The following is a 57,671-nucleotide window of genomic DNA, read 5'->3' on the forward strand; positions in this document are numbered from 1 at the left end:
CCCGGCAAGCTGACCGGACCACCCCGGCCAAGCGCAGCGCCGCCGGGAGGCACGCCGATTTACTCAAGATTCAACAACTGACTCACCAGCGCAATATGGGTCTTAATCCCCACCGCCAGCGCATCCTCATCAATGCGGAAATGCGGGTTATGCACGTTCCACGTTGCCCCTTTCGCCTTGTTGCCGCAGCCGATAAACAGAAACGTCCCCGGAATTTTCTCCTGATAAGAGGAGAAATCCTCACTGCCGAACAGCGCCTTCTCTTCCAGCTTCAGCGTGCCCGCCGGGAAGTGGCGGCCAATCGCTTCGCGGGCAATCGTGTTGGTGGCGTCATGGTTATTACCCACCGCATAGCCTTTCTGCCACTGGATATCGCAGCCCGCGCCGTGCGCCGCCGCAACGCCATTCACAATGCGCGACATCAGCCCCGGCACTGCCTCTCGTACCTGCTGATTGTGGGTACGCAGCGTGCCTGCCAGGCGCGCGCTGTCGGGGATAACGTTATAGCTATCGCCCGCCTGGAAGGTGGCGATGGTCAGCACCGGCGCGGTGCCGGGGTCGATATTGCGGGCCACTATCTGCTGCAATGCCCCCACCATTTCAGCGCCGATGGTCACCGGGTCAATGCAGTGCTGCGGCATCGAACCGTGGCCGCCTTTTCCGCGAATGGTGATATCAAAGTTATCGCTGGAGGCCACATAAACGCCCTCTTTTAAGGCGATCGTCCCCACCGGGCTGGTCGGGAAAACGTGCAGGCCGAAAATATGCTCCACGTCGTCCACCACGCCCAGTTCAACCAGTTCACGCGCCCCGCCCGGTGGCACCTCTTCGGCGGGCTGGAAGATAAACTTGATGCTGCCGTGCAGCTTGCCGCGCAGCTGGCAGAGCACCTTTACCGCCCCCATCAGCATCGCCGCATGAGCATCGTGACCGCAGGCGTGCATCACGCCGGGTACGGTGGAGCAGAAGTTTTCACCGCTCTCTTCCTGTAGCGGCAGCGCGTCAATATCCGCGCGTAGCGCCCACATCGGCCCCGGGTGCGCGCCGCGCAGCACGGCAATCACGCAGTTTTCCACCGGGCGGCTGATTTCCAGACCGGCAAACGGCGCCAGTTCACAGGCGATATAGTCCGCCGTTGGCTTCTCCTGAAACGATAAATCCGGATGGGCGTGAATATGACGACGCCAGCGCAGCGCATCTTCAAAGGCCGCGGAGATTAACTGTTCAGTGGTGTGATTCATCAGATTTTCCTTCTACTCAACAACAGGCAGGCTGGCGACGGTACGGCGCTTCATCAGCGGCAGTACCGCCAGGGCGGAGCAGACCATCGCCAGTGACAGAAACGTAAACGCGCTGGCGTAACCGTGGGTGTGCTCCACCAGGTAGCCAATCACGATAGGTGAGACAAAACCGCCCAGCGTGCCGCCGGTATTAATCAGGCCAATCGCCGAGCCCATCATATTTTCCGGCAGTCGCTTCATCGGCAGCGTAAAGGCGGTAACAAACGTCGCCATCAGGAAGACTTCACCGACAAACAGCAGCAGGCTAGCGGTCAGCGGCGTGGCGGCATGGAAGATAGAAAAAATGGCCACGGCGCTCAGCAAGGCACTGATAACAATGACCAGCGGTTCGCGGTTGAGGAAATATTTGCCCACCAGCCAGCCGGTGCCGAGCGAGGAGATCCAGATCCCCAATCCTCCCGCCGCAACCACATAGCCGGAAGCCGACAGCGACATCCCCATATGCTGGACGAAGAATTTCGGCAGCCACGCCATCAGGCCGTAGCTGGGGATGTTGACGCAGAAAATTGACAGAAACAGCAGGATAACCGTCGGGTTACGCCACAGCGCCGCGCCGGAGACGGACTGCTTTTTCACGCTCGGCGTCAGCTGCTGGCGCGGTACGCGCAGGGCAATCAGCGCCGCAATCACACAGACCATCACCCCCAGTACGGTAAACGAGGTGTGCCAGCCCATTATCGCCAATGCGTTTACCGCGATAATCGGCCCGATGGTCATCGCCAGCCCTGCGGAAGAGAGCAGAATCGACTGGGCGAAGGTACGCTTCTCGACGCTGAAGTTACTGACCACCGCCTTGGCGCACGAGCACGGGTAGCCGGAATGGCCCACGCCGGAGAGAAAACGAAACAGCAGCAGAAGGCCGAAACTCGCGCCCAGCGCGCCGAAGCACAGCGCAAAAATGCCCAACGCCGCCAGCGACAGCACCAGCATGGTTTTGTAGCCAATGCGGTCGTTCAGCCAACCGGCAGGCACCTGAAACAGTGAATAGGCGAGGAAGAAGATCCCAGTGATATAGCCCAGTTGCTCGGCGTTAAGGCCGAACTCCTTTTCGATCGGTAGTAAAGCAAAGCCGGTCACGGTCTTGTCGATATAGACAAATACGTAGCCAATAAACAGCAAAAAGATCATTTGAGACTGACTTTTCATTATTTTTTCCGCCTTGTGTCTCATGAAGATAGTTGTTGTGTGAGGACGATTGCCCCTACGTATCCTGGCGCTTTACCTGAGAGGCGGGAAGATGTAATTTTTCTATAGGTGATGCTTTTTTCTGATAGGGGTAAGCGGTGAATTATTTACCAAAAGTGAACCAACTGCAGGCGCTAAAGCAGGTGGCGCGCAGCGGCAGCATCCGTGCGGCCGCCCGTGAGTTGGGGCAGTCTCAGCCCGCGCTCAGCCGCACGTTGCGTGAGCTAGAGCAAACCCTGGGGACGCAACTTTTACTGCGCAGCAAAGAAGGTATCACCCTGACCGAAGCAGGCAGCGCGTTTTCACAGCGTGCGGAATGGGTGCTGGAGGAGCTGCGTCGCGCTGCCGATGAGGTTGAACAGATAAACCATGCGACTCACGGCAGGCTCACCATCGGCTACTCGTCGCTCATTGCGCTAACGGTGTTTCCCGCCGTCGCCGACGCCTTTAAGCAGGCGCTGCCGCAGGTGGCGCTCACCCTCAAAGAGGGGCAGCTTTCTTCGCTGCTGCCCGGCGTGCGCAGCGGTGAGATAGACCTGGCCGTCGGCTCCATCGACCCAATGCACCCGCCGGAAGGGGTGATGATTGAGCCGCTGTTCACCACCCCGTTTTGCGTGGTGGCACGACGCGGGCATCCGCTGGCCAATGAGGGGGATTTAATGGCGCTGCGGCGAGCAAAATGGCTACTGCCGGAGTCGCCGATGGGCTACTACCAGCAGCTACAGAATGAACTCGCCCACTTCTATCGCCAGTTGGCGATAGCGCCGCTGCGTACCGATTCGGTGATAACCGGGCTGAATATGGTGCTGGAATCCGATTACCTGACCATCGTCGCCCGTGCCATGAGCCAGCCGCTACAGCTTGAGGGGAAAATCGTCACGCTGCCGGTCTCCACCCTGCCCGCCGCGCAGTATTGCGCAGTCTGGTCACAGAAATCGGCGCTCACGACCAACGCCCAGCAGTTTTTATCGCGGCTGCGCGGGGCGTGTCAGGGGTATAGCTGGTAGGCCTGATAAACATAGCGCCATCCGGCAATTCGGCGCACATTGCCGGATGGCGGCGTTGCCTTATCCGACCTACAACGGCCACCCCACCGTTATATCGCCACTAACTGGCGCACACCCTGCGCTTCCATTTCGTCGCCGCGCCCGCGTTGAATAATCGTGCCGCGCGACATCACCAGGTAGCTATCCGCCAGCTCGGCGGCAAAATCATAAAACTGCTCCACCAGCAGAATCGCCATATCGCCTCGGTTGGCGAGGCTGCGGATCACCGCGCCGATCTCTTTGATAACCGACGGCTGGATCCCTTCGGTTGGCTCGTCGAGGATCAGAAGCTGCGGCCTGCACGCCAGCGCCCGGCCGATCGCCAACTGCTGCTGTTGTCCGCCAGACAGATCCCCACCCCGCCGCTGCTTCATTTCGCGCAGTACCGGGAACAGTTCGTAGATCTCTTCCGGCACGCTTTTGGCCTGCGATCCAGAAAAGCGCGACAGCCCCATCAGCAGGTTCTCTTCGACCGTCAGACGCGGGAAAATCTCGCGCCCCTGCGGCACATAGGCAATCCCCTGCTGCACCCGCTGGTGCGGCTTGCAGTGGTTAATCAGCTTGCCCTGCCAGTGCAGCGTGCCGGATTTCGCCGGGATGATGCCCATCAGGCATTTCAGCAGCGTGGTTTTGCCCACGCCGTTGCGCCCCAGCAGACAGGTAATCTCGCCCGGCGTAGTCTCAAACGACAGACCGCGCAGAATATGGCTGCCGCCGTAATACTGATTTAAATCATTCACCTGTAACATATTAGCGCCCCAGATAGACGTCGATAACCTGCTCGTTGGCCTGCACCTCGCGCAGCGAGCCCTCGGCCAACACCTGCCCCTGATGCAGCACGGTGACGTGGTCGGCGATAGTCTCAACAAAGCCCATGTCATGCTCCACCACCATCAGCGAGTGCTTGCCCGCCAGCCCGCGAAATAGCTCGGCAATATAGTCCGTTTCGGCGTCGGTCAGCCCGGCGGCGGGTTCATCGAGCAGCAGCAGATGCGGCTCCTGCACCAGCAGCATGCCGATTTCCAGAAACTGTTTTTGCCCATGGGAAAGCAGCCCGGACGGGCGATGGCGATGCGCGGTCAGCCGCAGCAGCTCCAGCACTTCGTCAATGCGATCCCGCTGGCTGCCGTTGAGCGTGGCACGCAGGCAGGTCCAGACCGATTTATCCATCTTCAGGGCAATTTCGAGATTTTCCATCACGCTCAGCGCCTCAAACACCGTCGGCTTCTGGAATTTGCGACCAATGCCCGCACGGGCAATCTCCACCGACGACAGCCCCATCAGGTCAACGTTCTGGTCGTAGGTGACTTTGCCGCTGTCCGGTTTTGTCTTGCCGGTGATCACGTCCATCAGCGTGGTTTTTCCCGCGCCGTTGGGGCCAATCACGCAGCGCAGTTCGCCGACGCCAATCGACAGCGACAGGTCGGTCAGCGCGCGAAACGAGTCGAAGCTGACGTTGATATTTTCCAGCTGCAGCACCGGGTCAGTGGTCTCGCGGTAGCGGTCCTGCGGCTGCGGCTGGGTGAACAGGGAATCAGTCATGCTTTCTCCTTTTGAGCAGGCCAATCACGCCGCGCGGCAGGAACAGGGTGACAAGAATAAACATCAGGCCGAGGAAAAAGAGCCAGAAGTCCGGGAAGGCGACGGTGAAGAAGCTTTTCGCGCCGTTGACGATCCCCGCGCCGAGAATGGGACCAATCAGCGTGCCGCGCCCGCCGAGCGCCACCCAGATGGCGGCCTCAATCGAGTTGGTCGGCGACATTTCGCTGGGGTTGATAATCCCCACCTGCGGCACGTACAGCGCCCCCGCCAGCCCGCACAGCACGGCGGAGAGCGTCCAGACGAACAGCTTGAAGCCTTTTGGGTCGTAGCCGCAGAACATCAGGCGGTTTTCCGCGTCGCGCACCGCGGTTAACACCCGGCCAAACTTACTGCGGGTGAGCATCAGGCCAATCGCCAGCGAGCCCGTCAGCAGCAGCACGGTGGCGACAAACAGCGCAATGCGCGTGCCGGTTGCCGATACCGGGAAGCCCAGCAGCGTGGTGAAACCGGTAAAGCCGTTGTTGCCGCCAAAGCCGGTTTCATTGCGGAAAAACAGCAGCATCCCGGCGTAGGTCAGCGCTTGGGTCATTATCGAGAAATAGACGTCCTTAATGCGCGAGCGGAAGGCAAAGTAGCCGAACACCAGCGCCAGCAGGCCGGGGACGAGGATAATCAGGCACAGCGCCCAGGCGAAATGCTGGGTGCCCGCCCAGAACCACGGCAACTCGCTCCACGACAGGAACGACATAAACGCGGGCAGGCCGTCGCCCGACGCCTGACGCATCAGGTACATCCCCATCGCGTAGCCGCCGAGAGCAAAGAACAGCCCGTGCCCCAGCGACAGCAGCCCGGCATAGCCCCAGACCAGATCCAGCGCCACCGCGACTACCGCGTAGCACAGAATTTTACCCAGCAGCGTCAGCGTGTAGGTGGAGATAGCCAGCGGGTTATCCGCCGGCAGCAGCGCCAGAAACGGCAGCACCAGCAAAACCACCAGCGCCAGCGCCGCCAGCGAGCAAGTCAGTCGCGGTGCACGCCGCGCGAGAGTTAACGTAATAGGTTGGCTCATCAGTCAATTACCCGCCCTTTGAATGCGAACAACCCCTGCGGCCGTTTCTGAATAAACAGCACGATCAGGACCAGAATGGCAATTTTGCCCAGCACCGCGCCAATCTGCGGCTCCAGCACTTTGTTCAGCACGCCCAGCCCCAGCGCGGCCACGACGGTGCCAGCCAGTTGCCCTACGCCGCCAGTCACCACCACCAGGAAGGAGTCGATGATGTACCCCTGCCCGAGCTCCGGGCCGACGTTGCCAAGCTGCGACAGCGCCACGCCGCCCAGCCCGGCAATGCCGGAACCAAGGCCAAACGCCAGCATATCCACGCGCCCGGTGGGTACGCCGCAGCAGTCGGCCATACGGCGGTTTTGCGTTACCGCCCGCACGTTCATGCCGAGACGGGTTTTGTTGAGCAGCAGCCAGGTCAGCGCTAATACACCCATCACGAAGAGGATCACCGCAATGCGGTTGTACGGCAGCACCAGATTTGGCAGTACGTTCCAGCCGCCGGAGAGCCAGGCGGGGTTCGCCACTTCAAGGTTTTGCGTGCCGAACAGCACGCGCACCAGTTGGATAAGCATCAGGCTGATGCCCCAGGTGGCCAGCAGCGTCTCCAGCGGGCGGCCATAGAGGTGGCGGATGATGGTGCGCTCCAGCAGCATCCCGACCGCCGCGGTCATAAAGAACGCCACCGGTAGCGCCACCAGCGGGTAGAGCGCCAGCCACTCCGGCGCCAGGCGTTGAAACGCGTCCTGCACCATCCAGGTGGCGTAGGCACCAAGCATCAGCATCTCGCCGTGGGCCATATTAATCACCCCCAGCAGGCCGTAGGTGATCGCCAGCCCCAGCGCAGCGAGCAGCAGAATAGAGCCGAGGGAAATACCGCTGAACGCCTGCCCCAGCCAGTCGCCCCATTTCAGGCGCTGCTGCACCTGCTTAAGGCTTTCGGCGGCGGCGGCGCGCACCGCCGGGTCGGGTTCATTTTGCGGCTGCGTCAGTCGGCTGAGGCTCGCCTGCACCTGCGGGTCGCTGGCTTCGCCGAGTAATTTCACGGCGTTGAGCCGCTGCGCCGCACGGCTATCGGAGAGCTGTAAATTAGCAACCGCAATCGCCAGCGCGGTATGCACACCGGCATCGGTTTCCACCGCCAGACGCTGGCTAAGCATCGGCAGTTGATCCTGCTGGGCGCTATTCTGCAAGGTGAGTGCCGCGTTCAGACGCACTTTCACGTCGTTACTAACCAGTTGATGCGAGGCCAGTGCGCTAGCCACCAGCCCGCGAATGCGGTTATTCATAAACACTTTTTTAGTGCTGCCAGAAGGCGTAGCGCTCCCTTCCAGCGGCGTTAGCTGGCCATTTTTTTCCGTAAACAGTTGACCCTCGGCATCGCTCACCACCGCTTCCTGGCTTAGCGCCTGTAATAGCGGCAGACGCTCAGCCTGCGGCGCGGCCGCCCATGCCTGAAGCAGCTGCGCCTGCTCGGTGCGGCTGGCATGACCGTAATCGGCCGCCGTGCCGGCCTGCGCCGTAAGGCTGGTCAACAGCCCGCTTAAAAGGAGAAACAGCAAGGCGGGAAAGTAAAGCGCCGCGCGTTGTCTCATCATTATGTTCATCGTTGAATTCCTGTTGGTATACAAGATGGAATTCAATTAGCAATGCGCATGCCAAATATATAACAGACTGATTTCAATAAAATTAATATAAAAACAATATCAGCATCAAATATTCTACCGCACCGCCACAGCACATCCGCGCACGGTAATAGCGCAGCTCGTCATAAGAAAAATAAATAGGTTAAGCAGCGGATCAAAATAATTATTTATACCCACCGCACGGCTTATTCCACGTTATTTAAGTGGTTATTTCAGAACGAAAAAAAATTATTCAAAGTGTGAAGGAATTTGCAACTATCAGAATCAGTTATTGATAATGAGAAACGTTATACACAGAATTCCCATTTGCATTTTTTCATGTAGCACCACGCTGCTTCTTTAACTCACTACGCGCATCTTTGGGCCGATCGTTGTCTGCCCGTGCGCAGGAATGATGATGATTAATAAGAAATATACTCTCTGGGCGCTTAACCCCTTGCTGCTTGCCATGATGGCACCCGCCGTCGCCCAACAAAGCGATGACGAAAATATGGTGATATCCGCCAGCCGTAACAACCGTACCGTAGCCGAGATGGCGCAAACCACCTGGGTTATCGAAAATGCTGAACTGGAACAACAAATCCAGGGCGGTAAAGAGCTGAAAGACGCGCTGGCCCAGCTGATTCCCGGCCTGGACGTCAGCAGCCAGAGCCGCACTAACTACGGCATGAACGTGCGCGGTCGCCCGCTGGTGGTGCTGATTGACGGCGTACGCCTCAACTCATCGCGCACCGACAGCCGCCAGCTCGACTCCATCGATCCGTTCAACATCGAACACATTGAAGTGATCTCCGGCGCGACCTCGCTGTACGGCGGCGGCAGTACCGGCGGGCTTATCAATATCGTGACCAAAAAGGGCCAGCCGGAAACCCAGGTGGAGTTTGAGGCGGGAATCAAAAGCGGCTTTAACAGCAGCAAAGATCACGACGAGCGTATTGCCAGCGCCGTCTCCGGCGGCAACGAGCATATCTCCGGGCGTATGTCGGTGGCCTATCAGAAGTTTGGCGGCTGGTATGACGGCAACGGCGACGCTACCCTGCTGGACAACACCCAGACCGGGCTACAGTATTCCGACCGTCTGGATCTGATGGGCACCGGGACGCTGAATATTGATGAAAATCAGCAGCTACAGCTGGTCAGTCAATACTATAAAAGTCAGGGCGATGACGATTATGGCCTGAATCTGGGGAAAGATTTCTCGGCCCTCACCGGGGCCACCAAACCTTACGTCAGCAGCGGATTGAACTCCGACCGTATTCCGGGCACCGAACGGCACCTGATGAGCCTTCAGTATTCCAACAGCAGTTTCCTCGGTCAGGAACTGGTCGGGCAGATTTACTACCGTGATGAGTCCCTCAAGTTCTATCCGTTCCCAACCGTCGACAAGGATATGAACTTAACCAGCTTCTCGTCATCTCAGCAGAAAACCAATCAGTACGGTGCCAAGCTCACCCTGAACAGTACGCCGCTGGATGGCTGGCAGCTCACCTATGGACTGGATGCCGATCATGAGCGCTTTACCTCAAACCAGATGTATTTCAATAAGGATCTGGCGAACGCTTCCGGCGGGATGAACAACCAGCAGATTTATACCACCGGGCGCTACCCTTCCTACGACATCAGCAATCTGGCCGCCTTCCTGCAATCCAGCTATGACATCAACGAGATCTTTACCCTCAGCGGCGGCGTGCGCTACCAGTACACCGAAAACAAAGTTGATGATTTTGTCGGTTATGCCGAGCAACAAAAAATTGCCGACGGCAAGGCCACTTCCGCCGATGCGATCCCCGGTGGCTCCACCGACTATGACAACTTCCTGTTTAACGCCGGGTTACTGATGCACCTCACCGAGCGCCAGCAGACGTGGTTTAACTTCTCTCAGGGCGTGGAGCTCCCCGACCCTGGCAAATACTATGGTCGTGGAAAATATGGCCCGGCGGTCAACGGTCATCTGCCGCTCGTCAACAGCGTCAACGTCGATGACAGCAAGCTGGAGGGGATTAAGGTCAACTCCTATGAACTTGGCTGGCGCTACACCGGCGACAACCTGCGTACCCAAATCGCGGCTTACTACTCGCTGTCTGATAAAAACGTGAAGGCGAATAAAGATCTGACCATCAGCGTGGTGGACGACAAACGTCGCATTTACGGCGTAGAAGGCGCGGTGGACTACTTTATTCCGGACACCAACTGGAGCACCGGCGGTAACTTCAACGTGCTGAAAACCGAGTCGAAGGTAAACGGCAGTTGGGAAAAATATGATGTGAAGGTCGCGAGCCCGTCAAAAGCCACCGCTTATATCGGCTGGGCACCGGACCCATGGAGCCTGCGCGTACAGAGCACGACGTCATTTAAGCTGCGTGATGAAGCGGGGAATGAGATTGACGGTTACACCACTATCGACCTGCTCGGCAGCTACGCCCTTCCGGTGGGTAAGCTGAGCTTTAGCATCGAAAACCTGTTCGACCGTGACTACACCACCGTGTGGGGTCAGCGTGCGCCGATGTACTACAGCCCTAGCTATGGCCCGGCGTCGCTGTATGACTACAAAGGGCGCGGGCGGACGTTTGGGTTGAACTATTCGGTGCTGTTCTGATAGTTGTACCGTGCATTAACCCTCACCCACCCCTCTCCCTTAAAAAGGGAGAGGGAGCAGATTGTGCCAGGACGCAAATAGTGCACCTAACTGTCCCCTCTCCCCCTTGGGGAGAGGGCTAGGGTGAGGGGACTCGCCCCCTCACCCACTACCAAACCTTACTTCCCACCCGTTTTCACCGGCGTATCCGGCTTCTTATCATTCCCCGGAATATAAGGGCTCCACGGCTGCGCCCGCACCGGCTTATCGGTATTCCACACCACGTTAAACTGACCGTTCTCTTCAATTTCACCAATCATCACCGGCTTATGCAGATGGTGATTCGTCGCGTCCATAGTCAGGGTAAATCCGCTCGGCGCAGCAAAGGTCTGCCCGGCCATCGCCGCACGCACTTTATCCACGTCGGTCGTTCCCGCTTTCTCTACCGCCTGCGCCCACATATGAATGCCCACATAGGTCGCTTCCATCGGGTCGTTAGTGACCACGGTATCGGCGTTCGGCAGCTTGTGCGCTTTGGCATAAGCGCGGTAATCCGCGACAAACTTCTCGTTCACTGGGTTGCTCACCGACTCAAAGTAGTTCCACGCCGCCAGATGCCCCACCAGCGGTTTGGTATCAATACCGCGCAGTTCCTCTTCGCCGACGGAGAACGCTACCACCGGCACATCGGTAGCTTTAATGCCCTGGTTCGCCAGCTCTTTGTAGAACGGCACGTTAGAGTCGCCGTTGATGGTGGAGATCACCGCCGTTTTACCGCCAGCGGAGAATTTTTTGATGTTTGCCACGATGGTCTGGTAGTCGCTGTAGCCAAACGGCGTGTAGACCTCTTCAATATCTTTATCCTGAACCCCTTTCGAGTGCAGGAAGGCGCGCAGGATCTTGTTGGTGGTGCGCGGGTAGACGTAGTCGGTGCCGAGCAGGAAGAAGCGCTTCGCGCTGCCGCCGTCTTCGCTCATCATATATTCCACCGCAGGAATCGCCTGTTGGTTAGGCGCCGCGCCGGTGTAGAAGACGTTTGGCGACATCTCTTCACCTTCATACTGCACCGGGTAGAACAGCAGGCCGTTCAGCTCTTCAAACACCGGCAGCACGGATTTACGCGATACCGAGGTCCAGCAGCCAAACACCGCCGCCACTTTATCCTGGGTCAACAACTGGCGCGCTTTCTCGGCGAACAGCGGCCAGTTAGAGGCTGGGTCAACCACCACCGGCTCCAGCTTTTTGCCCAGCACGCCGCCCTTGGCGTTGATTTCATCGATGGTCATCAGCGCCACGTCCTTCAGCGGCGTTTCGGAAATCGCCATGGTGCCGGAGAGCGAATGCATAATGCCGATTTTAATAGTGTCTGCTGCGTATGCCTGCAAAGAGAAGCCCATGCTCAAAAAGGTGGCCGACAGGGCAAATGCTTTCAGTAAAGAACGTCTTTTCATGACCAAAACCCCTAAACGATATTGAGTGATAAATGTTCCCCACCGGGATGGGGCGGATGCCACAACTACGGTGAAACGGGTTGTAAACGGGCCTGCTGAAGCCGGTGTAGGGTTATTTTTCTGACCTCGGCCTTACTCTGTGAAATATGCGCAGTGAGGATCCGCTGCGCCTCTTCGGTTTGCTGCTGCACAATGGCGCGAAGCACCTGGGCGTGTTCGCTATAGGTCGCGTCCACGCGGTCCTCGCGGGTAAAGTCGAGGTGGCGAATAATGCGCATTTTTTCCGTCAGCTCGACGTGTACGCGCGCCATCTCGCCGTTGCCGGTGGCGCTCACCAGTGCGGTGTGAAACGCCTCGTCATGCCGCGAGAGTTCCTTGCCCGGCGACATCTGCGGCGCGTCGCACCAGAAAGCGAGCAGCGGCGCGAGATGGGCGGCGCGCTCCTGCGACGGCATAGCGCACAGACGCTTCACCGCCTCCATCTCCAGGACGATACGAAAGTCGTACAGCGCTTCGAAGTAGGTAAAGTCGAACGGTTTCACCTGCCAGCCGCTGCGCGAATAAACCTGCACATAGCCTTCATGCTCCAGCCAGAACAGCGCCTGACGCACCGGCGTGCGGCTGGCCGCCATGCGCTCGGAGATTTCGTTTTCACTAAAGTGCTCACCGGGCATCAGGCGGAAATCAAAAATGTCGTTTTTCAGCGCCAGATAGATGCGCTCTGCCAGCCCCACCGTGCGTTTTTTGCCGTTCGCTTGCGTCATACGCGGCTCCCTATTCCAGCCACAGCAGCGCGTCGCCTGGGCTCACCGGGCGGCCCGGCTGGCAGCCGATGCGTTTAACGATGCCCGCCTGCGGAGCGTGAATGGCCAGCTCCATTTTCATCGCTTCCACGATGATGAGCGGCTGACCGGCTTCCACCGCCTCGCCCGGCGCGACCAGCACTTTCCAGATATTGCCGTTCATATCGGCAGCCACCGGCAGCGCGCCGTCGTCGATGGTCTCTTCCTGCATCGGCAGCAGGCTTTCAGCCTCGCTTTCCTGGTCGTCCAGATGCCAGCGCTCGACTTCAGCTTCAAATGCCGCAGACTGAAGCTGGCGGAAACGGGCGATATCAGCGGCGTTGTCATCAAGGAACTGCAGGTGCTCGGCAAAATCAAACACCGTCTCTTCGATACGTACCGCCGCACGGCCTTCGCGGAAATCGTCGCGCAGCACAGAGAGCTCCGCTTCGCTCACCGGGTAGAAACGCACCTGGTCGAAGAAGCGCAGCAGCCACGGCTCGCCATCGTTGAACTGCGCGTTTTTGAGGAACTTGTTCCAGATGGGCAGCGTACGCCCCACCAACTGATAGCCGCCCGGCGAGTCCATGCCGTAGATGCACATGTACATGCCGCCAATGCCCACCGTACCTTCGGCGGTAAAGGTGCGCGCCGGGTTATATTTGGAACTCAGCAGACGGTGGCGCGGATCAACCGGCACCGCGCACGGCGCGCCGAGGTAGACGTCACCCAGGCCCAGAATCAGGTAGCTGGCATCAAACAGAGTCTCCATCACCGCTTCACGGCTCGGCAGGCCATTAATACGCTGGATAAAATCGACGTTGTTCGGCAGCCACGGCGCAGAAGCGCGCACGGTATCGGCATAGCGGCTGACGGCGTCCAGCGTGGCGCTGTCTTCAAAGGCCATCGGCAGATGGACGATGCGCGACGGCACCTTCATGCGGGAGACGTCGCCAATGCGCGCCTCCTGCTCCAGCAGCAGCGACACCAGCGCGGGCTGGCTAATCTCGCGGCTGTCGTAGCGCACCTGTAGCGAACGCACGCCGGGAGAAAGCTCTTTAATGCCCGGATGCGCCCGTTCACGCAGCTGCTCCATCAGCACGTGAACGCGCAGGCGCAGCGCCAGATCCAGCACGTTCTCGCCGTACTCAATCAGGATGTAGTTATCGCCCGCCTGACGATAAACAATCGCCGGAGTGCTGAAGGTAGCGGGCAGCGACACCAGCCCGGCGGCGGAAACGCCGTCGCGGTCGGCAAGCGACGGCATGGCGAATTCACGCAGCGCGGTGGTTTGCAGGGTTTCAACGCTGCGGTCCTGGGCGTTTTCCCGCGCCACCGCATCTTCCACGCTAATCGGGTAGAAGCGAATACGGTCGCCCGGCTTCACCTGTCCCACTTTCCACAGCTCCGCTTTGGCGATGGTCACCGGGCAGACAAAACCGCCGAGGCTTGGGCCGTCGCGGGTGAGGATCACCGGGAAGTCGCCGGTAAAGTTAATCGCGCCAATGGCGTATTCGCAGTCATGGACGTTTGACGGATGCAGCCCCGCTTCGCCGCCGTTCGGCCGTGTCCAGCTTGGTTTTGGGCCGACTAAACGCACGCCAAGACGGTTGGAGTTGTAGTGCACCTGCCAGTCGCTGGCGAAGAATTCGTCGATAGACTCCTGGGTGAAGAAGTCCGGCGCGCCGTGCGGCCCGTAAAGCACGCCAATACGCCAGACGTCGCCATATTCAGGAATTAATGCCGCGGACAGCGCTTTCGGTTCAGAAACCGGCGCGGGCGTGGTGCAGGCGGCAATGTCTGGGCGCGAGATAGACAGCAGATCCGCGACCTTCAGCGTACGCCCCGCGTGACCACCAAACTGACCCAGCGCAAAGGTAGAACGGCTGCCGAGATAGACCGGTACATCAATCCCGTTGCGCACCGCCAGATAGCCACGGCAGCCGCTCTGCGCGCGCCCAAGGCTCAGGGTTTGCCCCGCTTTCACCGTCACCGGCTGCCACATCGGCACGTCTTCATCATCCAGCGTCGCCTGACAGTCGGCCCCGGTCAGGGCAATCAGCGCGTCGGCGTGGAACTGCAACACCGGCCCCTGAAGGGTGAACTCCAGCCCGGCCGCCGATTCATGGTTGCCGACAATACGGTTCGCCAGACGGAAGGCGAAATCATCCATCGGGCCAGACGGCGGCACGCCGATATCCCAGTAGCCCTGACGGCCCGGATAATCCTGCACGCTGCTCCAGGTACCGGGCTGCAATACTTCAATCATCGGTGACTGCGCCACCACGCTATCGAGCATCCGCGTCCAGGCGGTGCCGCTGACAAAGGCTTCGCTGGCGGTAATCTGCCGCAGGTAGTCGAGGTTGGTGGCAATGCCGTGCAGTCGCGTGGCGTCAAGTGCCGTCGCCAGTTTTGCCAGCGCAGCCGCGCGAGTTGGCGCATGGACGATCAGCTTGGCGATCATCGGGTCGTAAAACGCGGAGACCTCGCTGCCGGTAGTGACGCCGGTATCGATGCGCACATCGTCCGGGAAGACCACTTCGCTCAGTACGCCGGGGCTCGGCTGGAAATTTTTCAGCGGGCTTTCGGCATAAATGCGCACTTCAATCGCCGCCCCCTGCGGTGCCTGTGCCAGACGCGCCCAGTCGATAGGTTCATCGGCCGCCACGCGCAGCATGCACTCCACCAGATCCAGCCCGGTCACGCATTCGGTTACCGGATGTTCAACCTGGAGACGAGTATTCACTTCGAGGAAATAAAACGCGTCCAGCGCGGCATCGTAGATAAACTCCACCGTCCCGGCGCTGCGGTAGTTCACCAGCGTACCGAGCTGTACCGCGGCGTCGAGAATGGCTTTGCGGGTGGTCGCCGGAAGATTTGGCGCAGGCGTCTCTTCCACCACCTTCTGGTTGCGGCGCTGGAGCGAACAGTCGCGCTCGCCGAGCGCCACCACGTTACCTTTGCCATCGCCAAAAATCTGCACTTCAATATGGCGTGCGCGATCCACGCAGCGCTCGACAAACACCCCGGCATCGCTGAAGAACTGCTCGCCCAGACGGCGCACGCTCTCCCATCCCTGCGCCAGCGCCTGCGCATCGGCGCAGCGCGTCAGGCCAATGCCGCCGCCGCCCGCCGTGCTTTTCAGCATCACCGGGTAGCCAATGTTTTGCGCCGCTGCCAGCGCGTCGTCGAGGGAATTGAGCAGCCCGGTCCCCGGCGTCATCGGTACGCCCGCTTCGGCGGCCAGTTCACGAGCGCGGTGCTTCAGACCAAATTCGCCAATCTGCTGCGCAGTGGGGCCGATAAATACGATGCCCGCCTTGTCGCAGGCGTCGGCAAACGGCAGGCTTTCTGAGAGAAAACCGTAGCCGGGCCAGATGGCCTGTGCCCCGCTTTCCCGCGCGGCGGCAATAATTGCGTCAATCTTCAGGTAGCTATCGCTGGCCTTTTCGCCGCCCAGCGCCAGCGCGATATCGGCCTGCTTAACGTGTTCGGCGTTTTTATCAGCGTCGGAGTAGACCGCGACGCTGGTGATGCCCAGACGTTTCAAGGTTCGGATCGCGCGGCAGGCAATTTCACCCCGGTTGGCAATCAGCACGGTGTTAAACATGGTGGCTCTCCTTACGGGCAACCCAGTGCCGCCAGCCTTTAAATTCGGTAATGTCCACGGCGTCGTTCAGCGCCGCCGGTTCGCAGATAAAGCCTTTCACCCAGCGGCCATCGCAGAGCTCCAGTGAGCCAATGCCCAGCGGCGACGGAATTTCCGCCACGAACTCGCCAAAGCGCGCCAGCGGGATATCCCACAGTTCCACCTCAATCGCCGCGCCGGAGGCATCACGCGCCAGCCCCGGCTTTTGCGGCTGGGTATTCGCCAGCGCGTACAGGCGATAGGTCGCCGCCGTCTGCGTAGCTTCGACAAAGACCGCATGGCGGGTGGTGAGCTGGAAGTTGAGCGGCATACCGCGCAGGTGCGCGCCGACCACGGCAATGCGCACGTGGTGTGGCGATGGCGGCAACGCGGCGGCGTTTTGCGTTAACGGCAGCCCGGTCGCCCCCAGCGGCAGCGCAAGCTGCTGCTGCCAGCGTCGGCCAAAGTCCGCCAGCGCCCGGTCGTGCCACGCGGGGGCTATCAGGGTGATACCCGCCGGCAGGCCATCGGCGCGGAACGGCGCGGGCAGCGCCAGCGCACTGAGGTCGGCCAGATTGGTGAAGTTGGTGTAGGTGCCGAACTGGGAGTTGAAGCGGATAGGCTCCTGCGCCATCTCCTTTAAGGTGTGGATGGTCGGCGACGTTGGCACCACCAGCGCGTCGACCTCACTTAGCGCCTGCTGGATTTTTTGCGCCAGTTCGGCGCGCAGGTATTCGGCGTTGTAGGCATCGACCGCGCTGTAGTTGAGGCCCGCAGAGACGATGGTGTAGACGGTCGGGTCCATCTGCTCAGGGTGTTTGAGCATGTCGCCCACCGCCGCGGTGCGCTCGGCCACCCACGGACCCTGATACAGTTGCTCGGCAAGCTCGGTAAACGCGGAAAAGTCGATAGGTTTCAGCGTGGCGCCGCTTTCACACAGCGCATCGATAGCCTGTTCCCAGGCCGCCTGCGCCTGAACGTCGCCAAAAAAGTTCAGCGTTTCCGGTACGGCAAAGGTCGGGTTCGCTGACAGCGCCGCAGGCGTGGTCGCCGGGTTAGCGCGCGAGTAAGCATCTTCGCTATCAATGCCACCTGCCAGCGAAGCGATATAAAAAGCGTCATCCACCGTCAGGGCAAAGACCGACAGCGTGTCGTTGAGGCGGCACGCAGGCACCACGCCTTTGGCGGAGAGCCAGCCTTTGGTGGGCTTGAGTCCGACGATATTGTTAAACCCGGCGGGTACGCGCCCGGAACCGGCGGTATCGGTGCCAAAGGCGAACGGCACCAGGCCCCGCGCCACCACCGAGGCCGAGCCGGAGCTGGAGCCGCCGCTGACGTAGTCGGAATTAAAAGTATTGACCACCGCGCCGTAGGGCGAACGGGTGCCCACCAGCCCGGTCGCGAACTGGTCGAGGTTGGTTTTACCGATGACAATCGCCCCGGCGGCTTTCAGCCTGGCCACCGCCGTCGCATCCTGCTCGGCAATATATTCAAACGCCGGGCAGGCCGCGGTGGTCGGCCATCCGGCGACGTCCACGTTGTCTTTGACCGCAAAGGGAATACCGAATAATGGCAGGGCGTCGGGGTTATTCTGATAAAGGCCTATTAACGGCGCTAATTGTGCTGTCAGCTGCGCTTCGCTGGCGATCATCAGCCAGGCGTTATCTTCCGCCGGGAAGGTATTAATATGTTCAAGTAAACGGGTAAGAACAGATTCGCTGTCCTGACCGATTTGCTGACGCCATGCGGCCAGCGTTTGTCCTGTCATTAATGCCATCGTTGAATTCCTGTTGGTATACAAGATGGAATTCAATTAGCAAGGCACGTGCCAGTTATTTAATTTATTGTTTTATATGAATTTAAAAACAAAAATGGAGATAGCGATAATATTACCTCGCACCGTAAAAGTACATCGAGCGCAATAATAGTGCAGCAAGTCATAGGAAAAACAAATATAACAACGAAGGGTCAGAATAATTATTTATGAGAGTGACCTTATAAAGACAATGGCATTTATGCAGCTATTTTACTTATTTCACTTTGAATTATGCACCCAGGCGAGTAGCCGCCAGCATGGGTGCAGAAACAGCGCAACGCATCGACGGCGCTTGCGGAATAAAGCGCGAAACATTACGCGGAAACCTTGATGCCAGTCATAGTGGCGTTGGCGATCCCGCTCTAATTTATTCGCCTTCCTGATTAGAGACCTCTCAAATGTTCATACCTTCTATTGGTGCAACGGCGTTCGTTGCGTCTATCGCCACGCTCGGCATTTTGTCACCCGGCCCGGACTTCTTTATGGTGATTAAAAACGCCGCACGCTATCGCCGGCTCCCCGCGATGATGACCGCTTTTGGCATCACCTGCGGCGTGTTGACACATATGTCTTACTGTGTGGCCGGTCTGGCGGTGGTCATCACCACCACGCCGTGGCTGTTTGATATTCTGAAATACGCCGGCGCCGCCTATCTTATCTGGGTTGGCCTGCTGGCACTGTTGGCGCGTGGGCATAAGAGTATGGATATGACCGGCATCACTCAGCAGGAAACCACGCTGAAAAAGGCGTTTCTCCAGGGCTATCTGTGCAACCTGCTGAACCCCAAAGCCACGCTGTTTTTTCTCTCCATTTTTACTCAAGTGCTGAACGTGAAATCCGGTTTCCCGGAGAAGCTGTGGTACGCCGGGGTGATCCTCACCGTGTCCGTTATCTGGTGGCCAATGCTGGTGGTGCTGATTCAGAGCGCGCCGGTACGTCGCGGGCTGGCGAAGGCGCAGAAGGTTATTGATAAGATGCTAGGTGGACTGCTGATTGCGCTGGGGATTAAGGTCGCGCTGAGCTGACGCCGATGGGTGAGTGGGTGAATGACCGTGCATGAACCCTCACCCCAACCCTCTCCCTTAAAAAGGGAGAGGGTGCAGAATGTGCTCAGATTTTCGTTTCGTCCCTACTTCTGCTGAGTGGGATAAGGCTAACGCCTGACACCGCAGCAACAAACGTCATCTATCGGTCCCCTCTCCCCCCTGGGGAGAGGGCTAGGGTGAGGGGGCAGAATGTGCTCAGATTTTCCATTCGTACCCGATTCTTACCGTTCCCGGAACGCTTCCGCCTTCGCGCGCAAAATCGGCTTCAGCAGATAGCTAAGCACCGTTTTCTGTCCGGTCATGATATCTACCGACACCACCATCCCCGGAATAATCAGCAGCGGTTTTTCTTCGCTGCCCAGATAGTTGCGATCCGTGCGCAGCCGAATCTGGTAAAAACTGTGTCCTTCTTTATCGGTAATGGTGTCGGCGCTGATGTGCTCCAGCGAACCTTTCAGGCCGCCGTAGATGGTGTAGTCATAGGCGGTGAATTTGATCATCGCTTTCTGTCCAGGGTGAAGAAACGCAATATCCTGGGGACGGATTTTTGCCTCGACCAGCAGGGTGTCGTCCAGCGGCACAATCTCCACCAGCTCGCTGCCGGGTTGGATAACCCCGCCGATGGTGTTGACGAGCATCTGCTGGATAATCCCGCGCACCGGCGAGGTCACCAGCGTACGGTGAACCCGGTCTTCAATAGCTTTGCCGGAGGCTTCTATTTTCGCCAGGCTAGTGCGCGCTTCGTTAAGCTGGCCCAGCATTTCGCTACGATAGCGGCCTCGCGATTCGGCAATTTTGTTTTCAATTTCCTTAATGGCCGACCGTGCGCGGGGTATGGCGAGAACCACCGAGTCAAGCTGCCCGCGCGTGTCCACTTCGGAGCGGCGCAGGCGCAGGATTTCGACTTTAGAAATCGCCCCTGCGCTGACCAGCGGTTGGGACATGTTAACTTCCTGCTGAATAAGCCCCAGGCTGCGGCTAAACTGCGATTTTTTGGCTTCAAAATCCAGCAGTTCCTGTTTTTTCTGCGCCAGCTGTTCTTCCAGCCCGGCAATTTCATTACGAAAACGGGCGCCCTGGGATTCAAAGAGCCCCCGCTCCCCGCTGGCGATCCCCGGCGCTTCCTGCTCGATTTCCGGGCTCAACGATAAAGGTTTCTCGTCTATTTGCGCCTGCAGACGTGAGATGCGCGCCATCAGCGCATAGCGGTCAGCCTCGCTTTCACCGACGGTTGACTTAAAACGCGTGTCGTCGAGGCGCAGCAGCGGCTGCCCGGCGTCGACAATTTGCCCTTCGTGGACGAAGACTTCGGAAACAATCCCGCCTTCCAGGTTCTGGATTTTTTGTAGCCTGGATGAGGGTATCGCTTTGCCGTCGCCGCGGGTGACTTCATCGATAGGGGCGTTCGCTGCCCAGACAATCAGCGCAATAAAAAAGCCAAAGCAGGCCCACAGCGTTATGCGGCGCGAGCGCGGTGCGTCGCTCATCACCGCGCCGCTAATGCCGTTAACCGTCAGGGAGTCGTCCGTTTTGCCGAGACCAAACCATTTAGTTACCCCCATGGATTTGCCCCTTCTTCAGTGCCTCCAGCACGCTATCGCGCGGCCCATCGGCCACCACGCGCCCACGTTCGATGATGATAAGCCGGTCGACCAGCGCCAGCATCGAGGCACGGTGAGTCACCAGTAGTAACGTGCGTCCGCGGGTTGACGCCATCAGCGCCCGACGGACGGCATCTTCGGTAGTGTTATCCATCGAACTGGTCGGTTCATCAAGCAGAAGGATCGGCGGCTCGAGCAGAAGCGCACGCGCCAGCATCACCGCCTGGCGTTGGCCGCCAGAGAGGTTAAGCCCACGCTCGCCAACCTGCATGTGATAGCCGTCCGGGTGCTTACGGGCAAAATCATGCACCCCGGCCAGCTGCGCTGCCCGCAGCATCGCCTCATCGTCGACGTAGGTCGCCCCGCTTATCAGGTTGTCGCGCAGCGTGCCGCTGAACAGGTAAATATCCTGCGGCGCGTAGCCGATGTTGTGGCGAAGGTCATTGACGTCAATTTGGTTGGCATCCATGCCATCCACCAGGATCTCCCCGGAGTCCGGCTGGTAGAAGCCGATTATTAACTTGGCCAGCGAGCTTTTTCCCGACCCGCTACGCCCGATAATCCCCACCCGCTCGCCCGGCGTGATGGTGAAAGAGACATTAGTCAGTGAAGGTCGCTTTTGGTCCGGGTAGGTGAAGGTGACATTCTGGAAGGCAATCGCCCCTTGCAGGGTGTCACGGGCGACCAGCGCGCGGTCATCCTGACGCTCCTGCGGCAGCTCCATCATCTGTTCAGTGGTATTCATGGTCATTCTGGCCTGCTGGTAGCGCGTCACCAGACCGCTCAGTTGACCCATCGGTACCAGCGCACGACCGTTTAGCATGTAGCAGGCGATAAGCCCGCCCATACTGAGGCTGCCGCCGATAATCAGATATACCCCGGCAACAATCATTGCCACGCCGGAGAACTGCTGAAGCCAGGCAGTAAAATTCACCGCAAAGGTCGAGAGCGTTTTAACCCGTAGCTCTTTTTTGCTGAGCGTCACCAGCGTGCTTTCCCACATAAACTGGCGCTCGCTTTGTGCGTTATTTACCTTCATGGCGTCCAGCCCGCCAAGGGTTTCAATCAGCACCGCCTGACGCTCTGAGGCGAGGCGCATGGTCTCTTTGATAGTGTCGTTGAGCGGCTTTTGAATTGCCCAACTCACCACCAGCGCCACCGGGAAGGCCACCAGCGGGATAAACACCAGCGGGCCGCCGATAATGGCGATCACCAGCAGCATCAGCAAGGTGAACGGAATGTCGATAAGCGTCGCCATGGTGAGCGAGGAGAGAAAATCACGCAGCGACTGGATTTCATGAATATTCTGCGCAAAGCTCCCCAGCCGCGCTGGACGCGCTTTCATCGCCACGCCGGTAATGCGCTCGAAGATGGAAGCCGAGACGATCATGTCGGTCTTTTTGCCCGCGATATCGAGGCAGCGGGTGCGCAGTGTTTTCAGCAGCAGATCAAACAAGAAGGCGACGGTAATCCCGATAGCTAGCACCCATAACGTGGCGGTGGCCTGATTGGGCACCACGCGGTCGTAAACGTTCATCACGAACAGCGGCGTACACAGCGCGATAAGGTTAATCAGGAAGCTAGCAACGATGGCGTCAACGTAGAGAAAGCGCGATAGCTTTAACGTGTCGCGAAACCAGGTGCGGGTGCGCGGCAGCAGGGACGATTTGGTGCGTTCGCTTTGATGGATGGGCTGAATAAACAGCGCCGTACCGGAGTACTCCAGCGCCAGCGCGGCTGGGTCGACCATGATTTCTCCGCCGCCGACCTCACCGGTCTGCACCCGAGCCTGCCCTTGTTCATTCCAGCCAAAGAGTACGGCGGTGCGATGATTCTCCAGTACCAGGACGGCGGGCAGTGAAAGCGCGGTAATATCCTTGAGTTCACGCTTGAGCATTCGCACGCGCAGCCCGGCGCGGGCGGCGGCGCGCGGAAAAACGTCGAGGGTCAGTTGGTTATTTTTAAGCGGTAAGCCTGCGGTCAGCGAAACGCGGGTTGCCGCTTTTCCATAGTGCGAACAGACCGCCAGCAGGCTATCGAGCAGCGCATCATCCTGAAGCTCGCGCTGATCGATTTTATTCTCTTTTTGCCATTCTACTGCGTCATTGCCACCTGCAGCCGGCGAATGTTGTGCCATATGTTATATCCTTAATAACAGACCCGAAGCATAAGTTCATCCTGAAGGCCGGGTAATAGCGACTGGGCATTATCGTTCCAGAAATTTAAACTAGCACAGTCAAATATAATATTCATTAGCGATGAGTGTTTATAATATTTTATAACCAGCACTAATGATAATGCCGTATGGCGTAATTAAATAATCACCGAGTTATTTTTATATTTAAATCAATCGTTGCCAGAAAAGTAAAATGCACCCTGCCGGGAAGGCAGGGTGCGGTTTAGAGTTAAATCAGTGAATCCGGTTTAGCAATCAAGCTGTCTATATCTGTAGAAGTGCAGTGTTCAACGGTAATCTGTACCGCGGTGGCGTTACCGCCATGGTGCAGACCTTCGGTATTAATGGTAATTATCGTATTCCCATCTTTATCAGATATATTGACGAAATCAGAGAAGTTACCCTTAATCCCCTCAAGCAGCTCGGTTAAATCGATTTTATCCTCATGAACATTAAAATCTTTAATAACATCCTTGCCGTAATCACCCTGTTGCCATTTGAAGATATCGTGGCCTTCCCCGCCATAAAGCGTGTCATTCCCTTTACCGCCAATCAGGATGTCATTACCCGCACCGCCATACAGGTTATCGTTGCCATCACCACCATAGAGAATATCGTTTCCATCGCCGCCATACAGTTTATCGTTGCCCGCGCCGCCATAAATAATGTCGTTACCGGCATCACCAGAGATGTCGTCGTTACCCCCATAGCCATAGATGATGTCATCACCATCAGTGCCAACAAGCTCGTTGTTACCAGAATTTCCATGGATCGTTTCACCCGGTACCGGGGTCGGCTCGTTTTCATCAGGCGTCGTCTCACTTCCGCCGCCTGTAGGTTCGCTTCCACCAGGGATTATTGGAGTATCAGATCCATCACCGCTCTCGCCCGCGCCCTCATTACCAGAGGTACCGCTTTCGGCCGTCTGGCGTGGAATGACGGAGAAAATTCCGTCGGTCACATCACCATCACCGTCGGTGGCTTTGAAGGAAAAATCAATCTGCCCATCATCCCCAGGTTGCTTCATATCCTGGTACTGGTAGAACTCCCACTTACCCGTTTCAGGGGTAAACTCCAGACGGAACACCAGATTACCGTTTGAATCGTAGCCAAGAACCGTGTTCTCTGATTCAGAGAAGGTTGTAGTAATTTCCAGGCCTGCGCTGGTACGTAGATCACCTTCAACGCCTTCCTTGTCCAGGACCAGGCTATATTTGCCGTCAGCCCCCCAATCAATATCGAGCGTACCCTCAGCATAGCCAGTTGGCGTATCCGTATTCGGTCCAATGAATGTGACGCCTTTCACCGTAAAGTCGCTGTTATCCTGCTTATCTTGCTTAAAGTTATCCGTCGCCTTAACGATCATCGTATCGAAACCGCCTTCCTGCACGCTGAAGTTCTTGGCATAGTTGCCGCTGTTCGCATTGGAGCTAAACTCCTGCGTCGCAATTAGCTTACCGTCACGATAAAACTCAACGATGCCGCTCTCGAGCTCGCCGCCGTACATTTTTTCAAACTCAATGCTCACACCGTAGGCAACTGAGCCCACGTCCAGCGTGAAAATCAGTTCTTCAGAAGCGCCATTGTCACCGTCAAAAACGCGGTAATCGATCTCATTAGCAAGGTTGTGATAAGGGCCTTCCTTGCTTTTTACCCCCAACCCGCTACCGGTTCGGTCAACCTCGGCCTCAATTAATTCTGAATCAGTCTTGGAGGTGAACCCTTTGGCCGTCACGGTAAATCCATGACCCTGAGCATCCGTGTAGCGAAGACTGGTTTTAGAAGTATCGTCCCCACCAAGGTCAAATTTGCCGAGTAGAATATCAGGGATGCCCTCACTGCTGACTTGACCCACCGATGGCGCACTCAACACGGGAACATCGTCGACAATGGTTATCTCAAGTGAACCTGTTGAGGTGGCTTTACCATCGTCCACGGTGATTGTCAGGTCAAACTTCACATCATCCGTACCCTGCTCCGGATGATCGATTGGCTCTTTAAGTTCTACCTTGTAGGACCATTCGCCTCGATCGGTCCCCTCTGGTGGGGTAAGCTGGACTTCAACAACGGATTTATAAGTTCCATCTTCGGTAGAGCCAGTGTAGCCAACGAGCTTGTTGCCTTCCGCATCCCATGCCCATTCGACTTTCGTACCACCGGAGGTTACCGATTCGCTCGGGCCACCCAGCGAAACGGTCAACGCATCACTGGTATCAATGTCATCGATGGTAAACGTGCCCGTAGCCCCATCAGGGATATGGCTCTCGGATAATTCCTCACTGCTCGTCACCTCGATAGTCGGTTTATCGTTGGTGCCTTTAATGGTGATGGTCACGGTGTCATAGCTTTCTCCGCCATGGTTATCCTTCACCGTCACGACGTAGCTCACCTTCGCTTCCTGGCCTTCGGCCAGCGTCTGCGTCAGCGCGTTGTCGATCTGGTAGCTCCAGTTCTTATAATCACCATCCAGCGCAAAAATTCCTTTCTCCAGCGCCGCTATCTGTTCAGGGGTCAGTTCCGGGCCACTACTCGACTTCACCTCCACCTTCCCGACGCTGTACTCATGAACGTCAGCGCTATCGATATCAACAGTTGTCAGCGTGCCACCGGTTTGCAACACCTCTGTCGTCTCTTCACCGCCGGTAAGGGTGACTACATCTTTATCTTCCTGTAGGTCACCGTTCTGCGCCGTCAGTTCAGGGAGATCGTTGGTGCCTTTAATGGTAATAGTGACGGTGTCATAGCTTTCTCCGCCGTGGTTATCCTTCACCGTCACAACGTAGCTCACCTTCGCTTCCTGGCCTTCGGCAAGCGTCTGCGTCAGCGCGTTGTCGATCTGGTAGCTCCAGTTCTTATAATCACCATCCAGCGCAAAAATTCCTTTCTCCAGCGCCGCTATCTGTTCAGGGGTCAGTTCCGGGCCACTACTCGACTTCACCTCCACCTTCCCGACGCTGTACTCATGAACGTCAGCGCTATCGATATCAACGGTTGTCAGCGTGCCACCGGTTTGCAACACCTCTGTCGTCTCTTCACCGCCGGTAAGGGTGACTACATCTTTATCTTCCTGTAGGTCACCGTTCTGCGCCGTCAGTTCAGGGAGATCGTTGGTACCTTTAATGGTAATAACGACATCAGCGGTTCCCTCACTGCCGTGCTCATCAACAACCTTCACCGTATAAGTAAGCTTAACTTCCTGCCCTGCGGCCAGTGATTGGGTCAGCGCATTGGAGATCTCATAATGCCAACCCTTACCATCATCGGTAACGGTAAAAGTACCGCTACTTAGCGCTTTCATCTGCGCATCAGTCAAATCAGCGCCAGCACCCATTTCTATCTTAGTGAACGCACTGCTGTACTGATGGCTGTCCATGAGATCCACATCGTGCATCTCCAGTTTACCTTGAGTCTCAAGCAAAACTGGGGCTGGTTCAGTCTCTGTGCTGGTCACAATCCCATTATCTTCCTGTAGCGCCTCTCCGCCGCTCGCACTCAACTCCGGTGCATCATTACGCCCGGTAATCGTAATCGTCACCGTGTGTTCGGTGCCGTCAGCGCTTTTCACCACGAAGGTTTCAATTTTCGTTTCACCTTCGGCGAGGTACTGCACATCGGCGTTATTGACCTCATAGCGCCATGAGCCATCTCTGGCGAGGATCAGGTTCCCCAGTGCGCCATCGCTGGCTTTGACAGAGTTCGTGACAAACCAGGATTGTGCTTCATCGGGATCGTGGATCGACAAACGGCCGCTGTCGGCAAGGGTTGGGTCGCTATCGTCTTCGACAACAGAACCCGTATCGTCGCCGCCGATGATAGCGGGATTATTAAGGTCAACGGTATTGGAGCCAAACAGTGAGGTGTCTTCTTCCACGCGGTCAGGGCGCGCGCTGCCTAAACCATCTGTGGGATAGCCCGCATTAGGGTCAAGAATTTGTCCGGTCAGTTCCAGCATCACGAAGGAGTGTCGTCCTCCCTCGCCCGCTTCGCCCTGCGCATCGATGATAATCGGATTCCCTGCGGCGGTGGCTTCCAGAATTTGCGTTGGGTCTGCGCCTTCGGCAATGGCCTGCTGCACAGCAGCAACGTCCTGGGTTGCTGTCGCATCAGCCGTCGCGGTGGCTGCGCCGCTGCCTCCCCACTGGCTCATACGCCCCAGATCCAGACTCTTGCCATCCGGCAAGGTGACGGTCACCGCCCCCTGTTCGGTCACGACCTGCTCGCCGCGCATAACCTGTTCACCTTCCATTGCCTGACGCCGGCTGCCGTCCGCCGCTTCAATCCACGCCTGGCCCATCATGACTTTGATCGTTCCAATTACCGTTGGCATAGCATCTCTCCCTGGTTCGCAAATACCGGAGCGTTTCACATAGCGCTCCAATTAAACTCATTAGGTAAAAACTGAACTTCTATCCTTATTCTTCGAGGCATTGAATTAACACCCACTTTTACCCATTAGCAAAATATATTCATTAACAATCGCATTAGTAATAATAAAATTTGGTGATTTTTGTAAAACAAGCCATACATTGAGTGATTGGAATACGTACCTTTCAGTCAATAGCGTGATCACTACCCCATATAATAAAAGAAAGAACAAATAAAGCACCATCATAAATAAAACAAATTACATAGTAAAATCAAGCAATTAAAGAAAAACAAATCAATATGAACGCATTTACTTTAATATTTCTTAAGAAAATTACAAATATCATGAAGGAATAAAAAAAAGCCAATCAAATATTACTTACCATTTCATCATTTTTTCCCTAAACGGTAGGCGTTAATTATTCACAAACCTTCCTTACCATATTTATAAATCAATAACCTGCGCTTATTCAAGATACCGACACAGGATCATCGAACGGAGAATAAATTATGTTTTCTGATGCATTCCGGCGGGGAGCGGAGAAAAACACCCTCCGAAGAACAGAGCGGCTTATGATTAGGTCTGACTGATGTATACGCAGCATACAGCCGTACCGTCCTTCAGCCAGGTCATGCAACAGAGGAGCGATAACAAGAATGCAGATCTGTGAACCTCAACACAAAACACTACCATTAGAGATTTTATCAATACAAAACAAAAGAAACCGATTTCACATACCAAACTAACCCCTAAAAAATAGGCAAAAAACCATAGTTAATTTATTGTTAATTTTGATAATGAATTGTTTTTGATATTTTTAGCATTAATAACTAATACGTATCTTTCAGAACAATTATGGAAAAAAAGTGTGATGCTCGACATTCTTTAATAAGGATAATGCTTCATTTAAAATTTAATTTGATAATTTACACATTAAATTTAATCCATTTCCTGACCGTTAATTACTCGATAATTGCTTGAAAGATCGCCAAATAGAGATTGTTAGCAACGTTAAAAAATAGCCGCCGTTATCGGCATAAAATATTTTTATCCCCCCATTATTTTTTGATAAAAGTCAGATGAAAGCGTTATATTAAAAACGTAACAACATGATAAATAATACTTTTTATAAAATCACATCGCGTCTGATAATTCACCAAAAGATAATTTGTGAGTACTAGCACAAATCCCTGGTCTATTAATTTGTTACACTTCTTCCCGTCAACAAAGCAATTAACACGGATCGTTATGAACACATTAAACCTCCCAAAAATACAAAATCTGGTGGTCTTTCAGGAGGTGATCCGCAGTGGTTCTATCGGCTCGGCGGCAAAAGAATTAGGGTTAACGCAGCCGGCGGTCAGTAAAATCATTAGCGATATTGAAGCTTACTTTGGCGCAGAGGTCATCGTCAGAAAAAACACCGGTGTAACGCTGACCCATCCGGGCCAGGTGCTGCTGACCTGGTCTGAGTCCATCACCCGTGAGATGACGAACATGGTGAATGAGATGAACAGCATGACGGACGATGCAGCCATCGATGTCTCCTTCGGTTTCCCTTCGCTGATTGGCTTCACCTTTATGTCTGACATGATTCAGAAGTTTAAAGAGGTGTTTCCGAAGGTACAGATCTCGATGTTCGAAGCCCAGCTCTCCTCGTTCCTGCCTGCGCTGCGCGATGGCCGTCTGGATTTCGCCATCGGTACGTTGAGCGACGAGATGAAGCTACAAGACCTGCACGTCGAACCGCTGTTTGAATCAGAGTTTGTCGTCGTGGCCAATAAGTCCCGAACGCGCGTCGGCAATACCCCGCTGGAATCACTGAAGGAAGCGCAGTGGGTATTGCCGCAAACCAATATGGGTTACTACAGTGAGCTACTTATTACGCTACAACGAAACGGCATCAGCATTGAAAACATTGTTAAAACGGACTCCGTGGTCACCATTTATAATCTTGTTCTCAATGCCGATTTCCTGACGGTTATTCCTTGTGATATGACCGCACCTTTTGGTTCCGACCAGTTTATTACGCTCGAGGTTGAAGAAACATTACCCATTGCGCGCTATGCCGCAATATGGTCGAAGAATTACCGGATAAAAAAAGCCGCATCAATTCTGGTGCAATTAGCGAAGGAATACTCGGCCTGCAAAGGACGCAGGCGAAAGCAAATAATAAACTCAAATTAAGCCAGTAACTTTAAATATCGAATACCTATGCCGCCGATCGTCATATCGGTCAGCGGTGACGAATATCTATTACCCTAACACTCTAGTTATGAGGTTATAATGCATATTACATACGATCTCCCAGTTGCTATTGAAGATATTATTGAAGCTAAAAAACGCCTGGCAGGTAAAATTTATAAAACGGGTATGCCTCGCTCTAATTACTTTAGTGAACAGTGCCAGGGCGATATCTTCCTTAAGTTTGAAAACATGCAGCGTACCGGCTCATTTAAGATTCGCGGTGCCTTTAATAAGCTTAGCTCCCTGACCGAAGCCGAAAGACGTAAAGGCGTTGTGGCGTGCTCTGCAGGTAACCATGCGCAGGGCGTTTCGCTCTCCTGCGCGATGCTCGGTATTGATGGCAAAGTCGTGATGCCAAAAGGCGCGCCGAAGTCTAAAGTCGCCGCCACCTGCGACTACTCGGCCGAAGTGGTGCTGCACGGCGATAACTTCAACGATACCATCGCTAAGGTCAGCGAAATTGTCGAAATGGAAGGTCGCATTTTTATTCCACCGTACGACGATCCGAAAGTCATTGCCGGACAAGGCACCATCGGTCTGGAAATTCTCGAAGACCTGTATGACGTTGATAATGTGATTGTGCCTATCGGCGGCGGCGGTTTAATTGCCGGTATTGCTATCGCCATTAAATCAATTAACCCAACCATTAAAGTGATTGGCGTACAGTCTGAAAACGTTCACGGTATGGCTGCCTCTTATTATGCCGGAAATATAACCACACACCGAACGACCGGCACCCTGGCGGATGGCTGTGACGTTTCCCGCCCGGGTAATTTAACCTACGAAATTGTTCGTGACCTCGTCGATGATATTGTTCTAGTCAACGAAGATGAAATTCGCAAAAGCATGATTGCCCTTATCCAGCGTAATAAAGTCGTCACCGAAGGCGCTGGTGCATTAGCCTGTGCGGCATTATTAAGCGGCAAATTAGATAGCTATATCAAAAACCGTAAAACGGTCAGCATTATTTCTGGCGGGAATATCGACTTATCTCGCGTATCACAAATTACCGGTTTAGTTGACGCTTAATTCTACTATTTAACTTCGTTGAGGATAGGATATGAGTACTACTGAAAGCATTATATCCAGCCAGACCAAACAGTCAGTCTGGCGTAAATCAGATACAACGTGGACGCTCGGTTTATTTGGTACCGCTATCGGTGCCGGGGTGCTGTTCTTCCCGATTCGCGCCGGGTTTGGTGGGCTAATCCCCATTCTGCTGATGCTGGTGCTGGCTTACCCCATCGCGTTTTATTGCCACCGCGCGCTGGCGCGTTTGTGCCTGTCGGGGTCAAATCCATCCGGTAACATCACCGAGACGGTAGAAGAGCATTTTGGTAAGACGGGGGGCGTTGTGATCACCTTCCTGTACTTCTTCGCCATCTGCCCGCTGCTGTGGATTTACGGCGTCACCATCACCAACACTTTTATGACCTTCTGGGAAAACCAGCTGCAGATGCCGGCGCTGAACCGTGGCTTTGTCGCCCTGTTCCTGCTGCTGCTGATGGCATTCGTTATCTGGTTTGGTAAAGACCTGATGGTGAAAGTGATGAGCTACCTGGTCTGGCCGTTCATTGCCTGCCTGGTATTGATTTCACTGTCGCTGATCCCTTACTGGAACTCTGCCGCTATCGATCAGGTCGACCTCAGCAATATCGCGCTGACCGGGCACGACGGCATTCTGGTCACCGTGTGGCTGGGCATCTCCATCATGGTGTTCTCCTTTAACTTCTCGCCGATCGTCTCCTCTTTCGTGGTCTCCAAGCGCGAAGAGTATGAAAAGGACTTCGGCCGTGAATTCACCGAGCAGAAATGTTCGCAGATTATCTCCCGCGCCAGCGTCCTGATGGTCGCCGTGGTGATGTTCTTCGCCTTCAGTTGCCTGTTTACGCTCTCCCCGCAGAACATGGCGGATGCCAAAGCACAGAACATTCCGGTGCTCTCTTATCTGGCAAACCACTTCTCCTCCATGGCGGGCTCGAAGTCGACCTTCGCCACCACGCTTGAGTATGGCGCTTCCATCATCGCCCTGGTGGCTATCTTCAAATCCTTCTTCGGCCACTATCTCGGCACACTGGAAGGGCTGAACGGTCTGGTGCTGAAGTTTGGCTATAAAGGCGATAAAACCAAGGTCTCCTCCGGGAAACTGAACACCATCAGCATGATCTTCATCATGGGTTCCACCTGGGTTGTGGCCTACGCCAACCCGAACATTCTGGACCTGATTGAAGCCATGGGCGCACCGATTATCGCGTCGCTGCTCTGCCTGCTGCCAATGTACGCCATCCGTAAAGCGCCATCGCTGGCGAAATACCGTGGCCGTCTGGATAACGTATTTGTCACCGTTATTGGTCTGCTGACCATTCTCAACATCGTGTACAAACTGTTTTAATCTGTGAACTCAGGATGAGTCGTAAAATGAATGAATTCCCGGTCGTATTAGTCATTAACTGTGGATCATCTTCAATTAAGTTTTCAGTACTGGATGCAACCAACTGCGATGTATTAATGGCGGGTATTGCTGACGGTATTAACACTGAAAATGCGTTCTTATCCGTAAATGGAGGTGAGCCAGCCACGCTGGCTCACCACAGCTACGAAGGCGCATTAAAGGCGATTGCCTTTGAACTCGAGAAGCGTGATTTAAATGACAGCGTGGCCTTAATTGGTCACCGGATTGCTCACGGCGGAAATATCTTTACCGAGTCGGCCATTATTACTGACGAGGTGATCGATAATATTCGCCGAGTCTCTCCACTGGCTCCACTCCATAATTATGCCAACCTCAGCGGTATTGAATCGGCACAGCAGCTTTTCCCTGGCGTAACCCAGGTGGCGGTCTTTGATACCAGTTTCCACCAGACTATGGCGCCTGAAGCTTACCTGTACGGGTTGCCGTGGAAATATTACGAGGAGCTCGGCGTGCGCCGTTACGGCTTCCACGGAACGTCGCACCGCTACGTCTCCCAGCGCGCTCACGACCTGCTTGGTCTGCCGGAGCAGGACTCCGGTCTGGTGGTCGCCCACCTGGGTAACGGCGCTTCTATCTGCGCGGTGCGCAACGGACAAAGCGTCGATACCTCAATGGGGATGACGCCGCTCGAAGGGCTGATGATGGGCACCCGCAGCGGCGATGTGGACTTCGGCGCTATGGCATGGGTGGCGAGTGAAACCCAGCAGACGCTCAGTGACCTGGAACGGGTGGTGAATAAGGAGTCTGGTCTGCTCGGTATTTCCGGCCTCTCTTCCGACCTGCGGGTGCTGGAAAAAGCCTGGCATGAAGGGCATGAACGCGCACAGCTGGCGATTAAAACCTTCGTCCACCGTATCGCTCGCCATATTGCCGGGCACGCTGCGTCATTACACCGCCTCGACGGCATTATTTTTACCGGCGGAATTGGCGAAAATTCGGCGTTAATTCGTCGTCTGGTGATTGAACATCTGGCGGTGCTGGGCGTGAATATCGACAGCGATAGAAATAGCTTACCCAATTCTTATGGTGAGCGCGTTATTTCCAGGGAGGATGCGCGCGTTATTTGCACCGTCATTCCAACCAATGAAGAAAAGATGATTGCCCTCGATGCGATTCATTTAGGCGAAATCAGCGCCAGCGTCGAATACGCATAATTAACGGTTAGTCAGCAGAGAGAATTCCATGAAGGTAAATATCGATACCGGCGAGAGTCTGTACGCCGATGCGTGGCAGGGATTTAACGGCACGGACTGGAAAGAAGAGATTAACGTCCGTGATTTTATTCAGCATAACTACACGCCATATGAAGGTGATGAGTCCTTCCTCGCTGAAGCGACGTCCGCGACCCTCGCCCTCTGGGAGAAGGTGATGGCCGGCATTCGCATCGAAAACGCCACGCACGCGCCGGTCGACTTCGACACCAATGTTGCCACCACCATTACCGCCCACGATGCGGGCTACATCGACCAGAGTCTGGAAAAGATTGTGGGTCTGCAAACCGATAAACCGCTCAAGCGTGCATTGCACCCGTATGGCGGCGTGAACATGATCAAAAGTTCGTTCGATGCCTACGGTCGTGAGATGGACCCGAACTTCGAATACCTGTTCACCGAGCTGCGTAAAACCCACAACCAGGGCGTGTTTGACGCTTACTCTCCAGATATGCTGCGCTGCCGTAAATCGGGCGTGCTGACCGGCTTGCCGGATGGCTATGGCCGTGGGCGTATCATCGGCGACTACCGCCGCGTGGCGTTGTACGGCATTCAGTATCTGGTGCGCGAGCGCGAGCAGCAGTTCGCCGACCTCCAGTCCAACCTTGAGTGGGGACAACAGCTTGAGGCTACCATTCGTCTGCGCGAAGAGCTGGCGGAACACCGCCGTGCGCTGCTGCAGATGCAGGAGATGGCCGCAAAATACGGCTGCGATATTTCACGCCCGGCGCGTAACGCACAGGAAGCCGTGCAATGGCTCTACTTTGCCTATCTCGCGGCGGTGAAATCACAAAACGGCGGCGCGATGTCTCTGGGGCGCACCGCGTCGTTCCTCGATATCTACATTGAGCGCGACGTCAAAGCCGGACGCCTGAACGAGCAGCAGGCGCAGGAGCTTATCGACCACTTCATTATGAAGATCCGCATGGTGCGCTTCCTGCGTACGCCGGAGTTCGACACGCTGTTCTCCGGCGACCCTATCTGGGCCACCGAAGTGATTGGCGGTATGGGATTGGATGGCCGCACGCTGGTCACCAAAAACTCATTCCGCTATCTGCATACCCTGCACACCATGGGGCCTGCGCCGGAACCGAACCTGACGGTGCTGTGGTCAGAAGCGCTGCCGGTAGCGTTTAAAAAGTATGCCGCCCAGGTTTCTATCGTCACCTCTTCCTTGCAGTATGAGAACGACGACCTGATGCGCGCCGACTTTAACAGCGACGATTACGCGATTGCCTGCTGCGTCAGCCCGATGGTTATCGGTAAGCAGATGCAGTTCTTCGGCGCGCGCGCCAACCTCGCCAAAACCCTGCTGTACGCAATCAACGGCGGCGTGGATGAAAAGCTGAAGATTCAGGTGGGGCCAAAAACCGCCCCGCTGATGGACGACGTGCTCAACTACGAGACGGTGATGGAGAGCCTCGACCACTTTATGGACTGGCTGGCGGTGCAGTACATCAGCGCGCTGAATATCATCCACTACATGCACGATAAATACAGCTACGAAGCCTCGTTGATGGCGCTGCACGACCGTGACGTTTATCGCACCATGGCCTGCGGTATCGCCGGGCTGTCGGTAGCGGCGGATTCCCTCTCGGCCATTAAATACGCACAGGTGAAACCGGTGCGCGACCATACCGGACTGGCGGTCGACTTTGTGATTGAAGGGGAGTATCCGCAGTACGGTAACAACGATGAGCGCGTGGACAGCATTGCCTGCGATTTGGTCGAGCGCTTTATGAAGAAAATTCAGGTGCTGCCAACCTACCGTAATGCCGTGCCAACGCAGTCCATTCTGACCATCACCTCTAACGTGGTATACGGCCAGAAAACCGGGAACACGCCGGACGGGCGCCGCGGCGGAACGCCGTTCGCGCCAGGGGCAAACCCAATGCACGGACGCGACCGTAAAGGCGCCGTCGCCTCGCTGACCTCGGTGGCAAAACTGCCGTTCACCTACGCCAAAGACGGGATTTCCTACACCTTCTCCATTGTGCCAGCGGCGCTGGGCAAAGAGGACACAGTGCGGAAAACCAACCTGGTCGGGTTGCTCGACGGCTACTTCCACCACGAGGCACACGTCGAAGGCGGGCAGCATCTGAACGTTAACGTGCTGAACCGGGAGATGCTGCTGGATGCCATTCAACATCCAGAGAACTATCCGAACCTGACGATTCGCGTTTCTGGCTATGCGGTGCGCTTTAATGCGCTGACGCGTGAGCAGCAACAGGATGTTATCTCAAGGACGTTCACCCAGGCGCTGTAACGCAGGAAGCCTCCATTGTAGGCCGGATAAGCGAAGCGCCATCCGGCAGTCCTGGCAGATTGCCGGATGGCGGCGTAACGCCTTATCCGGCCTACAAACTCTGTTCGGAGCAGTAAAGGCGTTTTTTAGTGAATTTGAGTGTGTTTGTCTCTCCTTTAGGTGCACGGTTGTGCACCTTTTTTTGCTTTGGCTATTCCCCCAGCGTCCGATTCAGCGCCAGATACTGCAGCAGCATAATAGTCTTCGCATCCATTATCTCGCCGCTCGCCACTGCCTGCAGCGCGTGTTCCAACGGCCACTCCAGCACTTCAATGTCTTCGCCCTCTTCTTCCACACCGCCGCCACGGCTAACGCGATCCTCATCCTGGTACTCCGCGATAAAGAACCACAGTTTTTCCGTCACCGAGCCCGGACTCATAAAGGCACGAAAGACCGGCTCGATTTGCGTAATGCGAAAGCCGGTTTCCTCTTCCGCTTCGGCGATAATCCGAGCTTCCGGAGAAGCGCTGTCGAGCAACCCCGCCGCCGCTTCAATTAACAGGCCGTTACCGTCGTGGAGGTAAACTGGCATTCTGAACTGACGCGTCAGGACAACCGTTTTTTTGCGGCGATTGTACAGCAGCACCACCGCGCCGTGGCCGCGGTCATAGGCTTCGCGGCTCTGCTGCTGCCAGCTTCCGTCGCGGCGACGCAGCTCAAAAGTGTATTTTTTCAGGGTATACCAGTCGTCAGAAAGCAGCTGAGAATGAATATTTCTCACTAACGGCTCAATAGCGCTCATTTTTTCTCTCCTGTAGATGACATTTTGCAAACTATCATGCACAATCAGGCAACATCAAGAAAAAACATGCATGAGAGAAAACATGTTAGCCAGCCAACGAAAACAGCAAATCCTGGCGATTCTGGCCCGGGATAAACAGGTACACTCCACCGAGTTAAGCCAACAGTTTCAGGTATCAGAAGATTCGATTCGCCGCGATTTAAGAGAGCTTGCCGCCGCCGGGCTGCTGCAGCGCGTCCACGGTGGTGCGCTGCCGGTCTCCGCCGCCATTGCGCCGTTTGAAGCAAGAAAAAGCGTGCAGATAGACGCAAAAAAAACCATCGCCCAGAAGGCCGTCTCGCTGATTAGCGCAGGCCAGGTCGTGATGATTGATGGCGGCACCACCACCACCGAGATGATCAAACTGCTACCGCACGACCTGCGCTTCACCGTTGTCACCCATAGCCCGAGCATTGCGGTTGGGCTGATTGATTACCCGGCCATTGAAGTGATTTTGTTGGGCGGTACGCTGTTTAAACACTCCGTTGTCACCACCGGCTCTGCCCTGAGCGAGTCGGCGAATCGCATTAACGCCGACCTGTTTTTTATGGGCGTGACTGGGGTACATCACCACGCGGGCTTTACCACCGGTAGCTTCGAAGAGGCGGGCGTGAAGCGTCTGCTGAGCGAGCGAGCTTCCGAGACCATCGTTATGGCCTCGCAGGAAAAAATTAACGCCGCTTCTGCCTTTGCCATTGGCGACCTCTATCTGGCGAGTACATTGATTGTGGACTGCGAGCTGGATGCGCCGCTGAAGGCCGCATTAGACAGCCACGGCGTCTCCGTTATCGCGTAACGCGGTTCGTTTTTGTTGTTCGTTTCACCCTGAGGTTTTCATGCTGGATATCACCAATCTTTGGCTGTTTAGCCTATCGGTCCTGCTGCTTTCCGTGACTCCGGGGCCGGACATGGCCTACGTCGTTGGCCAGAGCGTCGTTAACGGTCGCCGTGCGGGCGTTATCTCCGCCACCGGCGTCGCGCTGGGTAGCTGTACGCACGCCATTGCCAGCGTGGTCGGGCTGACGGCGCTTATCAGCACATCGCCGTTGATGTTTACTCTCGTGAAATATATGGGCGCGGTTTACCTGATGTATCTAGGCGGCAAAATGCTGATCGGATCGTTTTCCAGCAAAGCAGCGGATAGCGAAAACCCCGCGCCGCGTAAGATGCAGGCAGACCTGAGCAGTTTACTGTCGAAAGGGTTTATCACCACGCTAACCAACCCGAAGGTTATCCTGTTCTTTATCTCGTTCTTTCCACAGTTCGTCACGCCAAACGGTGAGCACCACGCCGCGTCGTTCCTGGTCCTCGGCATGGTTTACGCGCTGATTGGTTTTATGACCGATGCCACCTTTGCCATTCTCGCTGGCGGTGCGGCGGGAGCGGTATCGCAGAACAGAATGCTGCAACGACTGCTGGATCGTATCGTTGGCACGGCATTTATTGGCTTAGGGATTCGTCTGGCTTTGACCCGAAGAATATAGGTAGCTCACAACTCTGCGGTCACTCGGTTACGGTTCGTATTTTCGCACGATAGGCTTTTCAGATGATCCTTCTGCTCTGGCCGCAACACGGCCATCTATCGCTGCCGGAAAAACACGTTTGGGTATTCCCAAAATTCTGATGACTCAGGGAGCGGCATCTTGCCGCTCCCCTATTCTTGCTGACTTATAGCGATCTCAGCCGCTGCACGTTCAAACTTTCCAGCTTGCCATCAAGAATCGCCAGAAAATCGTCGTGATAGGACATCGCAACATGCTTTTTCAAATCGTCCTCTGATTTCCAGCGCTCAATAAATACGAACGACACTTTGCCTTCGTTTGCCAGCACCCGCACGTCCGCAATCGCCCTACTTTCGTGAAGATCGTACTGCAGGCATCCGGCTTCCTGATGGGTAAGCGGCACCATGGCTTTCGCGGCATTGCGAACGGCGTCGAGGTGTTCGGGGAGAGGCGTGAGTGTGGCTACGATCTTAACTTCGCTCATGGAGAAAGGCCTTGGTTTGAGTGAATGACATCATAGAGCGTAGATGGGGAGAAGCGGTGTAGCCAGAAGGTTTCGCCCGTTACTCCCCTGATCTCTCAACGTCGGCTCATCGCTAACTTCGCGGCACACAGGCCGAATAACATTTTCCGCACCAGGTCACACTTTTCCACCTTGCAGATACCCACTTAAAAACTACGTGTTATCATTCACCCCGTAAATACCTTTCAACTCAACCCGAGGCTTTGATGCTGGAGAATGTAATCATCCGATAATCAGCTTCCCGACCTTTTCAGGCCGGACTGATTATCAATGCGCCGAAATCGAATGCGGACACCGCAGTGTGTTTGCACGTTTTGCACATGATGATTAAACAGGTTTTCCAGTATGAATTTATCCCGTCAGGAACAACGTACCTTACACGTTCTCGCCAAAGGTGGCCGAATCGCGCACGTCCGCGATGCATCAGGCCGCGTCACCGCCGTTGAATGCTACACCCGAGAAGGGCTGTTGCTTACCGACTGCACTCTCGCCACGTTCAAAAAACTCAAAACCAAAAAGCTTATCAAGTCCGTCAACGGTCAGCCCTATCGAATTAACACCACCGGGCTGAATAACGTTCGCGCTCAGCTTGATAACCGCTAAGGAGAGTGTCTATGACAGCACATCCTTTCACAGGCCTAACCCAATAACAGGAATTCACTTATGGATATCCCACGTATTTTTACGATTAGCGAAAGCGAACACCGCATTCATAACCCCTTTACCTCAGAAAAATACGCCACGCTGGGCCGCGTATTGCGTATGAAACCGGGGATGCGAATCCTTGACCTTGGCAGTGGCTCAGGGGAGATGCTCTGCACCTGGGCCCGCGATCACGGCATTACGGGTACGGGTATCGACATGAGCCCACTCTTCACTGCGCAGGCAAAACAACGAGCGGAAGAACTCAGAGTCAGCGGCCAGGTTCACTTCATTCATAACGACGCCGCCGGATATGTGGCAGAAGAAAAATGTGATGTGGCCGCCTGCGTCGGCGCTACATGGATTGCCGGTGGGTTTACCGGGACGGTTGGGCTGCTGGCGCAAAGCCTCGAACCGGGCGGGATTATGCTCATCGGTGAACCTTACTGGCGTCAGCTACCGGCATCGGAGGAGATAGCCCAGGCTTGTGGCGTTAGCTCTCAAGCCGATTTTCTCACACTCCCAGGGCTTGTCAGCGCGTTCGACGACCTCGGCTACGACGTGGTGGAAATGGTCCTTGCCGACCAGGAAGGGTGGGACCGGTATGAGGCGGCTAAATGGCTGACCCAGCGCCGCTGGCTGGAAGCCAACCCTGACGACGAGTTCGCAGCGGAAGTCAGGGCCGAGCTTAACCTCTCGCCAAAACGCCACGTCACGTACACGCGGGAATACTTTGGCTGGGGCGTATTCGCGCTTATCGCCAGATAACAACAGGTTCCCGGCATCTCTTACACCGGATGCCGGGAACACAAGATGTCGCCTGAGCGTTGATCTGATGCATCACCTGCACAATGCATATTCAGTATGTTTATTAATCAACAATGCCACCCTAAGGAGCATCCTATGTCACAACATGAACAGTTCTGTCAGGCTTGCGGAATGCCGATGTCGGCACCCGATGCACAAAGCGCCAGCGATAAATATTGCGCGTACTGTAGCGACAGCAACGGCAATCTTAAATCCTGGGAAGAAGCGGTATCCGGCCTGGCAAGCTTCCTCGATTCCTGGCAAAAAGTCGGCCCGGAAGAAGCGCAAAAGCGGGCGAAGCGTTATCTGACGGCAATGCCGGCCTGGGCGCATAAAGCGAACGAGTAAAGCGTGAAGCCTGAATGAATTGGGGGGACTTTCTTCGGTCTATTGGAACCATAAGGGTAGCTATAAAGCGTGGTTTGCGGGCTTTAAGTTGATTTCGATAGACTGGGGAAGCGTTTGAAATGGTGCGATAATAGGAACATAACACACCACAAAAAACATTTGATAAATATACAATTTTTCTTGTTTCATCTTTATAAATGCCCCCATTTATGCCCCCATCTTGTTTTTTTATGCGACTCGATGAGCCTTTCATCGAGTCGCTAATCCCACTAATATCTTCACAGACCGTATAAATTTTCTCAGCTATTGAAGTACACCTCACTGCCGCGATCGGCTAAGAACAATATTACTTACCGATAAGGACAACTGTTCGTTAATCCACATTCTCTCCTGGCATGAAGGATATCTGTCACGGTCAAATATGGCACTTGTCCCTGTGAGCTAAATCCTCTGCGATCGATACGGATCAATTCGTACTTCTCCACCAGAAAATTAACAGCATCGACAAGCGTGATACCAGCTTCGATATGTCTTTTAATAACAGCCTCATCGCTGAACGGCGTGTCATTTAAGGTCAGGCCATAGTGCTGCTCAAGTAGTCGAGCAAGCAGCATTTGCCAGACAACCACGGGTGATAAGCATGTCTGAACAGCCCGCTGGTTTATTGCAGGTAAAGTATTCATGAGTTGTTCTCGTAAAAGTGAGTTCTAAAGTTAATTAGCGTTGAGTAGGATAAATGGAGATATAGACGTGACCACAGGAACCCAGCGTATCAGCTTCGCAGGTCAACCCCTTTGCATAGAGGGTGACGCTATGCTGGTGTCGGGGATTCAGTTCGCCGCTGGTAAGCATGAGCTCCGCCTGCTTCAGCAGAACAGGAAATGCCTGGTCAAGATGGAGCAAATCCGCTTTATTGAACTGACCTGTTATGCTGGCGCGGTCAGACAGGTAATGTAGGCGGTTACCTTCCTGGACCAGACGTGCACCAAAACAAGGAATGACATTACGATTCAGCCCCCACCAGGGCTCAGCTGTATCATCATTCACTGTCAGTGTCTTACTCGACATCTGAAGCTCCTTTAATAAGGTTAATTGAGAGTGACGCTGCGCAGAGAGACATACGTTCCGTTCCGGTCCTTGCGTCGCTCGGCAAAGACAGCCAGAACACCCTTGATATCCGGAACTTCACGACCGTAGTAATGGCAGACGCTCCCGAACCAGCAATATTTCCCGGTACAGAATTGAAACAATCGGGATTCAGGATGCAGACGATAAATTGCCATCGCCTGACGCTTACTGATGATTTTCATTAGCCCTTCCTCTTCTTATAGCCATCCATGCTCAGCAAACGACAACGCTTCACCATCACCAATGATGAAATGATCCAGTAGCCGGACATCGACCAGACCCAGCGCCTCTCTAATCCTGGACGTAATAGCTCTGTCAGCTTTACTGGCATCGGTAATGCCAGAGGGGTGGTTATGAGAGATGATTACCGCAGCTGCATTATGACGTAGTGCAAATTTCACAATTTCGCGAGGATGAATTTCGGTATGGTTAATCGTGCCGAGGAAGAGCGTTTCATGCTCCAGCAGACGATGTTGATTATCGAGATAGATAACAACAAAGACTTCGCGCTCCTGCTTTGCCAAATAGAGCTGTAACCATTTTTTCGCGAAACTAGCGGCTAGGAACGACTCACTGGGCTGCCGCTGATATTTCTCCAGTAATCGCAGGGCACGACGGATGGTACGTTGCTCATTCATCGGGAAGACCGAAGGTAAAATCAGTTCGGACATGGTGGCTCCTTAAAAGAAAAAGCCCCGTAACAACCAGCTACAGGGCTATAAACAAACACGGAGATATCGTTCATGAGGCGAGTTGCAGCATATTTTCTGCCATCACCCACAGAGCTCGATTCAGCTTCACATCACCATCAATACCTTTAATTGCACGTGTATGTGTGCGTCCTCCTTTTGCATTGTGACCGTTCAAACCACCTTTGATTAGGTTCTCCTGAATACGCTGATAAGTTGTCCAGAGATCTCCGGACTCATCCTGCCAGCGACGAGGGGCCAATAGCTGTGATTCCGTCACGGGCTGATGCTCCTCGCCAAAGCGATATGTCAGTGCAGCTTTTGCCAATGCCTGTTGTGCTGGTGGCGGAAGCATTAGTGACTGCATGGCGTCGCGTTTTTCCTCCACCCTGTCAAACACCCCAAGCACCTCGTAAGCCCCTTCGATAACCTTTTCCACCACGTTGCCCTTATGGGGCACTCGCACCTCTCCAAAGCTCTCGCCGCAAATCAGTCCGTTCTGACAGACCGCTCGGAACAGTCCCGGCAGCATCTGGTAGGAACTAGAACCGTCATGGCTGTTAAGCAGGATAATTTCCGGCACCTGTTTACCGGTAATCTGCCCTTCGCGGCGCAGACGTAGCATATGTTTGGTGTGTTCCCGCTTGTCGGGGTTACGCACACGGGTCTGGCAGGCAAAGAACGGCTGAAAACCTTCGCGCTGCAGGTTATCCAACAGAGTGATGGTCGGGATGCAGGTATAGCGCTCGCTGCGCGATTCATGCTTTTCCTCACTGAACACGCTGGGAACATAGTGAGCAAGTTCATCACGGGTTAAGGGACGGTCACGGCGAACAAGGTTCACCGCACCAAAGCGGGATGCTAATCGCATAATTCACTCCTTTGTGCGTTTATCGGTATAAAAAGAAAAGGCCACGCTCCCGAAGGAACATGGCCTTTAACATTAAAAATGGCGTGGCGGATAAGACGTTATTGCCCCATGTATTCAACCCTGGCACCGGTGGCCTTACCATCAGCACCAACGGTCACCACCACCTTATCGTAGGTACGATACCCGGCATTGTAGACCTCATAAACCACAGTATTTCCCTCCACTTTGTAGCTGCCAAAATCAGCGGCCTCAGCCGTGTCACGGTCATACTCTTTCGTGTACGCTTCTTTGGCCGCTTTCATGACTGAGCCTTTGTTAATCTCCGGCGCTCGACTACCGGCACTGGCAGCAAGGCCAGATACGTATTTCGGGCAGACCGTCATCATGTCCCCGCGGGTGAATGTCAGTTGCGCACCAAAGACCTGAAGGGTCGATGTTTCCTGACCTGCAATCGAAGCAATTGCCTTTCTGGCGGCTGCAGGTGCCTGCCCACCTTCAACCTCAACAGCCTTAAATCCTGTTTGCTGGTTGCACAACTGAGACGTGGGTACCAGATTGCCGTTTACATTGATGCGACTCCCCATCAGCTCCTGCGGGCCATTGGGGCAGCCCTGCAACTGACCAAAGATGCCAATGGTATTGTTTTTTAGCATCACCAGTGCCTGACCATTATCGGTCAGCGTCTGGCACCAGCCGTTTTTCACAGCCCAGTTACCCGCCTGAGCAGAAACCGAAATGGCTGACAAAACAAGTGCAATCACGGTCTGAATTTTCATATGTCACCTTATTAATGAATCAGAAGCGGCAACGGGGGACGCGGTACACAGAACCTGATGCATCTTTGTATCCGGACCATCACGTCAACGTCCCTGTTCGTCGTGCTCATGAACACTTTTGAGAAAGAAATATCCCTTTGCTTTGATAGGTAAAAGCGATCAATAGGGGGCTTATACATCGATATTTTAATAGATAAAAGCGATCGATATTCTATTATCGATCGTTTTTACAGATCAATGTACTGTTTTTTGAATGTGGTAATTGAGGGATAAAGCGGCGGATTTCAGCCAAATACTCGGTCCCATAATGTCGTGGCAAGTTGCACTAATTTTTGTCGGAGACTCCTTAACAGAGCAGTCCAGACAGAAGGCAGGTGGTCAGGATTAATCACCGTGTCAAAAGCCTTACCCGCTGCCTCACCAAACTGCTGCCGTACAGCGGCGTCAGTGTCCGGGGTCTGATGTTCTGGTTTCAGCTGGCAATACACGGCACTGCTGGCCTGTACGGGCAAGGCATACACAATCAACTCCACCAGGGCGGGCAGGTTATAGCCGGTATGTGCAGAGACAGCCATGACCGGGAAAGAGGACGGCAACTGACCGGCAACCTGCGCACTGACTGAAGCCAATGAAAGGCATTGTTCAGAAGAAGGAGATGCCTGCCAGGGCTCACCATCCCTGAGGGGTGGAATGCGGTCGGCCTGAGTCAGTACAAACAGGAAACGTGAAGGGTCGGCACCTGCTTCCATCAGTGCCCTGTATGCCGTGATATCCGTTGCCCGGGCACGGTCATCGGCACGCAGTACCCAGATAATCAAATCCAGCTCTACCAGCAACGCCTTATAGAGCGCCAGATATTCCTCGTCGTATTCCGGTGTCTCGCCCACCCCAGGCAAATCCACCAGTGTCATGCTGCGCTCACCAACGGTGAGTAACAGACGCTGGGGTTCCCGGGTGCAGCCTAGCAAATCACTGGTCAGACAGACGGGTTGCTGAAAAAGCGCGTTGCATAATGAACTCTTGCCCGCACCACTTTTGCCCATGATGCCTATCACGGGTTCATAGTTAATCGCCTCCTGGAGGCGGGACAGAATACGTTCAGTAGCCTGCCGGGGTAAGAGATTGAGGCAGGTACGCACCACATCACTGGTATCCTGCGGATCGGGGATTTGAGGCATGATTTACTCCTGTGAAAAAACTATGCCGGGAAATTTTTCTCCCGGCGACTCACATGAGTAATGTAGGCGTTATATTTTTTGGAGTTATCGTTGCCTGTCTAGGATGGATTTTTGTAATCAAAAAGCTTGCTTTTATATCTTAGATACTCATCATGAATAAGTTTTTCAATAACTTTAATCTCTTTTTTATTAAGTGCCACTGCTAACTCAGATAATTCCTTGCTGGCTTTGGCAGAGATTGTCAAATCATGTTTTCCAGACCTTCTTTTTCGTTGCTTAAAAGAATCACTCATTTTTTTCAGGAGTGCACTTTTATCATCCAGAAATTTTCTGTAATTTTCCACATCCAGTTTATTCGGGATGGCCCAGCAATCAATCGCGCCCATTACACCAATGTATCGCTCATTAAGGTCTGCGGGTTTAAACCAGGACAGAACATTTCTTTTTATATCCTTTTTCTTTGATAAATACGACCATGCCCACTCAATGCCTTCATTATCATTTTTCTTTAACCATCTGGGGCTTTGAACCTGACTATTAAAAACAAGCCAGATACTACGAATATAATCGAATGTTTTCTTACTTTGATATGGACTGAGGGAACAAGACAGTTTATTCATAAAGGTAATAATTACCCGACTTCTTTCAGCTGAACTCGTTGGATTACCAGATAGTCTGAAAAAAGAATATAAGTTTTCCTCTCTTTGATCCCATTCCGGAATTAACACAGCCGTATCTTCAGGTAAATAAAGCTCCCGGGCAGAGGCTTTTCGTATATACGCCCAGAACCAAAAAATAGCACGTGAATTAACCGCCCCCTTCAACCACTTTAAATCGACGTCTTGTAGACATGAAGAATCTTCACCATGAAGACTTTTAGTTTTAACATTGCGTTTTTCCCCGGCCTGCATATTTTGCATTAAACGCTTAAAAGCTTCATCACCCCTGGTGGCGTTATTACTGCTTTCAGACACCGGGGGGCTTGAGATCGGTTCTCCTGTCCTGACTTCAATATCAGAATCCTCGGCCGCCTGCGCAGACTCACCTTCTGGCCAAGAGTCGATACTAAATTCTCTCTCAGGACTGGTAAAGCGGCTCCCTCCCTCAAGGAGAGGTTCTTCTGGCCTTGCTAATTCTTCAGCGCCCAGTTTACCAATCCCTTTTGGATAATAATTCTCATTATCACTATCGCTCACCGTTACCTCATGTAGTAAAATCCACCATAAACAGTATGTATAATGAATCGATTATGAAGTAAACAAGTTTTTATTTTGAATGAAAATAGCTCGAAAATTGTAAGTTTTTTGTAAGAGTAAAATCGACGCCAACCTCTAAAATAAAGGGGGTTCCGGCGATTTACCAGGTAAAAATGAACATTCATAAACTTGTACAGCATACATAAATTTGTGGCAGGCATTCACTATGTTTTACATTGTCACGCGCACCGCGAATGTAGCTCACGTCAGTTCTGTTCTTATTATCAGGGTACAGGGCTGGACACGTTGTGTCCTGACAGCACTACTAGCTGGTGAGAACTAGCTGATGTAATTTTCTACTTATCAGCTGATGGTATGAGAAGGATGCCCGTTACTCTATCGATGGCAACTGGCCCTCTCCCGAACTCACACTAAATCGCGGGAGCATTACCATGACAAACAAAACTCATCCGATATCATCCAGTACCCAAACAACCACATCTTTACTGAATGATCAGCTCGTTGATATGACATTCATCACTGGCTATACAAACATGACCGATAAATGGTTCTACCGATTAATTTCAGAAAATGCGTTCCCTGCACCAATTAAACTGGGGCGTAGCTCACGCTGGCTAAAAAGCGAAGTGGAAAAATGGATGCTGGATAGAATACAAGCATCTCGAGGTTAGAACCTTTAATGTTGGTGTTTTACACAGGAAGGTTACGTAATTTAATATAGGTTTTTTAATATAATTATACTCACTCTCATTTGTTCTTATATTCATCGCTTACTATCAAAGCCCGTTCAAGCACCCTCGTAAACAATATTTCAACAACCACTATCATCTTTTTAAAGTGATAATTAATTTAAGTATCAGTTCAGTATTGGCTTAAAGAAAAGCCTTGCATGAAATATCATTAAATTAGTGCTTGTACTGACCTCTCTCATCATATGCAGTGGAATAATCATGCTTAAAAATTCAGATAGAACTTTTAATGAAGACTGGTTCCTGACTTCACTTCTCAATGCACACATCGATGAAATGATATACAGATACTCATGCCTTTTGGCATTACGTATGGATTTTTTCTACCAAAAGGAAAGTGCCAGGTATTCACACTTAAATCACCAAACACTTGAACATGACTTGCGTGAACTAATGGAGAAAATGACAAAAGAGAAAGGTGTGGTGGGCTATTTCTGGGTTGTCGAATGGACTGAACGACATAGATACCATGCGCATGTCGTATTCTGGCTGGACAGACAAAAAACACAGCACTCTTATCCCTTTGCCCTTACAGCAAATACACTTTGGGAGGAAATAACGCACCGGGACGGCGTATCGCACCGATGTGAATATCGGCCGCAGTATTCTGGAAATATCAATATACCTGTTCGGTATAACGATCCGGAAAGCATTAACAATATCCGTCATGTTCTGAGCTATCTGGCTAAGGAAGAACAAAAAGAAGGTTTGTGTGCATACGGCTGTAATGACGTTCCTCCACGCTCAGCGGCAGGGCGTCCACGTAAGCCAGGCCCCTGATCCTACGGCTACGCAACTGGCTCTGCATCCTGTACAAACCCCGTTATTACGGCGACAAATAATGTCCTCGCAGTCGTGACCGGACCAGCACACTTGAAGCTTGTCGCTCCAACCGCAGTGAATCAGCAAATCCACAACTCCATTTATACCCGACAGGAGAGCTGCCGGGTATTTCTCATACCTGTCAAACAAGGGAAATCAAAAATGAAACAGCCAGAGAACACGATCGTGGTAAAGGTGGCGGAATACAGTTTATACATCACCCGGCTTAGGGTCTGCCGGGATAGCCTGGCTGGATGATGTAGTGATGCCGAGCGGCGTGGCTGGCGTTTGAGAGCGCTTGAGCAGTTAAGTAAAGCCTCATCGCTCTACTGCCAAAGGGCTAACTCTGCCGATACCAGCAGTGGAACAGCCCTTCAACTCAGGTTAAGCATCGTGACCACTGGAACCTCCGTTGCAGATTAAGTCGTTTCTCCAGTTTGACTCTCAGGCATGTTGACTATGGTTTCCTGGGAAAATAAGTTATTATTTCCACAATTCCGGAAATATAGAAATAAAATGCAAATGGAGCTTTCAAAAGCAGCAGACACCCTGAAAGAGCTGGGTCATCCTACACGACTGAGCGTGTACAGAGAGCTGGTTAAAGCCGGACATAAAGGGTTACCGGTTGGCGAACTGCAGAAGCGGCTCGACATCCCTGCCTCTACGCTGAGCCATCATCTCTCATCGCTGATATCAGTCTCTCTGGTACGCCAGGAACGTCAGGGCAGAACGCTCTTTTGCCATGCTCGATATGAAAACCTTGAGGCTCTGATTGCCTTCCTGACCGAAGAATGCTGCTCAGGAACTGACGACTGCCTCACCATGCCCCAGAAGACGGAGAACTAAAATGACAGGTGATCTTAAGAATGTTGATTCGGGTTTGTTCGACACCTCAATCACAGAGGCAAGATTCGGTGTTCCTGCCGTTCCCCATCCTCCACGTATCCTCATGTTGTACGGCTCTGTGCGCGAACGTTCCTATAGCCGACTGGCAACGGAAGAAGCGGCAAGGTTACTGACCGCAATGGGCGCAGACGTGCGGATCTTCAATCCTTCTGGCTTGCCTCTTCCTGATGATGCGCCTGACTCGCATCCTAAAGTCATGGAACTGCGCGAGCTGGTTCGTTGGTCCGAAGGGATGGTGTGGTGTTCCCCTGAACGCCATGGTGCGATGACCGGCATCATGAAGGCCCAGATTGATTGGATACCGTTATCAGAAGGTGCAGTTCGCCCTTCACAGGGTAAAACACTGGCCGTTATGCAGGTCTGCGGTGGCTCTCAGTCTTTCAATGCCGTCAACCAGATGCGCATTCTTGGCCGCTGGATGCGGATGATCACCATCCCAAATCAATCCTCTGTGGCAAAAGCCTGGCAGGAGTTTGATGAAGATGGACGAATGAAACCGTCGTCTTATTACGACCGCATCGTGGATGTGATGGAAGAACTGGTGAAATTTACTCTGCTGACCAGAGGTAGCTCAGCTTATCTCGTCGATCGCTACAGCGAACGTAAAGAGTCGGCAGAAGAACTTTCCCGGCGGGTTAATCAGAGCAAAATTTGAGGGCTGGTATGAGTGATGTAACGGCATTCAATAACTGCATGAGTGTGTTCTGGCGACAACATGAAGCCGAACTCTCTCGCTTTCTGACATCAAAGACGGGCGATAGCGAAAAAGCAGCTGACCTGCTGCAGGAGCTATTCCTGCGTGCCCGTGCTCATTCAGACAGTTTCTGCGAGATGGAGAATCCGCGAGCCTGGCTATATCGGGCTGCGAGGAATCTGCTGATTGATGAGTACCGCACCACCAGGGAATTCGTTGAGCTGGAAGAAGATGCACTATTAACAGACGCATCCCCTGATGCAATCTCAATGCTGGGTATATGCCTGCCTGAAACATTACAGGCTTTACCCGAAGATGAGCGGTGGTTGATTGAAGTGTCCGACCTTAACCGGCGTCCCCAGCAGTCTCTGGCCGATGAACTGGGAATCACGCTTACGGCGTTTAAATCCCGTCTGCTTCGGGCCAGGAAGCACCTGAAAGAGACGATGACAGAACTCTGCCAAATTGAGGCGGATGACACATCTCCTGTCTGCTGCCACAAAAAAATGAATTAATCGCGCATCTTTTCCCCTCCTCCTTCGTTTACCTCAGTGTAAAGCCAAATGACTAAACACAGAGGTAAACAGTCCATGTCAAAAATTGAGATCTTTGAAGCAGCAGGCTGCTGCGCAACCAGTAGCGTTGTGGTCAGTGACGAAGCCGTGAAATGGAACGCCAGCGCCGAATGGGCAAAAAAAAATGGCGTCGATATTCAGCGCTACAGCCTTGCGAAAAACCCGCAGCAGTTCCTGAATAACCCTGTCATCAAAGAGTTTCTAAACACTTCGGGACTAGAGTCCCTTCCAGTGACCTTGCTCGACGGCAAGCTAGTAATGGCAGGTAAACTCCCGAATCGTGAAGATATCGCCCGTTGGGCCGGTATTCAGCTTCCTCAGGACTGGAGTGAAGACAGCACACAACCAAGCTGCTGCTGCATTCCACGTATGCCTTAATTACAGAGGAGCTATCACTGATGAAGATGCCATTTTTAAAAGACATTCCCCCGTTCATCTTCTTCACCGGTAAAGGTGGAGTGGGTAAAACATCTCTGGCCTGCGCTACTGCAGTATGGCTGGCCGATCAGGGAAAGAGAACACTTCTGGTGAGTACCGATCCGGCTTCCAATGTCGGTCAGGTATTTAGCCAGACTATCGGCCACCGAATCAAAGATATCAATACCGTAGAAAATCTTGCCGCGATGGAAGTTGACCCTATGGCTGCGGCACAGGCTTATCGTGACCGTGTGCTTGACCCCGTTCGTGAGCTGATGCCAGCCGATGTGGTCAGAAGCATTGAAGAGCAGCTCTCCGGTTCATGTACTACGGAAATCGCGGCATTTGATGAGTTTACTGGTCTGTTGACCAATCATGAGTTGCGGGAAAAATATGATCATATCGTATTTGATACAGCGCCAACCGGTCATACCATCCGTATGCTTGAACTGCCGGGAGCCTGGAGCGGTTATCTTGAAGCAAATCCTGATGCCGCCGCTAATCTTGGGCCGCTGGTGGGACTGGAGAAACAACAGCACCAGTACTCCGATGCGGTTAAAGCGTTGTCTGATGCAGCACTCACGCGCTTAGTTTTGGTTGCACGTGCTCAGGCTTCAACGCTGAAAGAGGTATCCCATACGCATGATGAGCTGTCTGCTATCGGTTTGCAGCATCAGCACCTTGCCATAAATGGTGTGCTGCCGCCGTTTGCGGGTGAAAATGATCCACTGGCGCAAAGTATTCTGGCTCGGGAAGAAAATGCACTACAGGCAATGCCTGATAATCTGGCTAATCTTCCCCGCTCGCAGCTGTATCTGAAGCCATTTAATCTGGTCGGTCTCGAAGCCTTGCGTGAGTTATTTACAGAGAGCGAAGCCTCGATGTCTCTCCCAACAACCACGCTGAACACTCTGGATTTACCGAAACTTGCCTCGCTGGTTGATGAACTCAGCCTGACAGGTAAAGGTCTGGTAATGACGATGGGTAAAGGCGGCGTGGGCAAAACGACTGTTGCGGCATCGGTGGCGGTATCTCTGGCAAAACGCGGCCATAAAGTCCATCTGACCACATCCGATCCGGCAGCACATCTGTCTTATACTCTGGATGGCTCGCTACCAAATCTTCAGGTCAGCCGTATCGACCCGAAGGTAGAGACGGAACGCTATCGTCGCTTTGTTCTGGAAAATCAGGGGAAAGGGTTAGATGCAGAAGGGCTGGCGGTGCTGGAGGAAGATCTCCGCTCTCCCTGTACTGAAGAGATCGCCGTCTTCCAGGCGTTCTCGCGGATCATCAAAGAGGCAGACGATCATTTTGTCATTATGGACACAGCGCCAACAGGCCACACGCTTCTGCTACTGGATGCAACAGGAGCCTATCATCGGGAAATGGTGCGCCAGATGGGGCAAACGCATGACCATGTGTTGACGCCAATGATGCAATTGCAGGACCCGGAGAAGACGAAGGTGATTATCGTGACGCTTGCCGAAACGACACCTGTACTGGAAGCAGCAAACCTGCAGCAGGATCTGCGTCGAGCTGGCATCGAGCCGTGGGCATGGGTTGTTAATAACAGCCTGGCAGCTGCTGAACCGTCTTCGCCTTTCCTGAAGACCAGGGCGAACCGCGAGCTGCCTCTCATTTCTGATGTGGAAGAGCAGTATGCAAAGCGTATTGCATTAACAGCGCTACAGAGCGAAGAGCCAGTTGGTATTGACCTGCTGGAAGAAATGGCGAAGTAATAATGAAGGGGGCAAATGCCCCCTTCATCTTTATTTCAGTCTTTTACCTGCATCATCAACGACTTTTTCACCATCTTCCTTGGTGAACGCCGCTTTCTGGGCATCCGGAAGGATATCCAGAACCACCTCCGAAGGACGGCAAAGTTTAGTTCCCAGTGGCGTCACCACAATCGGACGGTTAATCAAAATCGGATGTTGCAGCATAAAGTCGATGAGCTGGTCATCAGTAAATTTATCTTCTGCAAGACCCAGCTCCTCATACGGCTCGACGTTCTTACGCAGCAAAGCCCGTACCGTGATCCCCATATCTGCAATGAGTTTGACCAGCTCATCGCGCGAAGGTGGGTTTTCGAGGTAAAGAATAACGGTCGGTTCAGTACCGCTGTTACGGATCATTTCCAGCGTATTACGCGACGTGCCGCAGGCTGGGTTGTGATAAATGGTGATGTTGCTCATATCAGTATCTCATTACAAAGTGAAAGAGAGACGTAGCGCCAGCGCGGCCAGCGTTACAAACAGCACAGGCAGCGTCATGACGATCCCGGTGCGGAAATAGTATCCCCAGGTGATGGTCATGTTCTTCTGTGAAAGGACATGCAGCCAGAGCAGCGTTGCCAGGCTACCAATAGGTGTAATTTTCGGTCCCAGATCGCAGCCAATCACGTTGGCATAAATCATCGCCTCTTTGATAACGCCTGTTGCGGTGCTGCCATCAATAGAGAGAGCGCCAACCAGCACGGTAGGCATGTTGTTCATGATGGAAGACAGGAAAGCCGTCAGGAAGCCAGTACCCAGCGTTGCGGCCCAGAGTCCTTTATCCGCCAGTACGTTCAGCACACCTGAAAGGTATTCGGTTAGCCCGGCGTTGCGCAGACCGTAGACCACCAGGTACATCCCCAGTGAGAAGATGACGATCTGCCAGGGTGCGCCACGCAGCACTTTACCGGTGTTAATGGCATGACCTCGTTTAGCTACTGCAAACAGGATCACAGCTCCAACAGCCGCAATCGCGCTAACGGGAATACCGAGCGGCTCGAGGACAAAGAACCCAACCAACAGAAGAATTAAAACTATCCAGCCGGTTCTGAAGGTTGCCAGATCTTTAATCGCCTTTGCCGGTGCTTTCAGGAGAGCCAGGTCGTAAGTCGGTGGAATATCTTTGCGGAAGAACAGATGCAGCATCACCAGCGTGGCGATAATAGCGGCAATATCCACCGGCACCATTACCGACGCATACTCAGTGAAGCCCAGTCCAAAGAAGTCCGCCGAGACTATATTCACCAGGTTCGACACGATAAGCGGCAGGCTGGCCGTATCGGCAATAAAACCGGCAGCCATGACGAATGCCAGCGTGGTGCCTTTGCTGAACCCTAATGCCAGCAGCATGGCAATGACTATCGGCGTCAAAATAAGTGCCGCGCCATCGTTGGCAAACAGTGCCGCCACCGCCGCACCGAGCAGAACGATATACGTAAAGAGCAAACGTCCGCGACCGTTACCCCAGCGGGAAACGTGCAGCGCTGCCCATTCGAAAAAACCGGACTCATCAAGCAGCAAGCTGATAATAATTACGGCAATAAAGGTCGCCGTCGCGTTCCAGACGATATTCCACACCACCGGAATATCACCCACATGCACAACGCCTGATATCAGAGCCAGTCCCGCGCCCAGCATTGCACTCCAGCCGATCCCTAATCCCTTCGGTTGCCAGATAACCAAAACAATGGTCAGGACAAAAATAGCGCCTGCCAGTAACATAAAACCTCCTGACAGGGCGACTTTGCCGCCCTGTATATGCCAAAAAATTAACTCATCAACTCTCTGAGCTTTTCAATACCGGCGGGCTCTGACGCCAGCACCGGAACAAGCGCTATACGCTCAGCGTGCTGATTCTTAACAGCCTCAATCTGAGCCCGTTCCTGCCGGGCGCGCTGGCAAAGCAACGGAGAACGCGTATCCGCAATGGAAAGGCTGTTATTGATAATCCAGCCCCACGGATAAATTCCCGCTCTTTCGAGGTCAGCCTGCAGGTTTGCCGCTTCCAACACCGGTGTGTTTTCAGGAAGCGTAACCAGCAGAACTTTGGTTCGCTCTGGGTCCTGAAGCTGCATCATTGGTGTAGTGAAATGTCCCTTTTCACCCATTTTTTTGGCAATTTCGCGGTGATACGCCCCAGTGGCATCCAGCAGCAAAAGCGTATGCCCGGTTGGTGCCGTGTCCATGACCACAAAGCGCTTACCTGCTTCACGAATTACCCTTGAAAAGGCCTGAAAGACGGCAATTTCTTCGGTGCAAGGGGAGCGTAAATCTTCTTCCAGCAGCCGTTTCCCAGCTTCGTCCAGATCTCTTCCCTTCGTCTCAAGAACATGCTGGCGATAGCGTTCGGTTTCATCGTGAGGGTTGATGCGGCTGACCTGAAGGTTTTTGAGGCTGCCGTTCAGCGTTGTACTTAGGTGCGCAGCAGGATCAGAGGTCGTGAGATGCACGTCAAATCCCATGTCTGCCAGCCTTACGGCGATGGCAGCAGCCATTGTGGTTTTCCCTACGCCACCTTTGCCCATCAGCATAATCAGGCCGTGTTCGCTGCGAGCGATATCATTGACCAGGCCAGAGAGCGATAAGTTTTCAGGCGTGTACTGGATGTTCGTTACCGGGAGCGGTAATGCCTCAGAACCGGTATCCAGCAGTCCCTTCAATGCTGAAACACCAACCATATTGACTGGCTGTAGTAATAGGGTATCTGTCGGTAGCCCAGATAAATCGGCAGGAAGATTTGCCAGTGCCTCCTGCTCACGTTGCCATATCGCAGCGGCCAGGGCGTCATGTTCAGCTTCGGCTTTAGGCAGCACACCATTAATCACCAGGTATTGGTTTTTCAGGCCAATTGCGGCGAGTTCTTCATGGGTGCGGGCGACTTCCTGCAGCGTAGATTTTTGCAGTCGCGCAACCAGAACCAGGCGGGTACGTTCAGGATCGGATAACGCCTCTACCGCATAAGCATACTGCTCACGCTGCTTTTCCAGCCCGGCCATTGGGCCAAGACAGGAAGCACCATCTGGATTACTTTCAATGAAGCTACTCCAGGCACCGGGAAGCTGGAGAAGGCGAATCGTGTGGCCCGTCGGCGCTGTATCAAAAATGATGTGATCGAAGCGGGTCAGCAGGGAAGCGTCTGTCAATAAGCCGGTGAACTCATCAAACGCCGCAATCTCAGTGGTACAGGCTCCTGAAAGCTGCTCGCTGATACTGTTAACAACATCATCAGGCAGAAGACCTTTGATAGGATCAACGATTCTGGCGCGGTATTGCTGGGCGGCTTCCTGCGGGTCAATCTCCAGAGCAGAAAGCCCAGGAACTGCCGTCACAGGGCGAATGGTATTACCGATAGCCTGATCGAATACCTGACCGACATTGGAGGCCGGATCGGTACTGACCAGCAAAACCCGCTTACCCTGTTCAGCAAGGCGGATTACCGTCGCGCAGGAAATAGAAGTTTTACCTACACCTCCCTTACCGGTAAAAAACAGGTAAGGCGGGATATTCTGTAAGAATTTCATATGTCCTCCTGACATATTCAGCAACAGGAAGTATTACCACCACAGCAGCTGGTGGGAGCTAACCCTACCTTCTCCAGCGGAATACCGAACCAGCGAGCCAGCTCAGCACGTTTTGGGTATCGCCCTGCCATCACCGTTTCACCGTCCAACAGCAGTAGCGGAAGCCCTTCTGCTCCAGATGCTTCGAGGAATGCTTTCGCTTTCTCATTCTGAACAAAGCTCATGGGCTGCTGCGCCAGGTTGTAACGTTCAACCTGTACACCACGTCCTTTCAGCCACTGCACATCAGCAGAAAAATCAACCAGAACCTGATCGACATCTGAGCCACATACGCCGGTACTACAGCACATTGCCGGGTCAAACACCGTTAACGTCTTCATTCTGAATACCTCACATTTGAAAAAACATATATGTTTAGGCAAATTTTTTAGATGCAAACAGCCTTACCGCTACCAGAGCAGTTTGCCGATGTCAGCTTACGGGCGATGGTCTGTACGTCGTCCTGTTGGCTTAACCAGGCCTGCTCAATCACCTGAGCGGCCCAGGAAGGAATATGCGGGGATAAGCGATAATGAACCCATTTCCCCTGCTTGCGATCCAGCAATAGACCGCTTTCCCGGAGCATTGCCAGATGACGGGAGATCTTGGGCTGCGACTGATCCAGCGCTGTACAGAGATCGCACACGCACAGCTCTCCCATCTCTCTGAGCAGCAGTACGATCCCTAGACGGGTTTCATCGGAGAGGTTTTTGAAGAGTTGTAGGGAAGTTAGTGACATTAGGCCTCCTGTTCTATTGAAGTCAGGATACGCCTTAAATGAATAAGATCAATTAACAAATACGAAAAAACATATGTGTTAGAGCGTAATGCTTTATCGGGCATGTGTTACGGACAGTTTAGAGTCCTGGAATTCCCTGACGCAAGCGCATTATACGTCGCGATTACAGATGAAAAAACACAACAGAGATGGACTTTAAGTTGATTTCGGTAGACTTGGGAAGAGTTTGAAATGGTGCCAATGGTCAGGGTCGTATTGGTGCCAGAGCAATCGATTACGGCGGAGTACGTAATATTTTATGAATTTTCAAGGATACGCCTGTTCGTATCGGCCTGATGACCACGATTGGCGTGACTGAACGGCTCAGCATCTGGAATCAAAGCACTGAGGTTCATGACTGGAAAAGACGTGCCGAGCGTCTGGTCAGGGCCAGCGGTCATCCCTATACCATCGTCAGGCCCGGCTGGTTTGATTACAACAATGATGATGAACGCAGGAGCGTTATGCTTCAGGGGGATCGTCGCCACGCGGGAACACCGGAAGATGATGTGATATCCCGGGAGCAAATCGCAGAGGTTCTGGTCAGTGCCCTGACCAATGACGAGGCAAAAAACAAAACGTTCGAGCTGGTGGCTGAACGAGGTGAAGCACCACAGGATCTTACTCCACTGTTTGCAAACCTGCAGACTGATGATCCACAAAAAAATGATGGGGTTTTAGACATAGACAATATGCCTCTCAAGGAAGAACCGGAGTGCATTGTTAACGAGCTGAATTTGTATTCAAAAAATTAACTAATCTACAACCATGACAATTTTGTTATATAGCGGTCAGTCTCATGACAGCTTAGGTCTGTATATTTGAATGTACAGAGGGGATAGTTTCCCTGATACGAGTCCAGTTTCAAACATAGATTTTAAAAGAGGTATTAGATATGAAATCACTACTTATTACTTCATTGGTCATGAGATTTACTGCAGTGTATGCCGCATCTGCCGCTCAGGAAATTGACCACGCAGATGGGAAAGAAAAGATGGGTGTAGCCTCAGCCAGCAATGCTTATACGCTTGATGATTTATCGAATGCGCTCTCTCGTAAGGCTGATGAGCAAGAAGCAACATCATTCAAAATCCTGTCGACTACGGGGAATAACCGACTGCACGGGGTTGCGGAAATCTATCAATAAAAATTAATTGCGATGCTACATAATTTCCATATGGAATAACAATCTATAGTTAAAGCAAGCACCATCATCATTCACACATTACATTTATTAATATAGCTAGAAGTTTCAAATAATTAGATATTTAACATTAGCCATATTCAATCAAAAAAATAACGCCCTGCCATTTCAAGTAAAAATCACCAATATTTTCAGATAGTAGGGGCGTTAACTTTTTCAGTTTTTTTATTTTTTCTTGCAGGAGGTTTAGGCTTATACGCATTAACAAAAAGTTGATATGAATCCTGTAATGATAATCCGGGAAGGGTATCGTTTTTAGCACTAAATAT

Annotated in this window: 50 protein-coding genes and 1 pseudogene (1 of these 51 running past the window's edge); 22 read left to right on the forward strand and 29 right to left on the reverse strand. The window is 53.5% G+C overall.

Annotation, left to right across the window (positions count from 1 at the left end; genetic code table 11):
* Positions 1–59: 59 nt before the first annotated feature.
* Together ACH1XZ_RS20270 and ACH1XZ_RS20275 are read right to left on the reverse strand one after the other, a co-directional pair.
* On the reverse strand, positions 60–1,241 hold the full coding sequence (locus ACH1XZ_RS20270; protein WP_395596920.1) for an amidohydrolase: 1,182 nt from the start codon (positions 1,239–1,241) through the stop codon (positions 60–62).
* A 12-nt stretch (positions 1,242–1,253) separates the two neighbouring features.
* The gene (locus ACH1XZ_RS20275; RefSeq protein ID WP_395596921.1) at positions 1,254–2,447 is read right to left on the reverse strand and encodes an MFS transporter; all 1,194 of its coding nucleotides are present in this window, start codon (positions 2,445–2,447) and stop codon (positions 1,254–1,256) included.
* 137 nt (positions 2,448–2,584) lie between these two features.
* Here ACH1XZ_RS20275 and ACH1XZ_RS20280 point away from each other — a divergent pair, with 137 nt between their 5' ends.
* Positions 2,585–3,493: a LysR substrate-binding domain-containing protein gene (locus tag ACH1XZ_RS20280; protein WP_395596922.1), complete on the forward strand. Its 909-nt coding sequence runs from the start codon at positions 2,585–2,587 to the stop codon at positions 3,491–3,493.
* Between the two features lie 89 nt (positions 3,494–3,582).
* Here ACH1XZ_RS20280 and urtE read toward each other — a convergent pair whose 3' ends face one another.
* Genes urtE through urtB form a run of 4 tightly spaced genes read right to left on the reverse strand, consistent with a single transcriptional unit; the run spans position 3,583 to position 7,735 of the window.
* Positions 3,583–4,281, reverse strand: coding sequence for an urea ABC transporter ATP-binding subunit UrtE (gene urtE / locus ACH1XZ_RS20285; protein ID WP_395596923.1), 699 nt, complete (start codon positions 4,279–4,281; stop codon positions 3,583–3,585).
* A 1-nt stretch (position 4,282) separates the two neighbouring features.
* Positions 4,283–5,074: an urea ABC transporter ATP-binding protein UrtD gene (gene urtD, locus ACH1XZ_RS20290; protein ID WP_395596924.1), complete on the reverse strand. Its 792-nt coding sequence runs from the start codon at positions 5,072–5,074 to the stop codon at positions 4,283–4,285.
* Positions 5,067–6,143 carry an urea ABC transporter permease subunit UrtC gene (gene urtC / locus ACH1XZ_RS20295; RefSeq protein WP_395596925.1) on the reverse strand — a complete coding sequence of 359 codons (1,077 nt, stop codon included), beginning with the start codon at positions 6,141–6,143 and terminating at the stop codon, positions 5,067–5,069. Before urtC ends, urtD begins: the two co-directional genes overlap by 8 nt.
* Positions 6,143–7,735 carry an urea ABC transporter permease subunit UrtB gene (gene urtB, locus ACH1XZ_RS20300; RefSeq protein WP_395596926.1) on the reverse strand — a complete coding sequence of 531 codons (1,593 nt, stop codon included), beginning with the start codon at positions 7,733–7,735 and terminating at the stop codon, positions 6,143–6,145. Before urtB ends, urtC begins: the two co-directional genes overlap by 1 nt.
* 442 nt (positions 7,736–8,177) lie before the next feature.
* On the opposite strand from urtB, the gene iutA reads away from it, so the two are divergent.
* Positions 8,178–10,379 carry a ferric aerobactin receptor IutA gene (iutA, locus tag ACH1XZ_RS20305; protein WP_395597020.1) on the forward strand — a complete coding sequence of 734 codons (2,202 nt, stop codon included), beginning with the start codon at positions 8,178–8,180 and terminating at the stop codon, positions 10,377–10,379.
* A gap of 158 nt (positions 10,380–10,537) precedes the next feature.
* On the opposite strand, the gene urtA is transcribed toward iutA, so the two are convergent.
* The 4 genes from urtA to atzF all read right to left on the reverse strand — a co-directional run bounded on the left by urtA (position 10,538) and on the right by atzF (position 17,996).
* Complete coding sequence (urtA, locus tag ACH1XZ_RS20310) at positions 10,538–11,809, reverse strand: urea ABC transporter substrate-binding protein (RefSeq protein ID WP_185667235.1); 1,272 nt, start codon at positions 11,807–11,809, stop codon at positions 10,538–10,540.
* 65 nt (positions 11,810–11,874) lie between these two features.
* A complete protein-coding gene (locus ACH1XZ_RS20315; RefSeq protein WP_395596927.1) occupies positions 11,875–12,573 on the reverse strand; it encodes a GntR family transcriptional regulator in 699 nt (232 codons plus the stop codon).
* A gap of 10 nt (positions 12,574–12,583) precedes the next feature.
* The gene (gene uca, locus ACH1XZ_RS20320) at positions 12,584–16,201 is read right to left on the reverse strand and encodes an urea carboxylase (protein WP_395596928.1); all 3,618 of its coding nucleotides are present in this window, start codon (positions 16,199–16,201) and stop codon (positions 12,584–12,586) included.
* Positions 16,194–17,996, reverse strand: a complete 1,803-nt coding sequence (gene atzF, locus ACH1XZ_RS20325) for an allophanate hydrolase (protein ID WP_395596929.1) — start codon at positions 17,994–17,996, stop codon at positions 16,194–16,196. The genes uca and atzF overlap by 8 nt, the downstream gene beginning before the upstream one ends.
* Positions 17,997–18,433: 437 nt before the next feature.
* On the opposite strand from atzF, the gene ACH1XZ_RS20330 reads away from it, so the two are divergent.
* A complete protein-coding gene (locus ACH1XZ_RS20330) occupies positions 18,434–19,060 on the forward strand; it encodes a LysE family transporter (RefSeq protein ID WP_395596930.1) in 627 nt (208 codons plus the stop codon).
* A gap of 242 nt (positions 19,061–19,302) precedes the next feature.
* Here the strand turns inward: ACH1XZ_RS20330 and ACH1XZ_RS20335 are convergent, their stop codons facing one another.
* From ACH1XZ_RS20335 to ACH1XZ_RS20345, 3 genes are all read right to left on the reverse strand, one after another.
* Entirely contained in the window at positions 19,303–20,643 is a 1,341-nt protein-coding gene (locus tag ACH1XZ_RS20335; protein WP_395596931.1) for an HlyD family type I secretion periplasmic adaptor subunit, read from the reverse strand.
* Positions 20,630–22,819 (reverse strand): type I secretion system permease/ATPase, encoded by a 2,190-nt coding sequence (locus ACH1XZ_RS20340; protein ID WP_395596932.1) that lies wholly within the window; start codon positions 22,817–22,819, stop codon positions 20,630–20,632. The genes ACH1XZ_RS20335 and ACH1XZ_RS20340 overlap by 14 nt, the downstream gene beginning before the upstream one ends.
* Before the next feature lie 268 nt (positions 22,820–23,087).
* A complete protein-coding gene (locus ACH1XZ_RS20345) occupies positions 23,088–27,185 on the reverse strand; it encodes a retention module-containing protein (protein WP_395596933.1) in 4,098 nt (1,365 codons plus the stop codon).
* 1,287 nt (positions 27,186–28,472) lie between these two features.
* Here ACH1XZ_RS20345 and tdcA point away from each other — a divergent pair.
* From tdcA to pflB, 5 genes are all read left to right on the forward strand, one after another.
* Positions 28,473–29,411 carry a transcriptional regulator TdcA gene (gene tdcA / locus ACH1XZ_RS20350; protein WP_395596934.1) on the forward strand — a complete coding sequence of 313 codons (939 nt, stop codon included), beginning with the start codon at positions 28,473–28,475 and terminating at the stop codon, positions 29,409–29,411.
* 99 nt (positions 29,412–29,510) lie between these two features.
* Positions 29,511–30,500, forward strand: a complete 990-nt coding sequence (tdcB, locus tag ACH1XZ_RS20355; protein ID WP_395596935.1) for a bifunctional threonine ammonia-lyase/L-serine ammonia-lyase TdcB — start codon at positions 29,511–29,513, stop codon at positions 30,498–30,500.
* A gap of 31 nt (positions 30,501–30,531) precedes the next feature.
* The gene (tdcC, locus tag ACH1XZ_RS20360) at positions 30,532–31,863 is read left to right on the forward strand and encodes a threonine/serine transporter TdcC (RefSeq protein WP_395596936.1); all 1,332 of its coding nucleotides are present in this window, start codon (positions 30,532–30,534) and stop codon (positions 31,861–31,863) included.
* Positions 31,864–31,889: 26 nt separating this feature from the next.
* The gene (tdcD, locus tag ACH1XZ_RS20365; protein WP_395596937.1) at positions 31,890–33,098 is read left to right on the forward strand and encodes a propionate kinase; all 1,209 of its coding nucleotides are present in this window, start codon (positions 31,890–31,892) and stop codon (positions 33,096–33,098) included.
* 28 nt (positions 33,099–33,126) lie between these two features.
* Positions 33,127–35,421: a formate C-acetyltransferase gene (pflB, locus tag ACH1XZ_RS20370; protein WP_395596938.1), complete on the forward strand. Its 2,295-nt coding sequence runs from the start codon at positions 33,127–33,129 to the stop codon at positions 35,419–35,421.
* A gap of 190 nt (positions 35,422–35,611) precedes the next feature.
* Here pflB and ACH1XZ_RS20375 read toward each other — a convergent pair whose 3' ends face one another.
* A complete protein-coding gene (locus ACH1XZ_RS20375) occupies positions 35,612–36,202 on the reverse strand; it encodes an NUDIX domain-containing protein (protein ID WP_395596939.1) in 591 nt (196 codons plus the stop codon).
* Positions 36,203–36,284: 82 nt separating this feature from the next.
* Here ACH1XZ_RS20375 and ACH1XZ_RS20380 point away from each other — a divergent pair, with 82 nt between their 5' ends.
* Together ACH1XZ_RS20380 and ACH1XZ_RS20385 are read left to right on the forward strand one after the other, a co-directional pair.
* Positions 36,285–37,037 carry a DeoR/GlpR family DNA-binding transcription regulator gene (locus tag ACH1XZ_RS20380; protein WP_395596940.1) on the forward strand — a complete coding sequence of 251 codons (753 nt, stop codon included), beginning with the start codon at positions 36,285–36,287 and terminating at the stop codon, positions 37,035–37,037.
* 40 nt (positions 37,038–37,077) lie between these two features.
* Complete coding sequence (locus tag ACH1XZ_RS20385; RefSeq protein WP_395596941.1) at positions 37,078–37,725, forward strand: LysE family translocator; 648 nt, start codon at positions 37,078–37,080, stop codon at positions 37,723–37,725.
* Between the two features lie 184 nt (positions 37,726–37,909).
* Here the strand turns inward: ACH1XZ_RS20385 and ACH1XZ_RS20390 are convergent, their stop codons facing one another.
* Positions 37,910–38,227, reverse strand: a complete 318-nt coding sequence (locus ACH1XZ_RS20390) for a putative quinol monooxygenase (RefSeq protein WP_395596942.1) — start codon at positions 38,225–38,227, stop codon at positions 37,910–37,912.
* 384 nt (positions 38,228–38,611) lie between these two features.
* On the opposite strand from ACH1XZ_RS20390, the gene ACH1XZ_RS20395 reads away from it, so the two are divergent.
* From ACH1XZ_RS20395 to ACH1XZ_RS20405, 3 genes are all read left to right on the forward strand, one after another.
* Positions 38,612–38,869 carry a YjhX family toxin gene (locus ACH1XZ_RS20395; RefSeq protein WP_004131894.1) on the forward strand — a complete coding sequence of 86 codons (258 nt, stop codon included), beginning with the start codon at positions 38,612–38,614 and terminating at the stop codon, positions 38,867–38,869.
* 60 nt (positions 38,870–38,929) lie between these two features.
* The gene (locus ACH1XZ_RS20400) at positions 38,930–39,676 is read left to right on the forward strand and encodes an SAM-dependent methyltransferase (RefSeq protein WP_395596943.1); all 747 of its coding nucleotides are present in this window, start codon (positions 38,930–38,932) and stop codon (positions 39,674–39,676) included.
* Between the two features lie 135 nt (positions 39,677–39,811).
* The gene (locus ACH1XZ_RS20405) at positions 39,812–40,063 is read left to right on the forward strand and encodes a zinc ribbon domain-containing protein (protein WP_395596944.1); all 252 of its coding nucleotides are present in this window, start codon (positions 39,812–39,814) and stop codon (positions 40,061–40,063) included.
* 350 nt (positions 40,064–40,413) lie between these two features.
* Here ACH1XZ_RS20405 and ACH1XZ_RS20410 read toward each other — a convergent pair whose 3' ends face one another.
* The 8 genes from ACH1XZ_RS20410 to ACH1XZ_RS20445 all read right to left on the reverse strand — a co-directional run bounded on the left by ACH1XZ_RS20410 (position 40,414) and on the right by ACH1XZ_RS20445 (position 45,901).
* Positions 40,414–40,746 carry a TA system toxin CbtA family protein gene (locus ACH1XZ_RS20410; RefSeq protein WP_213784189.1) on the reverse strand — a complete coding sequence of 111 codons (333 nt, stop codon included), beginning with the start codon at positions 40,744–40,746 and terminating at the stop codon, positions 40,414–40,416.
* A 34-nt stretch (positions 40,747–40,780) separates the two neighbouring features.
* Positions 40,781–41,131 carry a type IV toxin-antitoxin system YeeU family antitoxin gene (locus ACH1XZ_RS20415; RefSeq protein WP_004129347.1) on the reverse strand — a complete coding sequence of 117 codons (351 nt, stop codon included), beginning with the start codon at positions 41,129–41,131 and terminating at the stop codon, positions 40,781–40,783.
* A 20-nt stretch (positions 41,132–41,151) separates the two neighbouring features.
* On the reverse strand, positions 41,152–41,373 hold the full coding sequence (locus ACH1XZ_RS20420; RefSeq protein ID WP_213784191.1) for a DUF987 domain-containing protein: 222 nt from the start codon (positions 41,371–41,373) through the stop codon (positions 41,152–41,154).
* Between the two features lie 15 nt (positions 41,374–41,388).
* Positions 41,389–41,862 (reverse strand): RadC family protein, encoded by a 474-nt coding sequence (radC, locus tag ACH1XZ_RS20425; protein WP_213784193.1) that lies wholly within the window; start codon positions 41,860–41,862, stop codon positions 41,389–41,391.
* A 70-nt stretch (positions 41,863–41,932) separates the two neighbouring features.
* On the reverse strand, positions 41,933–42,754 hold the full coding sequence (locus ACH1XZ_RS20430; RefSeq protein WP_164722837.1) for a DUF932 domain-containing protein: 822 nt from the start codon (positions 42,752–42,754) through the stop codon (positions 41,933–41,935).
* 95 nt (positions 42,755–42,849) lie between these two features.
* Positions 42,850–43,527 carry a hypothetical protein gene (locus tag ACH1XZ_RS20435; protein WP_395596945.1) on the reverse strand — a complete coding sequence of 226 codons (678 nt, stop codon included), beginning with the start codon at positions 43,525–43,527 and terminating at the stop codon, positions 42,850–42,852.
* Positions 43,528–43,811: 284 nt separating this feature from the next.
* Positions 43,812–44,705: a GTPase family protein gene (locus tag ACH1XZ_RS20440; protein ID WP_395596946.1), complete on the reverse strand. Its 894-nt coding sequence runs from the start codon at positions 44,703–44,705 to the stop codon at positions 43,812–43,814.
* 98 nt (positions 44,706–44,803) lie between these two features.
* A complete protein-coding gene (locus ACH1XZ_RS20445) occupies positions 44,804–45,901 on the reverse strand; it encodes a hypothetical protein (protein ID WP_395596947.1) in 1,098 nt (365 codons plus the stop codon).
* Positions 45,902–46,353: 452 nt separating this feature from the next.
* On the opposite strand from ACH1XZ_RS20445, the gene ACH1XZ_RS20450 reads away from it, so the two are divergent.
* The 7 genes from ACH1XZ_RS20450 (at position 46,354) to arsA (ACH1XZ_RS20480) (ending at position 51,824) form a co-directional block, all read left to right on the forward strand.
* Positions 46,354–46,593, forward strand: a complete 240-nt coding sequence (locus ACH1XZ_RS20450; RefSeq protein WP_048215604.1) for a helix-turn-helix transcriptional regulator — start codon at positions 46,354–46,356, stop codon at positions 46,591–46,593.
* A gap of 279 nt (positions 46,594–46,872) precedes the next feature.
* The gene (locus tag ACH1XZ_RS20455; RefSeq protein ID WP_395596948.1) at positions 46,873–47,451 is read left to right on the forward strand and encodes a rolling circle replication-associated protein; all 579 of its coding nucleotides are present in this window, start codon (positions 46,873–46,875) and stop codon (positions 47,449–47,451) included.
* A gap of 564 nt (positions 47,452–48,015) precedes the next feature.
* Positions 48,016–48,339 (forward strand): ArsR/SmtB family transcription factor, encoded by a 324-nt coding sequence (locus ACH1XZ_RS20460; protein ID WP_038423487.1) that lies wholly within the window; start codon positions 48,016–48,018, stop codon positions 48,337–48,339.
* A gap of 1 nt (position 48,340) precedes the next feature.
* Positions 48,341–49,054 carry an arsenical resistance protein ArsH gene (arsH, locus tag ACH1XZ_RS20465; RefSeq protein ID WP_395596949.1) on the forward strand — a complete coding sequence of 238 codons (714 nt, stop codon included), beginning with the start codon at positions 48,341–48,343 and terminating at the stop codon, positions 49,052–49,054.
* A gap of 8 nt (positions 49,055–49,062) precedes the next feature.
* Entirely contained in the window at positions 49,063–49,608 is a 546-nt protein-coding gene (locus ACH1XZ_RS20470; RefSeq protein ID WP_395596950.1) for a sigma-70 family RNA polymerase sigma factor, read from the forward strand.
* A 75-nt stretch (positions 49,609–49,683) separates the two neighbouring features.
* Complete coding sequence (locus tag ACH1XZ_RS20475; protein ID WP_024273795.1) at positions 49,684–50,046, forward strand: arsenic metallochaperone ArsD family protein; 363 nt, start codon at positions 49,684–49,686, stop codon at positions 50,044–50,046.
* 20 nt (positions 50,047–50,066) lie between these two features.
* A complete protein-coding gene (gene arsA / locus ACH1XZ_RS20480) occupies positions 50,067–51,824 on the forward strand; it encodes an arsenical pump-driving ATPase (protein WP_395596951.1) in 1,758 nt (585 codons plus the stop codon).
* 30 nt (positions 51,825–51,854) lie between these two features.
* Here the strand turns inward: arsA (ACH1XZ_RS20480) and arsC are convergent, their stop codons facing one another.
* The 5 genes from arsC to arsR are packed head-to-tail and all read right to left on the reverse strand — an operon-like array spanning position 51,855 to position 56,159.
* Positions 51,855–52,280, reverse strand: a complete 426-nt coding sequence (arsC, locus tag ACH1XZ_RS20485; RefSeq protein WP_395596952.1) for a glutaredoxin-dependent arsenate reductase — start codon at positions 52,278–52,280, stop codon at positions 51,855–51,857.
* A 12-nt stretch (positions 52,281–52,292) separates the two neighbouring features.
* Positions 52,293–53,582, reverse strand: coding sequence for an arsenite efflux transporter membrane subunit ArsB (gene arsB, locus ACH1XZ_RS20490; protein ID WP_023305191.1), 1,290 nt, complete (start codon positions 53,580–53,582; stop codon positions 52,293–52,295).
* Between the two features lie 47 nt (positions 53,583–53,629).
* The gene (gene arsA / locus ACH1XZ_RS20495; RefSeq protein ID WP_395596953.1) at positions 53,630–55,381 is read right to left on the reverse strand and encodes an arsenite efflux transporter ATPase subunit ArsA; all 1,752 of its coding nucleotides are present in this window, start codon (positions 55,379–55,381) and stop codon (positions 53,630–53,632) included.
* Positions 55,382–55,398: 17 nt separating this feature from the next.
* Entirely contained in the window at positions 55,399–55,761 is a 363-nt protein-coding gene (gene arsD, locus ACH1XZ_RS20500) for an arsenite efflux transporter metallochaperone ArsD (RefSeq protein WP_000855179.1), read from the reverse strand.
* Between the two features lie 47 nt (positions 55,762–55,808).
* Positions 55,809–56,159, reverse strand: coding sequence for an As(III)-sensing metalloregulatory transcriptional repressor ArsR (gene arsR, locus ACH1XZ_RS20505; RefSeq protein WP_117268873.1), 351 nt, complete (start codon positions 56,157–56,159; stop codon positions 55,809–55,811).
* A 233-nt stretch (positions 56,160–56,392) separates the two neighbouring features.
* Here arsR and ACH1XZ_RS20510 point away from each other — a divergent pair.
* Positions 56,393–56,953, forward strand: a pseudogene (locus ACH1XZ_RS20510) (NAD(P)H-binding protein); the annotation flags it as partial.
* Between the two features lie 140 nt (positions 56,954–57,093).
* The gene (locus ACH1XZ_RS20515; RefSeq protein ID WP_395596954.1) at positions 57,094–57,345 is read left to right on the forward strand and encodes a YdgH/BhsA/McbA family protein; all 252 of its coding nucleotides are present in this window, start codon (positions 57,094–57,096) and stop codon (positions 57,343–57,345) included.
* A gap of 188 nt (positions 57,346–57,533) precedes the next feature.
* On the opposite strand, the gene ACH1XZ_RS20520 is transcribed toward ACH1XZ_RS20515, so the two are convergent.
* Positions 57,534–57,671, reverse strand: partial view of a hypothetical protein gene (locus ACH1XZ_RS20520; RefSeq protein WP_337977418.1) — the final stretch only. It continues 948 nt past the right edge of the window; 138 of the gene's 1,086 nt are visible here — the last part of the coding sequence; its start codon lies off the right edge, out of view; its stop codon occupies positions 57,534–57,536.

The sequence above is a fragment of the Kluyvera chengduensis genome (assembly GCF_044197065.1).
Classification (GTDB): domain Bacteria; phylum Pseudomonadota; class Gammaproteobacteria; order Enterobacterales; family Enterobacteriaceae; genus Kluyvera; species Kluyvera ascorbata_C.

What these genes read in the sequence shown, in the direction of transcription:
- urtA (WP_185667235.1), bottom strand. Translation starts at nt 11,809, where the DNA reads ATGAAAAGACGTTCTTTACTGAAAGCATTTGCCCTGTCGGCCACCTTT.
- arsB (WP_023305191.1), bottom strand. Translation starts at nt 53,582, where the DNA reads ATGTTACTGGCAGGCGCTATTTTTGTCCTGACCATTGTTTTGGTTATC.
- arsC (WP_395596952.1), bottom strand. Translation starts at nt 52,280, where the DNA reads ATGAGCAACATCACCATTTATCACAACCCAGCCTGCGGCACGTCGCGT.
- tdcC (WP_395596936.1), top strand. Translation starts at nt 30,532, where the DNA reads ATGAGTACTACTGAAAGCATTATATCCAGCCAGACCAAACAGTCAGTC.
- ACH1XZ_RS20395 (WP_004131894.1), top strand. Translation starts at nt 38,612, where the DNA reads ATGAATTTATCCCGTCAGGAACAACGTACCTTACACGTTCTCGCCAAA.
- arsR (WP_117268873.1), bottom strand. Translation starts at nt 56,159, where the DNA reads ATGTCACTAACTTCCCTACAACTCTTCAAAAACCTCTCCGATGAAACC.
- pflB (WP_395596938.1), top strand. Translation starts at nt 33,127, where the DNA reads ATGAAGGTAAATATCGATACCGGCGAGAGTCTGTACGCCGATGCGTGG.
- ACH1XZ_RS20275 (WP_395596921.1), bottom strand. Translation starts at nt 2,447, where the DNA reads ATGAAAAGTCAGTCTCAAATGATCTTTTTGCTGTTTATTGGCTACGTA.
- arsA (WP_395596951.1), top strand. Translation starts at nt 50,067, where the DNA reads ATGAAGATGCCATTTTTAAAAGACATTCCCCCGTTCATCTTCTTCACC.
- ACH1XZ_RS20385 (WP_395596941.1), top strand. Translation starts at nt 37,078, where the DNA reads ATGCTGGATATCACCAATCTTTGGCTGTTTAGCCTATCGGTCCTGCTG.
- uca (WP_395596928.1), bottom strand. Translation starts at nt 16,201, where the DNA reads ATGTTTAACACCGTGCTGATTGCCAACCGGGGTGAAATTGCCTGCCGC.
- ACH1XZ_RS20335 (WP_395596931.1), bottom strand. Translation starts at nt 20,643, where the DNA reads ATGGGGGTAACTAAATGGTTTGGTCTCGGCAAAACGGACGACTCCCTG.
- ACH1XZ_RS20470 (WP_395596950.1), top strand. Translation starts at nt 49,063, where the DNA reads ATGAGTGATGTAACGGCATTCAATAACTGCATGAGTGTGTTCTGGCGA.
- ACH1XZ_RS20375 (WP_395596939.1), bottom strand. Translation starts at nt 36,202, where the DNA reads ATGAGCGCTATTGAGCCGTTAGTGAGAAATATTCATTCTCAGCTGCTT.
- atzF (WP_395596929.1), bottom strand. Translation starts at nt 17,996, where the DNA reads ATGGCATTAATGACAGGACAAACGCTGGCCGCATGGCGTCAGCAAATC.
- urtD (WP_395596924.1), bottom strand. Translation starts at nt 5,074, where the DNA reads ATGACTGATTCCCTGTTCACCCAGCCGCAGCCGCAGGACCGCTACCGC.
- arsD (WP_000855179.1), bottom strand. Translation starts at nt 55,761, where the DNA reads ATGAAGACGTTAACGGTGTTTGACCCGGCAATGTGCTGTAGTACCGGC.
- urtC (WP_395596925.1), bottom strand. Translation starts at nt 6,143, where the DNA reads ATGAGCCAACCTATTACGTTAACTCTCGCGCGGCGTGCACCGCGACTG.
- urtB (WP_395596926.1), bottom strand. Translation starts at nt 7,735, where the DNA reads ATGATGAGACAACGCGCGGCGCTTTACTTTCCCGCCTTGCTGTTTCTC.
- urtE (WP_395596923.1), bottom strand. Translation starts at nt 4,281, where the DNA reads ATGTTACAGGTGAATGATTTAAATCAGTATTACGGCGGCAGCCATATT.
- ACH1XZ_RS20450 (WP_048215604.1), top strand. Translation starts at nt 46,354, where the DNA reads ATGACAAACAAAACTCATCCGATATCATCCAGTACCCAAACAACCACA.
- tdcA (WP_395596934.1), top strand. Translation starts at nt 28,473, where the DNA reads ATGAACACATTAAACCTCCCAAAAATACAAAATCTGGTGGTCTTTCAG.
- ACH1XZ_RS20420 (WP_213784191.1), bottom strand. Translation starts at nt 41,373, where the DNA reads ATGAAAATCATCAGTAAGCGTCAGGCGATGGCAATTTATCGTCTGCAT.
- ACH1XZ_RS20270 (WP_395596920.1), bottom strand. Translation starts at nt 1,241, where the DNA reads ATGAATCACACCACTGAACAGTTAATCTCCGCGGCCTTTGAAGATGCG.
- ACH1XZ_RS20380 (WP_395596940.1), top strand. Translation starts at nt 36,285, where the DNA reads ATGTTAGCCAGCCAACGAAAACAGCAAATCCTGGCGATTCTGGCCCGG.
- ACH1XZ_RS20405 (WP_395596944.1), top strand. Translation starts at nt 39,812, where the DNA reads ATGTCACAACATGAACAGTTCTGTCAGGCTTGCGGAATGCCGATGTCG.
- ACH1XZ_RS20460 (WP_038423487.1), top strand. Translation starts at nt 48,016, where the DNA reads ATGGAGCTTTCAAAAGCAGCAGACACCCTGAAAGAGCTGGGTCATCCT.
- ACH1XZ_RS20515 (WP_395596954.1), top strand. Translation starts at nt 57,094, where the DNA reads ATGAAATCACTACTTATTACTTCATTGGTCATGAGATTTACTGCAGTG.
- ACH1XZ_RS20455 (WP_395596948.1), top strand. Translation starts at nt 46,873, where the DNA reads ATGCTTAAAAATTCAGATAGAACTTTTAATGAAGACTGGTTCCTGACT.
- arsH (WP_395596949.1), top strand. Translation starts at nt 48,341, where the DNA reads ATGACAGGTGATCTTAAGAATGTTGATTCGGGTTTGTTCGACACCTCA.
- ACH1XZ_RS20315 (WP_395596927.1), bottom strand. Translation starts at nt 12,573, where the DNA reads ATGACGCAAGCGAACGGCAAAAAACGCACGGTGGGGCTGGCAGAGCGC.
- ACH1XZ_RS20475 (WP_024273795.1), top strand. Translation starts at nt 49,684, where the DNA reads ATGTCAAAAATTGAGATCTTTGAAGCAGCAGGCTGCTGCGCAACCAGT.
- ACH1XZ_RS20345 (WP_395596933.1), bottom strand. Translation starts at nt 27,185, where the DNA reads ATGCCAACGGTAATTGGAACGATCAAAGTCATGATGGGCCAGGCGTGG.
- iutA (WP_395597020.1), top strand. Translation starts at nt 8,178, where the DNA reads ATGATGATTAATAAGAAATATACTCTCTGGGCGCTTAACCCCTTGCTG.
- ACH1XZ_RS20390 (WP_395596942.1), bottom strand. Translation starts at nt 38,227, where the DNA reads ATGAGCGAAGTTAAGATCGTAGCCACACTCACGCCTCTCCCCGAACAC.
- ACH1XZ_RS20340 (WP_395596932.1), bottom strand. Translation starts at nt 22,819, where the DNA reads ATGGCACAACATTCGCCGGCTGCAGGTGGCAATGACGCAGTAGAATGG.
- ACH1XZ_RS20435 (WP_395596945.1), bottom strand. Translation starts at nt 43,527, where the DNA reads ATGAAAATTCAGACCGTGATTGCACTTGTTTTGTCAGCCATTTCGGTT.
- ACH1XZ_RS20415 (WP_004129347.1), bottom strand. Translation starts at nt 41,131, where the DNA reads ATGTCGAGTAAGACACTGACAGTGAATGATGATACAGCTGAGCCCTGG.
- ACH1XZ_RS20400 (WP_395596943.1), top strand. Translation starts at nt 38,930, where the DNA reads ATGGATATCCCACGTATTTTTACGATTAGCGAAAGCGAACACCGCATT.
- tdcD (WP_395596937.1), top strand. Translation starts at nt 31,890, where the DNA reads ATGAATGAATTCCCGGTCGTATTAGTCATTAACTGTGGATCATCTTCA.
- radC (WP_213784193.1), bottom strand. Translation starts at nt 41,862, where the DNA reads ATGTCCGAACTGATTTTACCTTCGGTCTTCCCGATGAATGAGCAACGT.
- ACH1XZ_RS20410 (WP_213784189.1), bottom strand. Translation starts at nt 40,746, where the DNA reads ATGAATACTTTACCTGCAATAAACCAGCGGGCTGTTCAGACATGCTTA.
- ACH1XZ_RS20330 (WP_395596930.1), top strand. Translation starts at nt 18,434, where the DNA reads ATGTTCATACCTTCTATTGGTGCAACGGCGTTCGTTGCGTCTATCGCC.
- tdcB (WP_395596935.1), top strand. Translation starts at nt 29,511, where the DNA reads ATGCATATTACATACGATCTCCCAGTTGCTATTGAAGATATTATTGAA.
- ACH1XZ_RS20440 (WP_395596946.1), bottom strand. Translation starts at nt 44,705, where the DNA reads ATGCCTCAAATCCCCGATCCGCAGGATACCAGTGATGTGGTGCGTACC.
- arsA (WP_395596953.1), bottom strand. Translation starts at nt 55,381, where the DNA reads ATGAAATTCTTACAGAATATCCCGCCTTACCTGTTTTTTACCGGTAAG.